The sequence below is a fragment of the Chitinophagales bacterium genome (assembly GCA_016787225.1).
Taxonomy (GTDB): Bacteria; Bacteroidota; Bacteroidia; order Chitinophagales; family JADJOU01; genus CHPMRC01.
On sequence record JAEUUY010000026.1, the window covers coordinates 57,672 to 115,342 of the forward strand.

At 35.0% G+C, this 57,671-nt stretch carries 54 protein-coding genes (2 of these 54 cut by a window edge); 13 read left to right on the forward strand and 41 right to left on the reverse strand.

Annotated elements, in window-relative coordinates; genetic code table 11:
- Positions 1–228, forward strand: the 3' end of a protein-coding gene (gene topA / locus JNL75_09635; GenBank protein MBL7790073.1) for a type I DNA topoisomerase. It extends 2,160 nt beyond the left edge of the window; 228 of the gene's 2,388 nt are visible here — the last part of the coding sequence; its start codon lies off the left edge, out of view; the stop codon is at positions 226–228.
- 167 nt (positions 229–395) lie between these two features.
- Here the strand turns inward: topA and JNL75_09640 are convergent, their stop codons facing one another.
- Entirely contained in the window at positions 396–806 is a 411-nt protein-coding gene (locus tag JNL75_09640) for a nuclear transport factor 2 family protein (GenBank protein ID MBL7790074.1), read from the reverse strand.
- A 41-nt stretch (positions 807–847) separates the two neighbouring features.
- On the opposite strand from JNL75_09640, the gene JNL75_09645 reads away from it, so the two are divergent.
- The 3 genes from JNL75_09645 to JNL75_09655 are packed head-to-tail and all read left to right on the forward strand — an operon-like array spanning position 848 to position 5,175.
- Entirely contained in the window at positions 848–1,618 is a 771-nt protein-coding gene (locus tag JNL75_09645) for an AMP nucleosidase (protein ID MBL7790075.1), read from the forward strand.
- 10 nt (positions 1,619–1,628) lie between these two features.
- Positions 1,629–4,058 (forward strand): hypothetical protein, encoded by a 2,430-nt coding sequence (locus JNL75_09650; GenBank protein MBL7790076.1) that lies wholly within the window; start codon positions 1,629–1,631, stop codon positions 4,056–4,058.
- Complete coding sequence (locus JNL75_09655) at positions 4,045–5,175, forward strand: glycosyltransferase family 4 protein (protein ID MBL7790077.1); 1,131 nt, start codon at positions 4,045–4,047, stop codon at positions 5,173–5,175. The genes JNL75_09650 and JNL75_09655 overlap by 14 nt, the downstream gene beginning before the upstream one ends.
- Here the strand turns inward: JNL75_09655 and JNL75_09660 are convergent.
- From JNL75_09660 to lepA, 18 genes are all read right to left on the reverse strand, one after another.
- The gene (locus JNL75_09660) at positions 5,167–5,829 is read right to left on the reverse strand and encodes a methyltransferase (GenBank protein MBL7790078.1); all 663 of its coding nucleotides are present in this window, start codon (positions 5,827–5,829) and stop codon (positions 5,167–5,169) included. The two genes, JNL75_09655 and JNL75_09660, sit on opposite strands and share 9 nt — an antisense overlap.
- A gap of 101 nt (positions 5,830–5,930) precedes the next feature.
- Positions 5,931–6,815, reverse strand: a complete 885-nt coding sequence (locus JNL75_09665) for a glycosyltransferase family 2 protein (GenBank protein MBL7790079.1) — start codon at positions 6,813–6,815, stop codon at positions 5,931–5,933.
- A 3-nt stretch (positions 6,816–6,818) separates the two neighbouring features.
- The gene (locus JNL75_09670; protein MBL7790080.1) at positions 6,819–7,952 is read right to left on the reverse strand and encodes an NAD-dependent epimerase/dehydratase family protein; all 1,134 of its coding nucleotides are present in this window, start codon (positions 7,950–7,952) and stop codon (positions 6,819–6,821) included.
- Positions 7,949–8,542, reverse strand: coding sequence for an acyltransferase (locus tag JNL75_09675; protein ID MBL7790081.1), 594 nt, complete (start codon positions 8,540–8,542; stop codon positions 7,949–7,951). Before JNL75_09675 ends, JNL75_09670 begins: the two co-directional genes overlap by 4 nt.
- Positions 8,539–9,438 (reverse strand): class I SAM-dependent methyltransferase, encoded by a 900-nt coding sequence (locus JNL75_09680; GenBank protein ID MBL7790082.1) that lies wholly within the window; start codon positions 9,436–9,438, stop codon positions 8,539–8,541. Before JNL75_09680 ends, JNL75_09675 begins: the two co-directional genes overlap by 4 nt.
- Before the next feature lie 6 nt (positions 9,439–9,444).
- The gene (locus JNL75_09685) at positions 9,445–10,428 is read right to left on the reverse strand and encodes a hypothetical protein (GenBank protein ID MBL7790083.1); all 984 of its coding nucleotides are present in this window, start codon (positions 10,426–10,428) and stop codon (positions 9,445–9,447) included.
- Positions 10,429–10,463: 35 nt separating this feature from the next.
- The gene (locus JNL75_09690; protein MBL7790084.1) at positions 10,464–11,432 is read right to left on the reverse strand and encodes a T9SS type A sorting domain-containing protein; all 969 of its coding nucleotides are present in this window, start codon (positions 11,430–11,432) and stop codon (positions 10,464–10,466) included.
- A gap of 81 nt (positions 11,433–11,513) precedes the next feature.
- On the reverse strand, positions 11,514–13,373 hold the full coding sequence (gene asnB / locus JNL75_09695) for an asparagine synthase (glutamine-hydrolyzing) (protein MBL7790085.1): 1,860 nt from the start codon (positions 13,371–13,373) through the stop codon (positions 11,514–11,516).
- Positions 13,373–14,110 carry a methyltransferase domain-containing protein gene (locus JNL75_09700; protein ID MBL7790086.1) on the reverse strand — a complete coding sequence of 246 codons (738 nt, stop codon included), beginning with the start codon at positions 14,108–14,110 and terminating at the stop codon, positions 13,373–13,375. Before JNL75_09700 ends, asnB begins: the two co-directional genes overlap by 1 nt.
- Positions 14,110–15,054: a glycosyltransferase family 2 protein gene (locus JNL75_09705; GenBank protein MBL7790087.1), complete on the reverse strand. Its 945-nt coding sequence runs from the start codon at positions 15,052–15,054 to the stop codon at positions 14,110–14,112. Before JNL75_09705 ends, JNL75_09700 begins: the two co-directional genes overlap by 1 nt.
- 9 nt (positions 15,055–15,063) lie before the next feature.
- Positions 15,064–15,873 (reverse strand): methyltransferase domain-containing protein, encoded by an 810-nt coding sequence (locus JNL75_09710; GenBank protein MBL7790088.1) that lies wholly within the window; start codon positions 15,871–15,873, stop codon positions 15,064–15,066.
- Between the two features lie 6 nt (positions 15,874–15,879).
- Complete coding sequence (locus JNL75_09715) at positions 15,880–17,487, reverse strand: hypothetical protein (GenBank protein ID MBL7790089.1); 1,608 nt, start codon at positions 17,485–17,487, stop codon at positions 15,880–15,882.
- Positions 17,469–18,422: a GDP-mannose 4,6-dehydratase gene (locus tag JNL75_09720; protein ID MBL7790090.1), complete on the reverse strand. Its 954-nt coding sequence runs from the start codon at positions 18,420–18,422 to the stop codon at positions 17,469–17,471. Before JNL75_09720 ends, JNL75_09715 begins: the two co-directional genes overlap by 19 nt.
- Positions 18,423–18,429: 7 nt before the next feature.
- Positions 18,430–19,083 carry a CoA transferase subunit B gene (locus tag JNL75_09725; protein MBL7790091.1) on the reverse strand — a complete coding sequence of 218 codons (654 nt, stop codon included), beginning with the start codon at positions 19,081–19,083 and terminating at the stop codon, positions 18,430–18,432.
- An 8-nt stretch (positions 19,084–19,091) separates the two neighbouring features.
- Complete coding sequence (locus JNL75_09730; GenBank protein MBL7790092.1) at positions 19,092–19,853, reverse strand: hypothetical protein; 762 nt, start codon at positions 19,851–19,853, stop codon at positions 19,092–19,094.
- Between the two features lie 218 nt (positions 19,854–20,071).
- Positions 20,072–20,662 carry an OmpH family outer membrane protein gene (locus JNL75_09735; GenBank protein ID MBL7790093.1) on the reverse strand — a complete coding sequence of 197 codons (591 nt, stop codon included), beginning with the start codon at positions 20,660–20,662 and terminating at the stop codon, positions 20,072–20,074.
- 97 nt (positions 20,663–20,759) lie between these two features.
- The gene (gene frr / locus JNL75_09740; protein ID MBL7790094.1) at positions 20,760–21,320 is read right to left on the reverse strand and encodes a ribosome recycling factor; all 561 of its coding nucleotides are present in this window, start codon (positions 21,318–21,320) and stop codon (positions 20,760–20,762) included.
- A 45-nt stretch (positions 21,321–21,365) separates the two neighbouring features.
- Positions 21,366–23,162, reverse strand: a complete 1,797-nt coding sequence (gene lepA / locus JNL75_09745) for an elongation factor 4 (protein ID MBL7790095.1) — start codon at positions 23,160–23,162, stop codon at positions 21,366–21,368.
- Positions 23,163–23,238: 76 nt separating this feature from the next.
- Here lepA and kynU point away from each other — a divergent pair, with 76 nt between their 5' ends.
- From kynU to JNL75_09770, 5 genes are all read left to right on the forward strand, one after another.
- Positions 23,239–24,498, forward strand: a complete 1,260-nt coding sequence (gene kynU / locus JNL75_09750) for a kynureninase (protein ID MBL7790096.1) — start codon at positions 23,239–23,241, stop codon at positions 24,496–24,498.
- Positions 24,499–24,510: 12 nt separating this feature from the next.
- On the forward strand, positions 24,511–27,351 hold the full coding sequence (locus JNL75_09755) for a histidine kinase (GenBank protein MBL7790097.1): 2,841 nt from the start codon (positions 24,511–24,513) through the stop codon (positions 27,349–27,351).
- A 32-nt stretch (positions 27,352–27,383) separates the two neighbouring features.
- Positions 27,384–28,112 (forward strand): response regulator transcription factor, encoded by a 729-nt coding sequence (locus JNL75_09760; protein MBL7790098.1) that lies wholly within the window; start codon positions 27,384–27,386, stop codon positions 28,110–28,112.
- Positions 28,113–28,133: 21 nt separating this feature from the next.
- Positions 28,134–28,526, forward strand: a complete 393-nt coding sequence (locus tag JNL75_09765) for a DUF393 domain-containing protein (GenBank protein MBL7790099.1) — start codon at positions 28,134–28,136, stop codon at positions 28,524–28,526.
- A gap of 417 nt (positions 28,527–28,943) precedes the next feature.
- Positions 28,944–31,328, forward strand: a complete 2,385-nt coding sequence (locus JNL75_09770) for a DNA translocase FtsK (GenBank protein MBL7790100.1) — start codon at positions 28,944–28,946, stop codon at positions 31,326–31,328.
- 367 nt (positions 31,329–31,695) lie between these two features.
- Here the strand turns inward: JNL75_09770 and JNL75_09775 are convergent, their stop codons facing one another.
- Entirely contained in the window at positions 31,696–32,400 is a 705-nt protein-coding gene (locus tag JNL75_09775; GenBank protein MBL7790101.1) for an SAM-dependent methyltransferase, read from the reverse strand.
- A 7-nt stretch (positions 32,401–32,407) separates the two neighbouring features.
- Positions 32,408–34,030: a trypsin-like serine protease gene (locus JNL75_09780; protein ID MBL7790102.1), complete on the reverse strand. Its 1,623-nt coding sequence runs from the start codon at positions 34,028–34,030 to the stop codon at positions 32,408–32,410.
- A gap of 130 nt (positions 34,031–34,160) precedes the next feature.
- Here JNL75_09780 and JNL75_09785 point away from each other — a divergent pair, with 130 nt between their 5' ends.
- Complete coding sequence (locus tag JNL75_09785; protein MBL7790103.1) at positions 34,161–34,811, forward strand: PorT family protein; 651 nt, start codon at positions 34,161–34,163, stop codon at positions 34,809–34,811.
- A 64-nt stretch (positions 34,812–34,875) separates the two neighbouring features.
- On the opposite strand, the gene JNL75_09790 is transcribed toward JNL75_09785, so the two are convergent.
- The 5 genes from JNL75_09790 to sppA all read right to left on the reverse strand — a co-directional run bounded on the left by JNL75_09790 (position 34,876) and on the right by sppA (position 40,079).
- Complete coding sequence (locus JNL75_09790) at positions 34,876–37,047, reverse strand: methylmalonyl-CoA mutase (protein ID MBL7790104.1); 2,172 nt, start codon at positions 37,045–37,047, stop codon at positions 34,876–34,878.
- 10 nt (positions 37,048–37,057) lie between these two features.
- On the reverse strand, positions 37,058–37,381 hold the full coding sequence (locus JNL75_09795; protein MBL7790105.1) for a hypothetical protein: 324 nt from the start codon (positions 37,379–37,381) through the stop codon (positions 37,058–37,060).
- Complete coding sequence (locus JNL75_09800; protein MBL7790106.1) at positions 37,369–37,572, reverse strand: hypothetical protein; 204 nt, start codon at positions 37,570–37,572, stop codon at positions 37,369–37,371. The genes JNL75_09795 and JNL75_09800 overlap by 13 nt, the downstream gene beginning before the upstream one ends.
- Before the next feature lie 150 nt (positions 37,573–37,722).
- A complete protein-coding gene (locus tag JNL75_09805; GenBank protein ID MBL7790107.1) occupies positions 37,723–38,298 on the reverse strand; it encodes a WbqC family protein in 576 nt (191 codons plus the stop codon).
- Positions 38,299–38,309: 11 nt separating this feature from the next.
- Positions 38,310–40,079, reverse strand: coding sequence for a signal peptide peptidase SppA (sppA, locus tag JNL75_09810; GenBank protein ID MBL7790108.1), 1,770 nt, complete (start codon positions 40,077–40,079; stop codon positions 38,310–38,312).
- Between the two features lie 45 nt (positions 40,080–40,124).
- On the opposite strand from sppA, the gene folK reads away from it, so the two are divergent.
- Together folK and JNL75_09820 are read left to right on the forward strand one after the other, a co-directional pair.
- Positions 40,125–40,613, forward strand: a complete 489-nt coding sequence (gene folK, locus JNL75_09815; protein MBL7790109.1) for a 2-amino-4-hydroxy-6-hydroxymethyldihydropteridine diphosphokinase — start codon at positions 40,125–40,127, stop codon at positions 40,611–40,613.
- A gap of 59 nt (positions 40,614–40,672) precedes the next feature.
- Positions 40,673–41,299, forward strand: coding sequence for a deoxynucleoside kinase (locus JNL75_09820; GenBank protein MBL7790110.1), 627 nt, complete (start codon positions 40,673–40,675; stop codon positions 41,297–41,299).
- 91 nt (positions 41,300–41,390) lie between these two features.
- Here JNL75_09820 and JNL75_09825 read toward each other — a convergent pair whose 3' ends face one another.
- The 15 genes from JNL75_09825 to JNL75_09895 all read right to left on the reverse strand — a co-directional run bounded on the left by JNL75_09825 (position 41,391) and on the right by JNL75_09895 (position 57,149).
- Positions 41,391–41,918 carry an ATP-binding protein gene (locus JNL75_09825; GenBank protein ID MBL7790111.1) on the reverse strand — a complete coding sequence of 176 codons (528 nt, stop codon included), beginning with the start codon at positions 41,916–41,918 and terminating at the stop codon, positions 41,391–41,393.
- 70 nt (positions 41,919–41,988) lie between these two features.
- Positions 41,989–42,981: a 3-deoxy-7-phosphoheptulonate synthase gene (gene aroF / locus JNL75_09830; protein ID MBL7790112.1), complete on the reverse strand. Its 993-nt coding sequence runs from the start codon at positions 42,979–42,981 to the stop codon at positions 41,989–41,991.
- Between the two features lie 144 nt (positions 42,982–43,125).
- Entirely contained in the window at positions 43,126–44,130 is a 1,005-nt protein-coding gene (locus JNL75_09835; GenBank protein MBL7790113.1) for a CBS domain-containing protein, read from the reverse strand.
- A gap of 153 nt (positions 44,131–44,283) precedes the next feature.
- Positions 44,284–44,868 carry a 50S ribosomal protein L25 gene (locus JNL75_09840; protein MBL7790114.1) on the reverse strand — a complete coding sequence of 195 codons (585 nt, stop codon included), beginning with the start codon at positions 44,866–44,868 and terminating at the stop codon, positions 44,284–44,286.
- Entirely contained in the window at positions 44,869–45,822 is a 954-nt protein-coding gene (locus JNL75_09845) for a ribose-phosphate pyrophosphokinase (GenBank protein MBL7790115.1), read from the reverse strand.
- Positions 45,823–45,846: 24 nt separating this feature from the next.
- Positions 45,847–46,404: a 30S ribosomal protein S16 gene (locus JNL75_09850; GenBank protein MBL7790116.1), complete on the reverse strand. Its 558-nt coding sequence runs from the start codon at positions 46,402–46,404 to the stop codon at positions 45,847–45,849.
- Between the two features lie 268 nt (positions 46,405–46,672).
- Entirely contained in the window at positions 46,673–46,816 is a 144-nt protein-coding gene (locus JNL75_09855) for a type II toxin-antitoxin system RelE/ParE family toxin (GenBank protein MBL7790117.1), read from the reverse strand.
- Between the two features lie 83 nt (positions 46,817–46,899).
- Positions 46,900–47,106 (reverse strand): hypothetical protein, encoded by a 207-nt coding sequence (locus JNL75_09860; GenBank protein MBL7790118.1) that lies wholly within the window; start codon positions 47,104–47,106, stop codon positions 46,900–46,902.
- 90 nt (positions 47,107–47,196) lie between these two features.
- The gene (locus JNL75_09865) at positions 47,197–50,085 is read right to left on the reverse strand and encodes a gliding motility-associated C-terminal domain-containing protein (protein ID MBL7790119.1); all 2,889 of its coding nucleotides are present in this window, start codon (positions 50,083–50,085) and stop codon (positions 47,197–47,199) included.
- A gap of 132 nt (positions 50,086–50,217) precedes the next feature.
- Positions 50,218–50,805 carry a hypothetical protein gene (locus JNL75_09870; protein ID MBL7790120.1) on the reverse strand — a complete coding sequence of 196 codons (588 nt, stop codon included), beginning with the start codon at positions 50,803–50,805 and terminating at the stop codon, positions 50,218–50,220.
- Between the two features lie 15 nt (positions 50,806–50,820).
- The gene (locus tag JNL75_09875) at positions 50,821–51,768 is read right to left on the reverse strand and encodes a VWA domain-containing protein (protein ID MBL7790121.1); all 948 of its coding nucleotides are present in this window, start codon (positions 51,766–51,768) and stop codon (positions 50,821–50,823) included.
- Positions 51,769–51,771: 3 nt separating this feature from the next.
- A complete protein-coding gene (locus tag JNL75_09880; GenBank protein MBL7790122.1) occupies positions 51,772–53,199 on the reverse strand; it encodes a hypothetical protein in 1,428 nt (475 codons plus the stop codon).
- A 173-nt stretch (positions 53,200–53,372) separates the two neighbouring features.
- Positions 53,373–54,869, reverse strand: a complete 1,497-nt coding sequence (gene purH, locus JNL75_09885) for a bifunctional phosphoribosylaminoimidazolecarboxamide formyltransferase/IMP cyclohydrolase (GenBank protein MBL7790123.1) — start codon at positions 54,867–54,869, stop codon at positions 53,373–53,375.
- Positions 54,870–54,901: 32 nt separating this feature from the next.
- On the reverse strand, positions 54,902–56,704 hold the full coding sequence (locus JNL75_09890) for a leucine-rich repeat domain-containing protein (GenBank protein ID MBL7790124.1): 1,803 nt from the start codon (positions 56,702–56,704) through the stop codon (positions 54,902–54,904).
- Between the two features lie 67 nt (positions 56,705–56,771).
- Positions 56,772–57,149, reverse strand: a complete 378-nt coding sequence (locus JNL75_09895) for a hypothetical protein (protein MBL7790125.1) — start codon at positions 57,147–57,149, stop codon at positions 56,772–56,774.
- A gap of 166 nt (positions 57,150–57,315) precedes the next feature.
- Here JNL75_09895 and hppD point away from each other — a divergent pair, with 166 nt between their 5' ends.
- Positions 57,316–57,671, forward strand: partial view of a 4-hydroxyphenylpyruvate dioxygenase gene (hppD, locus tag JNL75_09900; protein MBL7790126.1) — the 5' portion only. Its footprint extends 769 nt past the window's final position; the window shows 356 of its 1,125 coding nt (coding positions 1–356); it begins with the start codon at positions 57,316–57,318; the stop codon falls past the right edge of the window.

Genomic DNA, 57,671 nt, shown 5'->3' on the forward strand with positions numbered 1-57,671 from the left:
GAAGGCATTCAAGTGCTTCAAGGGCGCTGGGGGCCATTTATTAAACAAGGAAAAGAGAATTACCGTATACCGAAAGGAGTAGAAGCTGAGAAATTAACCCTTGAGGTGATTCAGAAAATAATTAAAGGAGAGTTTAAAACAGAAGCTATCAAAACTTCTAAGAAAACAGCTAAAGCGACTGCTAAAAAAACAGCAAAGAAAACTGCTAAAACGACTAAAAAGAAGTAATACCAATCATACATATAAAATAGTTCAATGTATTTTATATGTTTAGAGTGGTAAATGCCGTTGTGAATTGTGTTTAGTCCATTGGAGCGTGGCATAAAATTGGACTATTACAGAGTTCCAAACGGTATAAATCGGTTTGTTTAGAAGGTGCCATATATTCTAGCTTCCTACAATTTGGTAGACTGCCAATAAAACAGTTGAAATCTCTTCTTATATCTTTTATAGAATGAGGTAAATGCCAATTTTATTTGAAATGACTGACCTTCATAAAGTCCATCAACTAATACTATTCCTTTAAAAGCAAGCTTTTCTTGATTTCTGAAAATAAGACTTCTATTGATAAATTTAAATTTTTGATACACAATTTTTCCGCTTGTCATTGATTGAATAATATTTTTTTTGGATTCCTCCAGTCCATTGGAATGGATATAAGTCAAGGAATCATGCAAAATTTGTTTAAGAGAAGAAGTATCTCTATCTACTAAAAGTTCAAATCTCTTGGCATCTAGGTTAAAATTTTGACCTTTAACTTGTAGATTTAACAGAATAAAACAAAAGCAAAGTAAAAGTGAATTCAATATTTCAAACAATTAATTTATATTTGCAAAAATAGAAGAGAATGAATTCTAAAGAAGAGATAGTTAATAATTGGCTTCCGAGATATACTGGGGTTCCATTAGAAAATTTTGGAGAGTATATCCTGCTTACCAATTTTATTGGCTATGTCGAGCTTTTTGCCGACAAGTTTCAGGTTGAGGTTTTAGGAAAACAACGTCCTATGCAGACAGCCACAGCGGAGAATATCACGATTATCAACTTCGGAATGGGCAGTCCTAATGCTGCTACCGTTATGGATTTATTAAAAGCTATAAATCCTAAAGCCTGTTTATTTTTAGGGAAATGTGGTGCATTGAAATCAAAATTTAATATTGGTGATCTCATTTTACCTATAGCTGCAGTAAGGGGTGAAGGTACGTCAAATGACTACTTCCCTTCCGAATTGCCAGCTTTACCAGCTTTCGCACTTCAAAAAGCAATATCTACAACGATTCGAGATTTTGATAAAGATTATTGGACTGGCGCTGTCTATACGACGAATCGCAGAGTATGGGAACATGATCAGGAATTTAAAGATTATTTGACAAAATTAAGAGTGGAAGCTATCGATATGGAAACAGCTACTATATTTACGGTAGGGCATTATAATAAAATACGCACAGGAGCACTATTATTAGTGAGCGATAAACCTATGGAACCCGATGGTGTAAAAACTGAGAAAAGTGATACAAGTGTAACAGCTAATTTTGTAGATAGTCATATACAAATAGGAATTGAATCTTTAAAACAGCTCATTAATAATGGGCAAACTATTAGACATTTGAAATTTTAATCAACAACTAATGAATCAAATATTAGAAAAATTGAAAGGGTATTTACCTTATATAGCAGGATTGATATTGATATCTTGTATTATATTTTACCCAGAATTGCAAGGAAAGAAGTTAAGTGCACATGATGCCGTAACATGGCAAGAAGCCTCTAAGGAGTGGAAAGACTATCAAGATAAAGGTGAAAGTATATTCTGGACTAATAGAATATTTAGTGGTATGCCACTATTCACGGTTGCCAGTGACATTTCGGGCAATCTAATTTCGAAATATTTTTCAAAATTAGTCTTTGCTTTACCTAACAATGTAGGCTTTTTATTTTTTCTATTGCTATGCGGATTTGTATCACTTATTCTACTTAATGTCAATAAAAAAATAGCGTTTATTTGTGCTATAGCTCTTGGTTTAAACACTTGGATATTAGATTCACTTTGGGCATCTCATCCTACCAAGATTCTATCATTTGCCTTCTTACTGCCAGTCTATGCTGGATTTATATGCTACATGAGAGATAACAAGTTGATAGGTTTGATAGCCATTATGCTAGGAATAAATCTCTCAATAGCTTTTGGGCACTATCAGATAGTCTATTACGGAGTAATAGTTTCTGTTATTTTAGCTTTATATTTTCTCATAGATTCTATTCGCTCCAAAACGGTGACAGGTTATCTTAAAAAAGGATTCATTACTTTAATATTTGTAGCTATTGGTGCACTTCCAAATTTATCTACTTTACTAATAGTCGAAGATTATAATAAAGAAACAATGCGTGGCGGCAAAACAGAACTTGTAAAACCTGAGGCTAACTCTACATCCAAGGATGGTGGCTTAGATATCAATTATGCCTTTAGTTGGAGTTATTCATGGGAAGAACTTGTCAATTTTTTCGTTCCTGATGCTACAGGTGGTTCTAGCAATTATACTGTAAAAGGCAAGAAGTCAAAACTGGCAGAACAACAGGCACAAGCAAGTGGCCAAGAGGAAGTTACTTTGCCATTTTATTGGGGGATTCAACCATTTACTGGTGCACCAAATTATTTGGGAGCAATTACGTTATTTCTCTTCATTTTCTCTTTATTCTATTGGAAAAATAATTTCAAATATGCACTTATCTTCATCTTTGTCCTATCGCTATTTATGGGACTAGGCAGAAGCTTTCTTGGCTTTAACGAATTGCTTTTTCAATACCTACCCCTATACAATAAGTTTAGAACACCGACCATGTCTTTTTCTATTCTTAATACTATTTCTGTAATTACAATTGGCTTGGGATTAACTTCTTTCTTCAGAAATGAGAAGAATGAGGTTATGATCAAAGCATTAAAATATAGCGCATATACATTCTTAGGATTGCTGATAATAGGATTTGCCATGATATCGAGCGCTGGCTATACGGGAGTTAACGACTTGCAAACTTTTGGAGAAAATAAACAGGCGTTGGACCTGATGATAGAAGATAGAGCTTCTTTTTTCAAATCAGACCTTTTAAGAACCTTATTTTTAGTTAGCTTGGTAGTTGCTGGTTTTTATTTTTACATTCGAAATAAATTTACTTATCAGCATCTTATCATTGCGCTTGGGTTACTGATTTTCTTCGACCTTTGGAGCGTGCACAAACGATATCTATCTGCTGATGTTTTTCAAAAAGTAGATAAGCCAGAAGACCTAATTCCTAATGAGGCGTATAATCAATATTTAGAACAGGACAAATCTCATTTCCGCATTTTCAATACAACTAGCCAAAGTGTATTTAGCAGTAATACGGATGGTTACCGCTTTAGCAACGTGGGTGGATATTCTCCCGCCAAACTATATCGTTACCAAGACCTAATTGACGTGCATTTGTCAAGAGGCAATATGCCTGTGCTCAATATGCTCAACACGAAATATCTCATTGTAGGCACGCAAGACGGACAAAAAATGCCACAACAAAATCCTGATGCATGCGGAAATGCATGGTTTATCAAGGAAGTAAAATTTGCGAAAAATGCAAATGAAGAAATGGACTCTATAGGCACTTTTAATCCTAAAAACACGGTATGGATAGATCAGCGCTTTAAAAACGAAACAAACTTTGCCATCAATGCAGATCCTAGCGCCTCGATAAGTCTTACCAAGTATCATCCTGACAATATGGAGTATCAATCAAAATCATCTTCAGGGGGATTTGTAGTATTCTCTGAAATATGGTACAAAGGAAATGAAGATTGGAATCTCTATGTCAATGGTAAACCACAAAAACTAGTACGTGTAAATTATCTGCTTCGTGGAGCATATATTCCTGCAGGGAATAATAAGGTGGAGATGAAGTTTACAGCTAAGAAATTAGATAGCTATTTAACTCTAGGTTATGTAGCAAGTGTACTAAGTTTTTTACTGATATTAGGACTTGTATATTGGGTTTATTTCCGACGAACGACTAGCTCCAATGAGCAGGGATAAACTAAAGTTACTTACTCTCATTTCATATAAATTTCTTCCAGCTCTCACTGGTGGAGAGATAGCTCATCTTCATTTTCACAATCATATCGCTGACTATATCGATAATTATGTGATAGGCAGCAGTAAGAATAATGAAAGTAATTGTATTCTTAAATTTAAACTTATAGCAAAATTTAAAAATAAGATTCTGACCTATCTTCAAATTCCGTACTTATATGCTATAATATCAACAATAAAAAAAGAAAGAATAGATGTGCTAATGTGCTCGCACCCCTATCTTGGCTTATCGTCATATTGTGCAGCCAAATGGTGTGGGATAAAACTCATATCCTATAGTCATAATATTGAATCAGAAAGGTTTAGAACCCTAGGGAAATGGTGGTCTCCAATATTATTTCATTATGAGAAATGGGTGCTATCTGTAAGTGAAATTACATTTTTTGTCACAGAAGAAGATAGAAGGTGGGCAATAAAAAACTACAATCTAGATGTCGCGAAAACTAAAGTATCACCATTCGGAATAAATATAGATCATAAACCGCACAAAGACCTTCAATATAGAAAAAAATTACAAACCAAATATGGTCTACAAGAAGATTCGAAAATTCTTTATTTTATAGGCACCTTCCCCTATGAACCGAATAATCAAGCTGTAAATTTCATAATCGATGAAATCAATCCACGATTGAAAAAAACCGACCTAAAATACAAGATACTTGTAATTGGGAAAAATTTGGATGTGGAAACGCAGAAAAAAATACAAGTCGAAGACTCTATAGAATATTTGGGCTTTATAGATGATATAAGAGAAATACTAGATAGTGCCGACATTATGCTCAATCCTATGCTCCTCGGGGGAGGTATTAAAACGAAAGCCGTAGAAGCTCTGGGGCATAACATCAAAGTTGTGAGTACTTCCAACGGTGCATTTGGATTAGACCCCACAGTATGCCGCGGCATGTTATTTATATCGGCAGATAATGACTGGGAAGAGTTTGTTTCAAATATTCTTTTAGCTTCTAAAACTCAATCTGAAATTTCACCAAAATTTTACGAGCATTATTATTGGGGCGCGGTGACTAAGAGGGTGGTAGATGATATTCAAACTTTACTTTGAAATAATAGCTGTACCTCCATTGTCAGGTATTGGTGTATAGCCAATTTTTAATTCAGCACAAAACTTTACTACAGCTTCTCTAGCGCCTTTATAACCTTCATTATTGAAGTCATGAATAAAAATATAACCTCCTAGCTCCAATTTAGGATAGAAAAAATGAAGTCCCTCATATATAGGCTGATATAAATCTGCATCAAGACTTACAAAACAAAAACTGTCTTCAAGTCCAGCTGTCGTTTCAGGAAAAAAACCTTTTTTTACAATACAATTTTCTTTGTTGATCATTTTTGACAATACTAACTCTACGCTTGTATTTGAAAAATTTTGTTCCCCTGTTGAATAGTTATCCATTATTTCAGCTAAGATATCTCTTTTATCAAAACCTTCAAAAGTATCAAACAAATAAAGTTTTCGTTCAGGGAAAAGCTTGTTTAATTTTTCTGAAAAATTGCCCTTATAAACACCAACCTCAGCTAGATTTCCTCTTACATTTTTTAATTTAATCTCATTAGCGCATAACTCTAAAGATCCGTAGCGAACAAAATCGAAGTTTGCGTCTAGTAATGATTTTTTAGAATAAAAACTTAGTGACTTGACAACATATAAATTATAATTCTTTAGAAATCTGGCGATGAAAAGAAATATTGCTCTCATTTTGTTTAGTTGAAAAAGTTCAAATTACATTTTGATATAGAGTGATTCCTAGCACCTATAGCTAGGAATTTTAGATATTAAGGTATATTGTTTAAGTAAATTCATAATTTTAGTTTAAATCCTTCCCTTAGTCCATTCAATAGACTTTGTCTCTGAGCCGAATTAAATTTAAGATAAAATACAACTCTTGCTAGCAAATGATATCCTATTGAGATATATTTGCGTATGCCCGTGTAATGTTTACGAATAAAGTATATCTTATTTCTATTGGAATAGAAAATATAAAATTTAGAGTCATCTCCGCCAGAACTTACTGAAACAAGGTGAGTAATAACCAATTCTGGAACATACCATAATTTAATTCCTAATTGTATACAGCGATATACGAAATCAGTATCATCTGTATAGACAAAGTAGGTTGAATCCATAAGACCGACTGTGTCAAATACAGAATTTTTTATTGACATAAAACATGTGGGCGAGTAGGTAACTAACTGATTACAATTTGATAGATTATCATCTATTTTTTTAAAATTTCGGTGAACGCCTAATGCTCTTAATCTATCAAAATACCCTCCAGCATACCAGATAGATTTCCTATCGGGATAGAAAATCTTTGGTACTATTATATCAAACTCATTCTTTATATGCAAATTCAATAATTGGGCTAGAAAATCTGTATTTTCAATAATAATATCATTATTTAAAAGTACGGTAAATTCACATTTATCCTCTATTGACTTGCGTATACCAATATTATTGCCTTCTGCTACACCAAGGTTTCCCTTGCAGACAATATGTTCATATTCAAAAAGTAACTCCTCAGTTAAAAAAGTATTGAGAAGATGGGTTGACTCAATGCTTGCTGAGTTATCTATAAGATATAACTTGAAATTTTGTAAGGTTTGAGACTTTAAGCTTGCAAAAAAATCTTTCAGAACAGATTCTGAATTGTATAAAACCGTAACTAATCCTAATTTTCGCATGACTTATTTCAACAAACCCTTTGTTTTCATTTCTTGAATAGACTTTTCATATCCATTATCAACTATATTTTGCATCTGCACCCATGAGCAGAAATTTTTAATGCCTTCCTCCATGGTCACTGAAGGTTCAAAACCAATTTTTGAAAATACCTTACTCAGATCAGCATAATTATGCCTTATATCACCTAGTCGGTAGTTCCCTGTTATTTTAAAGTTTTCTTCTTTATTATAAAAATGGTACAGCAATTTTGCTATAGCCAATACACTTGTATTCACTCCCGACCCTACATTCAATATCTGACCATTCGCATTTTCAGACTCAATGGAAAGTCGTGTAGCTGCCACTACATCCGAAATATATACAAAGTCCCTACTTTCAAGTCCATCTTCAAAAATATTGACAGGTTTATCCGAAAGAATTAAATTAGAAAAAATAGATAGTATACCTGTATAAGGATTGGTCAAGGATTGACCTGGTCCGTATACATTCTGGTAACGCAACGCTACTGGCGCTATACCAATATTTGGACAAAGCGTCATAATCATTTGTTCTTGCACTTGCTTTGTAATTGCATAAAAAGACGAAGGATGTATTTTTGATTCTTCATCAGTTGGTTTGAGAATAAGATTTCTATCATCAAGATATGAAACCTCAAAGTTACCAGATTTTAGCTCATTATCCACCCTAGAAGTCGGAAACACGATACCGTATTTACTAGAATAGTATTTGCCTTCGCCATATATAGAACGCGATGAAGCGACCACAATTTTTTTGACCTTATGTTCCCTATTTGTCAATATATCTAGCATATTTGCTGTCCCACCAATATTGACATTGTTATATTTATTTATCTCATACATTGACTGACCTGTGCCAGTCTCTGCAGCATAATGCACAATAACTTCATTATTCTCAATAGCCTTGTAAAAAATCTCCTTATCTTCCACACTTCCTTTTATAAAATTGACTTTGCCAATAACTGTTTTATACAGTGGAGAATTTTTCTCTGGTTGACTAGTATGAATTTGAGGCGATAAACTATCTAATATAGTTACCTCATGTCCTCGAGAGACTAGATCCAGAGACAAATTAGATCCAATAAAACCTGCGCCACCAGTGATGAGTACCTTCGTCATATAAATTCTCCTTTACTATTCGTTTTCTTCCATATTTTATCTTCTATGCAATATCTCTTAATCACTATTGCTGGACTCCCAACTGCTACAGCAAAATCAGGTATATCCCTTGTTACAACACTATTAGCTCCTATGACAGAATTTTTGCCTACGTTAGCCCCGATAATACATACATTTTCTCCTAACCACGCTCCATCGCCGACACTTACAGAACTAATGTTTCTTACTGGTTGATCAAGTATTGGCACTTCTATATCCTTAAATTCATGAGTATTATCCGAAATATAAACTTTGTCTGCAGTTAGAACTTTTTTACCTATTATAATCTGGTGAGTACAATAAATATGATTAAAATGACCTATTACAGACCCGTCTCCTATTTCCAATCTTGAAGGATCTTTTCCATCGATAGATATTGAAGCTAACCAAGTATGTTTCTGGATATTTACATTTTTACCAATAAATATATTTCGTTTACCGTCAAGTCTTAATGGTGATTTAATTCTAGCACGTGAGCCAATGTTTCCAAACTGTATTTTATAAATTGGATAAATTATTAGATAATAAAAGATCAGATATAACTTGTTCATAACTTTTGACCAATAACAAGCATGTGATCAAATGCTAGATTTGAATGCTTATACTTTCTTTTCCAATAAAAATTATAAATGTAAATCAAAAAGTTTTTAACAAAGAGGGTAAAGAAATTCATTAGGAAACCTCCACTGTGACTAATATTCTCATAGCTTAGCGTCTGGATATTATTTCTGCTTAATAACTTAGATATCGAGGATTTATTAAAAAAAGAAATATGCTCCCAAGAATAGAAATAAAACCACTTTTCTCGCCAAATTTTTGCATTGAGGCTATCAACATTACCAGTTAATAATACAATAATACCTCCGGTTGCTAAATACTCAGAACATAATTTTAACATATCATTGGGCTGATATAAATGTTCAATGACATCCATCATAAATATAATATCGAATTTCATATTGGAAAAAGAATCTATATTTAAGAAACCATTCACTACATTTAGATTTAATGAATACTTAGCGAAATCAGCTGCTTTTGGAGAAGGCTCTATCCCAAAGGTCTCGTATCCCTCGTTCCTTAGCAAGCTTAACAAAAATCCATTCCCACAACCTATTTCAAGGACCTTTCCTGATTCTTTCAAAGATTTAACCTTTTCTAGTACCTTTTTATCCTCATCTATTCTAGTATGTAGAGGTGTCTTATCAAAATACTCAGAATTAAGTTTATGATAATAATTAGTTATTGTTTCCTCCGATAAGCGGGGACTTAAAAAACAATGATTGCAATCCTTACACCTATATACTGACGACGAAATATTTTCTTTAAATCCCAAAGAATTTAAAATACCGCATGTATGTGTAATTTCAGGGTATAATACATATAGCTCACGCGAACTGCAGACTAGGCAATGATTTATACTTTCATAAATAACCATTCCAGCACTCATAACGAATTATCTCATATAAACCACTCTAGTGCCATCATTTTCAAATTGAAATGGAATTTCAACAAACTTGCTCATTTTCTTTCTAAACTCATCTTTTCCATTTCCCACATAAAACAAAAGAAACCCTCCACCACCAGCTCCTAACAATTTGCCACCTAAAGCACCAGCCCTAATAGCTATATTATACATTTCATCTATTTGTGGATTTGATATAGCAGTAGATAATTTCTTTTTGGCTATCCATGTTTCATGAAGCAATTTCCCGAAATCTTCTAACGAGGTATTTTCCTCAGATAAGATATTCATGCCTGCCTGAACCATATCATAAATATCCTTAAGCTCAACTAAAACCTTCCTTTCTTTAGTTTTTTCAACTTGTTCTTTAAGCACTTCGGTCGCGAATCTACTGATACCAGTGTAGTATAGAAGCAAATTACTATCTAGTGCTTTTTTACGATCTGCGCTTATTATGACTGGGTTTACACTTAAGCATTCCTTGTTCAATTTCATATAATTGAGCCCACCCACGGCAGCTGCAAGCTGATCCTGTACACCTACGTTTTCTTGTAAAATATTTTTCTCTATATGAATGGCCTCTTTAGCGTATTCTATTGGAGGTTTTATTTTACCTTGATAGGCATAGAGCGCATTGAGCAGTCCAACCGTAAAACTAGAACTCGAACCTAGCCCTGTACGAGCAGGTAGATCTGAAAAAATATTAATATCTAGTCCATTGGCAATACTCAAATACCTCAGAGTTTCTCTTACTGATGGGTGCTCTATCTGATCTATTTCATTACAGAGCTCTACCTTCTTATAGGCTATTCTATATTTCTCATCCATCAACCCTCCGATAGAGTTAATAGTCACATAGACGTATTTATCTATTGTCGTGCTTAACACACAGCCTCCAAATTCATGAAAATATTCGGGATAGTCAGTGCCACCGCCAAAAAAACTGATACGAACAGGGGTTTTTGAAATTATCATCAGCTTACTTGAATAAATATTTGTAAAAAAATCTATTAACTTATTTTATCTAAAATGACACGCCAATTCTTGTCTTCATAGTTTAGAATATAGATGCCATTATCTAAATTAGCAATATTTATAACTTCATTATTTATAAAACTTTTTATTTTCCTGCCATCTAATGAATATATCGTAGCCTCTGAAGGAGAATATAATCTTGAAAAATTTATTATTCCATTGGTCGGATTTGGGAAAATTGAAATAGGATCATGACTATGGTCATCTCTATCAACCGAGCTAGTTATTGAATTTGGATTTGGTTCACTATACAAAGTATCTACTTCCTTTCTAGTTAGAGGTCTATTGTATAATCGGATGTCGTCGAGCTTTTCATTGTAGTTATAAGTATATGGACAATAATTTGTTATCGGTTGTCCGAATGCAAGTACTTCATCTGAGTTTGACATTGTAGAGTTGAAAAGGTCATTTCTAGAAAAGGAATCGACTATTGTGTCAATATAAAATTTCACATTTGGCTTATTCCAAATAACAACTACATGGTGCCAATTATTGTCAGCTACAACTTTTTTCCCAAATTGATAAACATCTAATCCCATTTCATCGCCGAATTGCGAAACAAGTGAATTTGTATTTGAAATGTAAATATTAAACGCATCTGAATTTCCACCACAGTATGAAAATTTAGAAATTAGGCTGTTTGTATTAGTTCCTCCAGAGGATTTTAACCAGAATGATATTGAGAATGCACTGCTATATCCATCAAGTGCAACATTATCATTTACAGTTATAGTCTGATTCATGCCAAATTGATAGGCTTTATTTGGGTTGCCAAATCGATCTGAGGTTAAAACTGCGCCATTCACTTTGCCATGATATTTCCCACCATCATCATTTGCGTTTGCATTATTAAAATAATACTTTGCTATAAGACCATTTGACAATTGAGACTCTGCTCCCAGTGCAGATAAAACAAAAAAAGATAAAAAAAATTTACATTTCATAAATGCAGAAAAATCAAGACGTAAAATTTTATTGACGAAAGCCTGTCAAATGTAATATAAATCAATTAAATAATCAAATAATTATTTTAAAATTTTCTTCAAACAATATAAATTCCAAATCAACTTTCTATGATTGGCTTTACCCGATTGATGTTCCCACACTAGCTTCTCTAACTTTTGATGCTCAAATATATGGTCTTTTGCTAAAACTACAGATTCTATTTCGTTCTTCAGGTCTTCACGTATCCATTTTGATAATGGTATGCCAAATCCTTTTTTAGGCCTATCGATAATCGCTGAGGGTATTTTACCGCGCATTACCTCTTTTAAAATATGTTTTCCTTGCAGATTCTTATACTTCATTGATTTTGGAAGTGAATTTAAAAACTCAACAACTGCTCGATCGAGAAATGGTGCACGCACCTCCAGACTATTATACATGCTGGCTCTATCGACCTTGAATAGGATATCATCCACTAAATAGGTCTGACAATAATAATGAATGATACTATGCCAGGCGTCAGCATTATAGTTTTTGGCACTTGAGAAATGCGAATCTATTATTCTCATTCCGGCATTGTCCGTGAGTGATTGGAAGATTTCCGGCCTTAGGATATCTTTTTTTTCAAATGGAGTAAACCCCCCAAGCCATAACTGATGAATATGATTGACTTGACTCTCAAAGCCCCTCAAAAATTGTTTTATCTTAAAATCTAAACTTATATTATTATCACTTGGTGACAAAATTAAAGAAGAGATTTTGAGAATTTGTCGAGGCAGAAAATTTGGTAAATATTGAATAAAATGGCGAAACTCTTCCGAGATAAAGGTTGGATAGCCAGCCAATAATTCATCACTACCGTCGCCCCCTAAGGCTACAGTGACATGCTCTCTGGTAAACTTTGACAAATAATAGGTAGGCAATATTGAAGCATCAGCAAATGGCTCATCTAATTTGGAAAAGACCTCATCAATGAGACCGAGAGTCATTTTAGGAGTTAAGATACTTTCATAGTGTTCTGTATCCAAGTGTTTTGATACCAATTGAGCATAATCTTTTTCATCATAAGACTTATCCTCAAATCCTATAGAATATGTCTTAATTCTTTGATTCGTATTTTTTTGAGCATAATAGGCTACCGCAGAGCTATCTAAGCCACCACTGAGAAAGACCCCAAGAGGCACATCAGACATCAATCTTATTTTAGTAGCATGATTGAGCAATTCATCCAATTTAGATTTTGCTGCACTGAAGTCAATATTGCTATCGGTTTTATAATCAGGTTGCCAAAATGGTTTAATCTCAATTTTATTATTATCGAGAATGAGATAATGCGCCGGTGCTAGTTTTGAAATACTCTTGTAGAGACTATTCGGAGTAGGAATATAGTCAAAGGTCAGGTATTGATTGATGGCATCATAGTTTAACTCTGAAGAAACCTCTGGGTGAACTAGTAGTGCTTTGACTTCTGAGCCAAAAATAAAGCTCGAGCCAGAATGGCAATAATAGATGGGCTTCTTTCCCATCCTATCTCGAGCTATTAACAATTTATTGTTTCTAAAATCGTAAATTGCAAAAACAAACATACCACTGATTTGATCTAAGAATTTTTCGCCGAACTCTTGGTAAGCATATAGTAAAACCTCCGTATCAGATGTTGTTTTAAATTCATATTTATTGAGGGCGAGCAGTTCATTCTTCAACTCCTGATAATTATAAATTTCTCCATTAAATGTCAATGCTATACTATTATCTGCGTTTAGCATTGGTTGGTTCGAAGCCTCGCTAAGATCCAAAATTCTTAAGCGAGCGTGCGTTAGGCAAACATTATCTCTTAGAAAAACCTTCTGAAAATCTGGTCCTCGATAGCTGATAGTTTGAATCATTTTATGACCCAAACCTTCACCCCCTTTTCCAATAAAGCCAGCGATACCGCACATTACTTTTTAACTTTTAAATAAACAATCATAGAAGATCCCGGACTTCTCTTCAAAAATAAATAATCTGTAAACTTTAATATTTTACTAAAGGCTTTGTGAATATATTTTTCTATTAATGTCATAGGTTTATCTCTACTATAATCCACTTCTCTTTTATTGCCAAACAATTTGACATTTATAATCATTAACCAATATAAACTTTGAAAGAAATAATCAGAAAATTGAATGCTCGCCTTACATTCTTTAAAATCAGAAAACACTTGAGATAGGTGATAACGCTTAAAATGCCCATTAAAATCATCAAAGACACTCCATACTTCCATTCTAGAAGGAACAGTCAAAACAATGCTCTCAAGATTATTAAAATGATAGATTAGTTGATTCAGAAATTCTATGGGTTTTTCAATATGCTCTATAACATCAAAAAGAGTAATTGACTTAATATCCAAATTTGAATCTAGAGATAAAGCATTCGTTTGATATTGAATAGGAACTGTACTTTTGGATAAAGGCGTTGTATTCCCAAGTTCGACCCCTTGGATTTTAAGCCCTTTTTTAAACAGATAATCACTTACGATACCCCTACCACAACCAATATCTAAAATATTATCAATTTTATTTTTTCTTAAAAAATTCAAGATATAATCATTTCTATACAAATTCCAGTAGTGAAAACGCATACTTTCATCGTAAATACTCTTGAATTGATTTTCATTAAATTCTGTACTTGTCTGCACTAGAAGTTTATTTTTTCTTTAATCGAATATGATTTTTTGCCCTGCGACTCGTAGTAGGTTCGCATAAGCATTTCAGCTATGACACCCATTAAAACAAATAGAACACCTAGTATAAAAAACATCATCCCCATAAGAGGCAAAGGACTTTGCACAAAGTCTTTTTGGTGAGTAATTTTAAAAAAAACTGCCAAGCCAAAACTCAAAAAGCAACCCAAAAATGATAACAAACCAACCCCGCCAAAAAAATGCATGGGTTTATTCATATACTTGTCAAAAAACTTTATTAAGACTAAATCAAGCACGACTCGAAACGTTCTGGTAATTCCATAATTTGAAGAGCCAAACTGGCGAGGCTGATAATTAACCTCTACTTCTGTTACCTTACCGCCTTGCCACTTGCAATACACGGGTATAAACCTATGCATTTCACCATAAAGTATTACATCTTCTATAACTTCCTTTCGGTAAGCCTTTAGTGTGCACCCATAATCATGAAGTTTAATCCCAGAGACGTAGGATATTAAATAATTGGCTATTTTTGATGGCAACTTACGGGTAATAAATTCACCCTTCCATCGTTGTTTCCTCCAACCCGATACCACATCATATCCTTCTTCTAGTTTTGCAAGAAGTTTTGTAATATCCTTGGGATCGTTCTCTAGATCACTATCTATAAAAATCAATATTTCGTTACTAGCATGCTGTATTCCAGCATTGATAGCCGCAGTCTGTCCAGAATTTCTCTTAAAATTAATAATCTTTATATTGATATTGTTCCTCGCCCATTCTCTTAAAACTTCATATGAATTGTCCTTAGACCCATCATTAATCGCAATGATTTCATATGTATAAGGAGATAAAATGGAAATCAATGAATCCATAAGAAGTGGTATCGATCTCTCCTCATTGTATATTGGTGCTATGACACTAATTGAGTGCTTCATGTATATTTTTTATTTTTTTATTCCTCCAAATTTCCACGAATTTCCATTTCTGAAAATAATATAGGTCGAACCTTGCACGATTTTTTCTTTATCAGAAAGCCATTCTTCAATAGTCGATTTTTTTATATAAACCGTCTGTGGGGTTACTAATTGATCAAATGCAACATGTCTAAAGAATAAATAACCACGCTGACAAATCCACTTGCTATATTCATATAGTGGGGCGAACTTTAAATGCAAGCCAATAATGATATGCGCATAAATAAAATAAATGAAAGACAATGGGGTTGCTATCAAAAATTTATTTGCCCACCATGGTAAAAGACTAGCTATCTTGCGTATAGGATCTACGATATATCGAATAACGGCATTACCCTCATAGGCATATACCCAGCAATGGAATTTTCCTCCAGACTTAGTATTATTCAATACAGACTGAAATCCATTATAAGGCTCCTTTAAATGGTGCAATACTCCAATACAATAAGTAATATCATATAAATCTGAGCCTTCAAAAGTAGTCAAATCGCCTTGAATGACTTCATAATTAGAAAAATTCATTTGCTCCATATTGGTCTTACAAGACTTGACCGAATCTCCTAAATCTACACCGTGCAGTTTGCTAGGATTCCAATTGGTCATATGGGTTAATAAACTTCCATTTCCGCAACCGAGCTCTAGCACGGACTTACCTTCGATATCTAATTTGGTAAGAGGTTCAAACCAATCAATGAATTGATTTGCAGAATATACTGAGCCTTCTGGTAAATTATTCCAAGAGTCGGCGAAAGCCTTGGCTGTAATGGTATCTTGAGACATTGTTTATTATTTTTTTTGGGGATGAATGGTAAATTCAATGAGATCGATATTGGGCTTTATGCCGTGAGCTATTATTCTAGGCTGGTATTTTCCATAGACAGTATCTGCCTGGAATCTATAAGTAAGAATAGATCTGGCTATACTCGTGTTCATTTTAGATGAATCAGACTTTAGAATTGGAACTTTTGAAATATATGACATGTAATTGTCTTGTAAGTCAGAGCATTCATTGGGTAAAAATACTATATCTCCTTTGGATTGAAGAATTGATAGAAATTGTTCTGTAGACTCAGAATAATGTAAGTGCTTTAAGACACCAAATCGCTCTGAGATAAAACGCGAATTGAGTAATATGCAATTTACAATAATTGCAAAGACTACGGCTGAAGCTATGCTTACTTTAATGAAATTAAATTGAATTGATAAACAAACTAATAAAAATATCAAGATAATAGAAGGTGCAAAATATCTTACTTCAGCTACAGCTGAATATTTAAAAGGAAATAAATCCGGCATTACATTTAAAATGCCAAACTTAAGTGCTGAGTATATAAAAGTAACATTATTAAAAAAAATAATGGCAATAGTGGATAGTAAGAAAACACCGACATTGGTGGAGAGAAAGTCAGAGAATTTGAAATTTGACATTACTGTCTTAAGCCATTTCAAAAGATAATAAACTATTATTAATCCAAAAATATGGGCTGAAATCTGAAATACAAGAGCTCCAGTATGGCCAGGGATAAATTTCCAAACAAAATTTCTCACAATACTATCTCGAAAGAGAGAGTTGAAAAAGATGGGATTATATCTCAGGAGCGCAGACCACTGTAGTGTATCCTTTGGTGGAAGACTGGTTGGGAAAATTTGCCCAAAATAATGATAGTGAGAGAGAATATACATTCCTGACAGTATGCCTATAATCAGGAGAGAGAAAAGTCCAAAATGAAAATTTCTTCTATTTTTCAAAAATCCATAAATAATAAATAGTCCTGGAAATAGAACGACATAGAGCCAATAGGAATATCTCAAGGTCACTATCACTGACATAGCTATAGATATCAGAATAGTTTTATGAACTGCAGACTTATATTCAGTAGTCCTGAGAACTATATCCAAAAACTGCCACAAACAAAGAAATAAAAGACTCAGACACCAAAGGTCAGTACTACCCATGTATCGTGAAGGCATAATACAAATAGCAAGAAAAAAATATACAACCTTCATCTTTGTATGCGAAAAATATTCAGGCAGCAGTTCTAGAATACCCTTGACCGCATAGAAAAACAATAATATGGCTAGAATATTCCAAAACATAACAGAGATAACAACCGATTTTGTCACTAAATATAACGGATATATCCCCCACACAAAACCAAATGGCCAAAGGTTAAGACTTTCATATTTCACTTTTGAGATATCGTCTGGGGTTACATAATTTAGACTGAGACCATGACCATCTATCCAATTAAAAAAGGAGTTAATTTGCATAAATTGATCTCCATACATACTTGGAAAAAGTAATTCTAAAAAAGTATGAATTACTATGGATATATAAAACACAGTTTTTACATCTATCTTATGTGCAAAGGAAACTAATTTACTTTCTTCCATTCAATAAATTGCCGTATTCCTTCTTTTATAGAAATTTTAGGTTGATAGCTCAAGAGGTTCTTTGCCCTATCTATATCCGCAAATGTGATATCTACATCGCCTTCTTGCATTGGCCTAGCAAGAATTTTTGCCTTCTTCTTCAGTTCCATTTCAATAGTCTCTATAAGGGTAGTTAACCTAATCGGATTACTATTCCCTAAATTGATTGTTTCATAGCAATTATGATTTTGCACATAATCTATTGCGTTAGAAATTCCTTCTACAATATCAGCTATGTAGGTATAATCTCTAGCAGTGCTCCCATCGCCATACATTTCGATTTCTTCATTCGCCATTATGGAGCTTACAAATTTATTGATAGCTAAGTCAGGACGCTGACGAGGACCAAAAACTGTAAAAAATCTCAAATTAATTACAGAGAAACCATAAAGATGGTAATAGGTATGCGTTAGGAGTTCACATGCCTTTTTTGTAAATGCATACGGCGAAATAGGGTGATCAACATTATCGGTCTCAGAAAATGGAACTTTTTTGTTATTTCCATAAATGGAGGAAGAAGAGGCAAAAACAAGTTTTGACATTTGATTATCCTTCATCCATTCTAGTAGTTGCTGTGTAGCTGTAATATTATAATCTATATAAGCCAATGGGTTCTGTATCGAAGGTCTAACTCCAGCTTTAGCGGCCAAATGAACAATTACTTCGCAATTCGGCAGTTTTGAATACGAACTTGTATCTCTCAAGTCAAGCTCATAAAATTTAAAATTAGAATGAGAAATAGACTTTAATAAATTTTTTTCTTTTAAATCTTTTGAATAAAAATCATCAAAATTATCTACCCCAAAAATAGTATCTTCTGGATATTTTTTAAGTAAAAACTCAGTCAAATGAGAACCAATAAATCCTGCACAGCCAGTGACTAATATCGAACGCACCGCAATTCTAAAACGTTATCTCTTTAATTTCTCCCGCCACTACCAAATTCCCCTCTGTCATTTCCTTTATATAATCTACGCTCACTCCAGGAGCTCTTTCGAGTAAGATAAAACTTCCATTCTTTATATCTAACACTGCCAAATCAGATACAATTTTTGTCACACACTTTATTCCTGTCAGTGGCAGCGAACAATTTTTTAACAATTTGGATTTGCCATCCTTGCTGCAGTGTTGCATGGCCACTATGATGTTTTTTGCACTAGCTACCAAATCCATAGCGCCTCCCATACCCTTAACCATTTTTCCCGGTATTTTCCAATTGGCTATATCACCATTTTCCGAAACTTCCATAGCTCCAAGCACGGTCAAATCAACCTTTTGGGCTCGAATCATTCCAAAACTAGCTGCACTGTCGAAGATAGAAGAACCAGGTAGAGTAGTAATGGTTTGCTTACCAGCATTGATTAAATCCGCATCTTCTTCACCTTCTAGTGGGAAGGGTCCCATACCTAGAAGACCATTTTCACTTTGAAGTACTACTTCTATATCCTTAGGTATATAATTTGCTACCAATGTTGGTATACCGATTCCCAGATTCACATACATTCCATCTTTTAACTCCTGAGCTATACGTTGGGCTATCTGTTCTTTGGATAACATATAAGAATCTATTTAAACTGCACAAATGTAGCTAAAATTGCGATTAATAGCCCTAAAAAAACTAATAAACTTTTAAATCGAACGCTTTTCATTTTAAAAAGAAAAGGAGTGAAATAAAAACTAGCAATAATCATTATGAGATAGTAATTCTTTAATCCATTATCGCTAAAAATTAAGAAAAATAAAACGATAGAAAGAAAGCTAATGAAAAGATAAATGTAAAATTTCCGTGTATTTATTGTAAATAAATTTATATGAGGAAAAGCTGCAAGCGCAGAAAGAACTGCTATGACAAAAAACAACCATTCCCATCTATAAGGCAATTTATAATGTAAAACCTGAACTGATGAAAACATATTTAACCAAAGGTCATTGGAACTAAAGACTAAAATAAGACTAACTAGGATGGCAAAAGCAGCGCCAATGCCAATAAGCAAAGCCCACAAGTCTCTGGCCCCATTTTTTCCAAAAATCATTAAAGAAAATAATAAAGGTGGTAGAAAGAAAAGCATACTTGAAGAAGCAAAAAAAGACCAAGAAAAAACAAACCCTAAATTAAAAAATACGTTCACAGTTTCTCTCCTCTGATCTATTTGACTTAATATCTGAGATAAAACCAAAAACAAAAAGCCAACAAATATATGTTCCAGATTCACTGGAAACGTCAGAGTTAAAATTGTATGAACACCAAGTATGAATAAGAAAACTAATCCTCCTTTTGAGTGATAGCTAAAGTATCTGCAAATGGCAGAAAATAATATAAAATTCAATGAAATCATTATGAATACAATAAGCTTCAAAGTCAGGGTATTCCATGTGTTTATATTCAAAAGCGATCCAAGTAAAATCGATTTTGTATTTGCTAAAGGAATGACCTCTGAATAATATAATTTACTTCCGAGAAGAATTATTATCAGAATAAAAATGAGGTATGCAATTATTGATTTAGTTTCGAATAATTTAAACATACCTTAAATAAATAATAAGACTATTTCTTATTAAGATCCTCTACAAGTTGATTGGTGATATCCATAGTTTTATCTGAATAAAGAATCATACCATTTGTTTGATAGCCCATTACGATATCGCAATTGTATTTTAACTTATTTTCAGAAAAATACTCTTCAACCTTTTTATATAAATCTTTTGTCGCCTTATCCATTCGATCAGCTAAATTCTTGGCCATATTTTGTTCCTCGGTTTGTAATGCTCCCATTCTCGACTGCAATGCTCCCATTTGTGACTGAGCTTGTTGCTGACTGATTTGACCACTTTGAGCCTGTTGCATGATTTTACCATACTCATTTTGCAGAGCTGCAGCTTTAGACTCCAATTGTTTTTTTGATGATTTTTGACTAGCTTCTATTTCAGTTTTAAATTTCTTATATTCATCATATTTGCTAAAAAAGGTATCGATATTGACAAATGCAATTCTGCTTCCAGCTGCTACAGCTATATTTTTTGCGCTTGGGTTTAAATTTACAGAAGGAGAACTAGATTTAAAATGTAAGAAATATAAAATCGCTACTGCCAATCCTATAATGCCTAGTATGATGTTTGTTATTTTTGAATTGTTCATTTTATGCTTTATTTTTTAATTAACATTATTTTTAATTTATACGGTTATTAGCTGTCAGTGTTAATTCTCTATTATTTTTCACAGTAAATTTTTTAATTTATACTGTCATTATTTCCTTCTCCTTGATCTCTAGAACCTTATCTACCTTGGCTATATACTCGTCCGTAAATTTTTGTATTTTGTCTTCTCCACTTTTCATCATATCTTCAGAGACACCTTCGGCTTTTAACTTTTTGATGCTTTCATTATGGTCTCTTCGTATATTTCGAATAACCACTTTTGACTTCTCAGCTTCGGCCTTAGCTTGTTTTACGAGGTCTTTTCTTCGTTCTTCCGTTAGTGGTGGTACAGCTATCCGTATGACCTGACCATCATCTTGCGGATTTAGCCCTATATTAGCTTGCATGATAGCTTTTACTATGGCTTGAATCTGCCCCTTATCCCATGGCTGTAATACTAGCATTCTTGCATCGGGAGTTGTAATACTGCACACACCTGAAAGTGGAGTCATAGATCCATAGGCATCTACCATGATACCATTTAACATAGCCGGACTAGCCTTGCCTGCTCTTATCTTCATCATTTCTTCATCTAAATGTTCGACAGCTCTTATGAACTTAGACTTCGCATCGTCAATAATACTGTTGATATCAGCCATATTTTTTATTATTTAAATTCAAAATTATGTATTATCTAATTTGGATTAATCATTCAATTTCAACACGGCTAGAAATGCCTCTTGAGGCACCTCTACTTTTCCAAATTGTCGCATCTTTTTCTTTCCTTTTTTCTGCTTCTCTAGAAGTTTTCGCTTCCTAGAAATATCCCCGCCATAGCATTTGGCGGTCACATCTTTTCGCATAGCAGAAATAGTCTCTCTGGCAATAATCTTCATTCCTATTGCGGCTTGAATAGCTATGACAAACTGTTGTTTAGGGATCAATTCCTTTAATTTTTCACATAGTCTACTCCCGAAACTATAGGCTTTATCTCTGTGTATCATGCTGGAAAATGCATCTACATTCTCTCCATTTAATTTTATATCTAATTTGACTAAATCCCCTTCTCTAAAACCAATCATGTGGTAGTCAAAGGAAGCATACCCTTTGGAAATGGACTTTAATTTATCATAAAAATCAAATACAATCTCAGCCAGAGGCATTTCAAACTGTAATTCTACCCTCGTCGTCGTTAGATAATGCTGATTCTTCAATATGCCACGTTTCTCCATACAGAGATTCATCAAGCTACCGATGTATTCTGGCTTAGTGATTATTTGAGCCTTTATCCATGGTTCTTCTATTCTATCCAATGTGGTAACATCCGGTAATTCTGCCGGATTATGAAGATAAATCGGCTTTTCCTTTTCTTTGTTGGTATAGCAATTATAGCTTACCTGAGGCACCGTTACGATAATGTTTTGATCAAACTCTCGCTCCAAACGCTCACTAACTATTTCCAAATGGAGTAAGCCTAGAAATCCACATCGAAAACCGAATCCAAGAGCTATAGAAGTCTCTGGTTCATAGACCAAGGAAGCATCATTGAGTTGCAATTTTTCCAGACTATCTCTTAAGTCTTCAAAATCGTCAGAATCTATAGGGTAAATCCCTGCGAAAACCATAGGTTTGACATCCTCAAAGCCTTTAACTCCTTCTGTCGCTGGATCGCTAGCTAAGGTAATAGTATCTCCTACCTTTATTTCTTTAGCTTGTTTGATACCTGTAATGATATAGCCTACATCCCCTGAACCCACCTCATTCATTGGCTGGGGCTTTAATCTCAAGATACCTATTTCATCTGCATTATAGTCTTTACCAGTAGCTATAAATCGAACCTTATCATTTTTTTTAAGCGTTCCATTAAAAATACGAAAATATGCTATAACTCCTCGAAACGGATTAAATACAGAATCAAAAATCATAGCTTGAAGTTTGGCTCCTTGATTATATTGTGGAGCTGGGACTCTTTCTATCACAGCTTTCAGAATTCCCTCTATTCCGATCCCACTGCGACCGCTAGCTTCTAAAATAACCTCTCTTTCGCAGCCAATTAAATCCACAATTTGGTCTTTGACTTCTTCTATCATAGCTCCATCCATATCTATTTTATTGACTACTGGTATGATTTCTAAATCATTTTCCAGAGCTAAATATAGATTGGAAATCGTCTGAGCCTGAATGCCCTGTGTAGCGTCTACAAGGAGCAGTGCGCCTTCACAGCTGGCAATGGAACGAGATACCTCATAGGAAAAATCTACGTGTCCCGGGGTATCGATGAGATTCAATTTATAATCTTGACCGTCATACCGGTAATCCATTTGAATCGCATGACTTTTAATGGTAATCCCACGCTCCTTTTCTAAATCCATATCATCGAGAAGCTGGTCTTCTCTTTCGCGTTCTGTAATCGTATTGGTAAACTCTAATAGCCTGTCTGCCAAAGTAGATTTACCATGGTCTATATGGGCTATAATACAGAAATTGCGTATGGGTTTCATAAGGGAGTGCAAAAATAGGACTTTATACGCATAGTAATCAGGAAAATTCTTAACTTTGGATTTTGATACATTTAGAATGAGTTTTAACAACACCTTGGAATTTGCGAAGTCACTAGACTCAAATGACACCCTTAGCTCGTATAGAGAGCAATTTATTTTCCCACAGCATCATGGTCATGATGTCTACTATTTCACTGGTAACTCTCTAGGACTACAACCAAAAAAAGCTAAAGAATATATCCTCGAAGAGCTAGAAGATTGGGGTAAATATGGCGTAGAAGGTCATTTTCATAGCAAAAGAAACTGGTTTGGGTATCATCATTTCCTCACAGATAAAGCAGCCAACATCGTGGGAGCTAAAACAGAGGAAGTAGCCGTTATGAATACACTTTCGGTCAATCTCAATTTGCTCATGGTTTCCTTTTATAGACCTCATGGCAAGAGAACCAAAATCTTGATGGAAGCTGCGGCATTTCCATCGGACCATTATGCTGTGCAGCAGCAGGTGCGATTTCACGGACTAAATCCAACAGAAGATATTATACTTTTACATCCTAGGGAAGGGGAATATGCCATACAAACATCAGATATATTAGATGTGATTGAAAAAAATAAAAATGAACTCGCCCTCGTCATGCTGGGTGGTGTCAATTATTATACAGGTCAATATTTCGATATAGAATCCATTACTAATAAAGCGCATGAAGTAGGGGCTATCGCAGGCTATGACTTGGCTCATGCTGCTGGAAATATCGTACTGAAACTCCATGAATGGAATGTGGACTTTGCCTGCTGGTGTAGCTATAAGTATCTAAACTCTGGTCCAGGAGGTGTCGCTTCTATCTTTGTGCATGAACGGCATGGGGATAATCCAGACCTACCTCGATTCGCAGGATGGTGGGGCAATGATGAGAAAGATAGATTCCTTATGAAATCGGAATATATTCCAGCTAAAGGGGCATCTGGCTGGCAGCAATCGAATGCACAGATATTCTCCATGGCGGCACACTTAGCCTCCCTGGAAATATTTGAACAAGCAGGTATAGAAAACCTTAGAGCCAAAAGTGAAAAGTTGACTGAATATTTGGAAAAATTACTTCAAAACATCCCACAAATAAAAATTATCACGCCTAGTAACCGTGCGGAACGTGGCTGTCAACTTTCTTTAATAGCCCTAGACAAGCCTAAGGAACTTTTTAAATATCTGCAAGAGAATGGCATTATAGCTGACTGGAGGGAACCAGATGTGATTCGCGTAGCCCCTGTTCCTCTTTATAATCGATTTGAAGATTGTTGGGTGTTAGCAGATCGTATTAAACAGTTTTACAATTTATAATCTCCTCGCCATTTGAGAATTTTATTTTCTTTCCTTATCCTTTTTAGCTTCTCCTTGTGTCAAGGTCAGGAACTATACCATAGAATATTGAATGCAGACAATGGACTACCTAGCAATAAAGTGCATTATGTCTATGAGGACTCCAAAGGCTATATCTGGTTCGGCACAGAAAATGGGGTCTGTCGATGGGATAGTAAAAACTTCCTGACCTATACTATCAAAGACGGCTTACCGAATAATGAAGTCCTCGTTATCTACGAAGATAGTAAAGGGAGAATCTGGTTTTCTACCTTTAGCAATGAACTCTGCTATTTACAAAATGATACTATTTTTAACAGGAAAAATGATAAACGCTTAGAGAAAATAAGCATTATCAAAGGGGGGAAGCTCTGCGAGCATAAGGGGGAGATATATTATTACAATTTTCCTTCAAATTTACCACAGCTGTTTAATGTTTCAAATTTAAAAAATAAACAGACCGAGATTAAAGTTCCCTCGAATAGTACACCAGAAATACTATTTTATAATGACTATTTTTTTAGTATAATTACTTCACTTGAAAATTTCAATACATATATAAAGTCTGATAATAATGAATTCATTCTCAAAAATACTTTGTATTTTATTGAAAACTCAAAAATTAATTTTATTGACCTTAAGAAAAAAAAATGTAGTTATACATTTATTGATTCTCTTCTACAATTTTTAAATAGTAACACTCCACCAAATTTCTTATGTAATTTCAAGTCAAATCTTAGATTATTTCATAAGTTCTCAACAGATTTGGTTTTTATCAATAAAACTAATCTTCAAACTAAAAGTCATAAAAAATTAAATTTTGTATATGCCCTAAATCATTCAAAGATTATAAATAAGAAGTTATTTATAATCTCACAAGATAATACCTTATGGTTAAGCAATTTAAATATTCAAAACTTTAAATCCTCAATTGATAAATATCAATCTATTTCTAAACTATTCTTTTTAAACAATAAGCTACATCTTCTTTTCAATAATGGAGTAATTAAAGAAATAAACAAAAGTAAAACTACCCAACTTAAAACGGAAGGCAAACTATACAGTCTTGATTATGGTAAAAATAGCCAACCTATAGCTTGTTCCTATAGAAATATAATAAACTTAAAAACTAAAGAGTCTATTTCAAAAAATTTTCAGTTCTATTGTAAAGGCTTCTCCTACTCAACAAAACACAAACTATACACCATTAACAATAGTAGTGGAGGACTTTATATCCAAAACCTCAAACAAAAAGCCACTAAGATTTCGGATTTGTATGCTTATACCTCATTTATAGATAGTCGAGATCGACTGTGGATAGGAACGGTGAATAAGCTCTATGTAACCAATACATTTCTACCAAAAGTGGAAGGCGAAAAAGAAATTAAACTCAATAAGGACTTGGATATATTTTGCTCTGAAATTAAGGAAGATCAACGAGGAAATATATTCTTTACAACCAATGATGGCGTATATATCATCGACAAAAACGATAACAAATATCATATAGATGATAAAAACTTCCTCAGCTCTAATGAGTGTGTCACCCTCAAACTGGATACACAAAACCATAGTTTCTTTGTAGCCACAAGAAATGGGGTTAATCATATAGGCTATCATATTCATAATGGACAATTGAAATTTAATGTCATCAATAAGTTTTTCAAAGAGGATGGATTGACCTCTAATGAAATCAAAGATATTCTAATAGACGGAGACTCTCTCTGGGTTGCCAGTGCCAAAGGCTTGGATTTGATTTCCGATAAAAATTATAGACCCGATAGTATCAAAATACCGGTGCATTTTAATAAGATATTTATAAACGATAGTCTATGGAAATTGGATACTTTTTATCATCTAAATCATAGTCAAAATAACTTGAAAATCGACTATTCTGCTATCTACTATCAGCGGAGAGAGCGCCTAGATATCCGCTATCGCCTTATCAAAGATGGTGACACTTCCGAAGGTAAAATTGAAAACTCTATACTCCAATTATTTTCTCTCGCTTCAGGTAATTATACATTGCAGATTTATGCTTATGATAGAGATTACCCCTATATCCATAGTGAATATCGCACCTTGCGTTTTGAGATTTCTCCTCCTTATTATAAGACTTGGTGGTTTTATTCATTGATTTTACTCGGCGCATTGGTTATTCTAGGAGGGTTGATGTGGTATAGAAATAAAAATAGAGAAGAACAGCTCAAACTCGTAGGCGAGCTGAATAAATATAAACTACAAGGACTTCAGCACCAGATGAATCCTCACTTTGTGTTTAACTCTATGAGTACTATTCAGGACCTTATTTTAACAGAACAAAATGTCGATGCCTTAGATTTTATCTCCGACTTTAGTCATCTCATGCGCACCATGCTTCAGAACTCCAGAAATGAATCTATTTCATTGAGCCAAGAAACTACTTTTCTAAAACGATACATAGAACTAGAGCAGATTAGGCATAGCCAAACCTTTGATTATAAATTAGATATAAATGTACCGGAAGAAGATCTCAATGACATTTATCTCCCAACTATGATGGTGCAACCTATAGTAGAAAATGCTATTAAACATGGGGTATCAAATCTCAAAGAACGAAGAGGCTTGATAACGATACAATTTTCATTGAATGAAGATGAAACCTTTCTAAATATAGAGGTTATAGATAATGGTGCGGGAAAAAGCTCTAGCTCCAAGGTAAAAAATCATACCTCCACGGCAATTAATGTCATACAAGAGCGATTATTAATCTATGAGAAGAATGGGAATAAAGGTGACTACACTATTTCCTATTCTGAAAATGGCACAAAGGCGATTTTGAAACTACCTATATAACCAAATCAACTTAAGTAAATTATCAAACAAAAATGAATGCACTCGTTATAGATGATGAAGAGAGAAGCAGGAGAATATTAAAAAATTTTCTTGCCAACTATTGTCCAGAGGTTAATGTTTTAGGTGAAGCAGACGATATTGATGCGGCATATCAAGCCATTTTACTGCATAAACCTGATGTTGTATTTTTAGATATCGATATGCCACCTTACACTGGTTTTGATTTATTGAAGAAATTTGAAAAGATTCCATTCGAAATTATATTTGTGACGGCATACGATTATTATGCAATAGATGCTATTAAGTTTTCAGCTTTGTATTATATTTTAAAACCGATAAAGGTTGGAGAGCTCAAATCGGCTATCGAAAAAGCTAAAAATAAGTTACGAACACATTCAGATATAACTTCTAAATACGTTCAGCAACTTAACCCTCAATCTCTAGAGCGAATTGTTGTCAATACATTGAAAGATTCAATGCTAATAGACTTAGGTGATATTCTGTATCTAGAATCCGACAATGTATATAGTACAATTTATTTGATAAATGGTCAGAAGGTTATTTGTAGTCAAAAAAACCTCAGCGAATACGAGGAATTGTTGTCGAGTAAAGGATTTTTTAGATCCCATAAATCATATTTAGTTAATTTAAAACAAATAGCTTCAGTCAGTAAAACTGAAGGTGGAGAGCTTGTATTAAAAAACAAGGTAATAATTCCATTAGCTAGAAGGAGAAGGGAAGATTTTTTCAAGATATTTTAGTTATTCCTAAAAAAGAGATATGTGGATCTGACAATTATTTTTTTCGATGGACATTGTCTCTTATGCAGTCGCATAGTTGCACTCCTTTTGTCAATAGATAAAAATAAGAAACTAACATTTTCCCCTTTACAAGGAAAAACAGCTAAAGCCAAACTACCTCAGGAACTATTGGCTGATTTAAACACCATGGCATATCTAAAAAATAGTAAACTATATACAAAATCGGATGCAGTCTTGGAAATATCAAAAACCATTGGCGGAATTTTCACCTTGTTTTATATATTCAAGTTAATTCCTCGATTTATACGTGATGCTATTTATGATTTTATTAGTAAAAATAGAATTCAATGGTTCGGGCAGTCTGAAAGTTGCCGAATGCCTAGCGAGGAAGAAAGGGCTCGATTTCATGATTAAATAGGGTGTGCTGAAAAACGCCAAAACAATTGATAGCCTAAAGATTGCATAAACTTTTCCCCCTGAAAATGCAAATTGTAAAAACAAGTTTACTGGAGTTCACGCCCAAATATCTTGCATTTACCGACAAGAATTTTAGGCTACTCAGAAGCACACCAACTACTTCGCCATCTTCACCTCGCAGTATGTCTATACAGCTTCGGCTTGATGGCTCGTATTTGGCGCACTTCTGAGTTTTTCAGCAGACCCTAGCTGATTGTCTTTAAAACTAAACCCTGTGGAGAAGTTTTAATTCAATTTTTTGTGTGGGAATTACTTTTGTATGTTGGACGCAATCTACCCTTCATTTAAATGGCCAAGTCAAGCAAAGAATTAGGTTCCTTTTTTAATCAGAGTAAACACCAAAAAATTTTCGGGGTGATTTTTCTCTTATTATCTTTCGTTCTCTTCTTTAGTTTTCTATCCTACCTCTTTAGTTTTCGTATGGATCAAAGCATTGCTATCGAGGGCTGGGATTATATCAAGGAGACGGAACACTATAAAATTCAAAACTGGTTAAATAAAATTGGTGTTTTTCTAGGTTATTTTTTCGTAGATAACTTATTCGGGCTGGCTGCATTCATTATTCCTATCAATTTATTTCTCATTAGTCTCAATTTAATTTTTCAAAAAAGGTTGTTTTCTTACTTGAAATTAATCTTATATCCTATACTATTCATTTTTATATGCAGTAGCTTTCTCGCGCTCATTCAACTGGTGTTTTTCAGAAGCGGGAATTTGAGTCTAGGCGGAAATTTTGGCAATATCATCTCAGGACCTAATAGTTTTCTTCATAATTATATTGGAGTTTTAGGCACTCTATTCATTTGGGTTAGCTGCAGTTTAGCTGCTCTTGTTTGGTTTGCTAATCTGAATTTCGACTTTATACTCAAATGGTTCGAACAAGGCAAGATACCGAAGGAAGAGAAACTTTTTTCAGAGGAAAAAAAGGAGAAGAATAAAAGCCTAGAGAAAAAAACCTATAGTGACACTTTATTTGAAAAAGATAATATTGAATTCATTAATAATGAAGAATTAATGATTAATAACGAGAGTCCGTTAGATAAAGAATCTAGCCCTGAAACAGCTAAAAAGGAATTAGAAATTGAAAATACTTACAATAAAGAACTTGCTAAACCTATTAATGAAATCGACACTACCGAATTGACTGTAACGCCAAAGTTGGAAGAGAGATTAGTAGATAACGTTTCTGAGATTCAACAAAAGAACCTAGAGAATTTAGAACCATATGATCCTAAAAAAGATTTATCTGCTTATAAATATCCGAGTATTGACTTACTAGAAAACCATGGCTCTGGAACGACTACGATAGATAGAAATGAGTTAGAAAACAACAAAAACCAAATCATAGAAACGCTCAAAAATTTTAATATATCCATCAGTTCCATTCGAGCCACCGTAGGACCTACTGTCACCCTATATGAAATTACACCTGCACCAGGGGTGCGCGTTTCCACGATCGCTCGACTCGAAAACGACATTGCCTTATCTCTTGCAGCCCTTGGGATTCGTATCATAGCTCCTATACCAGGTAAAGGGACTATAGGGATAGAAGTACCGAATAAAAAGACAGAAATCGTCAGTATGAAAACGGCTATCATGTCGGAAAAATTTCAGACAACTAAAATGGAATTACCGATAGCACTCGGTAAAAATATTTCTAACGAAATGGTTGTGGTAGATTTAGCTACCATGCCACACCTTTTGATGGCTGGAGCTACTGGCAAAGGAAAATCTGTAGGTATTAATGCTATTTTAGTCTCACTGCTTTACAAAAAACATCCTGCCGAACTAAAATTCGTCATGGTAGATCCTAAAAAAGTAGAGTTGAGTATATATAGCACAATAGAAAAACATTTTCTAGCTAAACTTCCAAATGAAGAGGAGCCAATTATTACAGATGTCAAAAAGGTGGTCAATACCTTAAACTCATTATGCATAGAAATGGATGACAGGTATGACCTACTCAAGAAAGCCATGGTTAGAAATATCAAAGAATACAATGAAAAATTCAAAAAACGTCAACTCAATCCATTGCATGGTCATCGCTATTTGCCTTATTTTGTATTAGTTATCGATGAATATGCCGATTTGATTATTACTGCTGGCAAAGAAGTAGAAATGCCCTTGGCCAGAATAGCACAGTTAGCTCGAGCCATAGGTATTCATGTCATTCTTGCCACCCAGAGACCAGCTGCGAATATACTCACAGGATTAATACGAGCAAATTTTCCTACAAAAATAGCTTTTGCAGTCTCGAAAGCAATAGATAGTAATATCATCATTGATACCAAAGGTGCGGAACAACTCATAGGACGGGGTGATATGCTCTATAGCCCATCTGGTGGAGATATCATACGATTACAATGCCCATTTGTAGACACTCCAGAAGTAGATAAGATATGCCATCATATTAGTGAACAACAAGGCTATGGAGAGGCTTACCAGCTGCCAGAGTATTATGGGGATGAAGAGCATGATAAAGAGGTTAGATTCGATAAAAATGACATTGACCCACTTTTCGAGGATGCTGCAAAAGAAATAGTCATTCAACAAATAGGGTCCATTTCTCTACTTCAAAGAAAATTAAACGTAGGTCATGGAAGGGCTGGAAGGCTGGTAGATCAGTTAGAAGCCATGGGCATAGTAGGGCCAAACAGAGGTAGTAAGCCCCGTGATGTTAACTTCAAAACTCTCGATGAGCTCCAACTTTATCTAGATAATTTGAAAAATTCCAAATAATTTAAAAAAAAGACTTGACACTTCTTTTTTTTGTATTATCTTTGTACTAGGTTTTCATAGTTGTAATAACAATTATGTTAGTTTTGTTTTCATAGTATTTTGGAGTTCGGTTCCCCTACCGAACTCCTTTTTTTTATACCAAAATAAATAAAGTTTTATTAGGTTTTTTTAACTTTTTAAATTAATAATCAGTATTATATTTGCATTAGGTTTTCATAGTTGTAATAACAATTATGTTAGTTTTGTTTTCATAGTATTTTGGAGTTCGGTTCCCCCTACCGAACTCCTTTTTTTTATATCAACTTCTATACTATGATTTAGCCATATCTTATGAAAATTTTAAACATAAAAAAATAGGGGTAAAGGATTAATTACCTAAAGAAAATATAGTCGGTAGTTTATGCAACTGAGGAGGCGATGCAACTCTCCACTCGCTTATTTTCTTTGTTTGGAGAATACTAGGTTCTCCACCAATGTTAGCTGCAATACCTAGTAATAAGTTAGGCGAACAAGTCTTAAGTATAAGTTCAAACAAACTTTGGTTTCTATATGGAGTTTCCATAAATAACTGTGTCTGACTTTCGTTAATAATCCGCAACTCTAAAGATTTAAGCTTTTTAGATTTCTCTAATAAATCTATCGGCAAATATCCATTGAATGCAAAATTTTGACCATTTAACCCACTTGCCACTAGAGCAAGCAATATGCTAGAAGGACCAGATAAAACTTCGACCTTCACACTATTTCTATGTGCCAATTTCACCACTTCGTTTCCTGGGTCAGCAATACATGGCATACCAGCCTCAGACATTAATCCTATGCTATGACCTTGTTGAAACCATTGTTCGACCTCAGATAAAGAAAAATGTTCTGCATGCTTATCATATTCAAAAAATTGGACTTCAGTATCAAAATTAGCTTGGAAACCATATTTCCGTAAAACACGACGAGCTGTTCTTAAATTTTCTACTACGAAATGACGAATTGGAGCAATGGCGAGTTTTGTGCATTCTGTAATATCAGAAAGAGAATCCTCCACTATAGGTGTAGGAATTAAAATTAGCTTTGACACAGTTAAACTACCAACTAATTTTTATCACTTCTCTATTAGTTTCTTTATGTACTTCAATAAAATAAAGTCCTTTTGGCAAACTCGAGAAGTTAAGTGTTAAGTTCTTGTTATCCGATGCACTTGTAGTAATTTTTTGACCGACAGAATTAAAGAGACTTACATCATACCCACTATCGAACCATGTCAAATTTAAATCATTACCATTGAAATTATATACTAATTTTTCAGCATCTTCGTTGGACGATATTGAAGCAGGAGCACCTGACAATTTAACACAACGGACAGTAGTAGCACCCGTATTTCCAGGGTCTAACCAGGGTTTTAATCTTCTATCATTAGCTGTCCCAAATTTATCCCAATGCATGAATAGTCGACCATAAAAGTCTGTTCCATCTAGGTTAGTACATAAAGCAGACCCACCAGTCAAGGTTCCTATAAGAAGACCATTGCTATTAATCAAGGCAGAACCAGAAGAACCCTCATCTGTAACTGAACGACCGCCAACCGTTGATGTCCACTTCATTGAAAAATGAGTATTAAGAACATTGCCCCCATAGCTTGCCAAAACTGCCCAATCATTGGATGTACTTACTTTTTTAATATCGCCTTTTGGGTGATGATAGCAGTAATTTCCGAAATGAGTAGATTCTGATCTATCCCATCCTTGAAATGTAAAATCATGCACAGCAGTGGATAAGGTAGAATTCAATCTTAATAGTAAAAAATCAGAAGAGAATTCTCCGTTATCCGTGCCAGAATATGCAGGAGCAGTACAGCCCTTAAAAGTTATTGGACTAGGCTCAGAAGGTTGATTAGAACAGGAATCAGATTGATAAAGAAAATCGAACTCCCAATTAACTAAATCTAACAAGCTACTTTTCGCACTGCAGTGATTAGCCGTTAAAATGTAAGGGGTTTTATCTTCCGATGTATTATTAACCAAAGTTCCCGTGCAGAATCCTGAAAAACTTGAGCCAGTTACACGGATCCGACATGTTGCGTCGCGAGCTGCAGGTTTTGCATTTCCTTCTGGGCAGCCAGAATTAATCATACATGAAGCCGCAGACCCGAATCCGTTGCCATTACTACTTTTCAATCCTCTAAAATAATGATATACCTTGGTAATTGAAAAATCACTAGTTTGAATAGAGGCTGGTTCTACATATTCGACTACAATTTCACTACCCAATACATGTGAAGTCAAAAACTCTCCATTGGACTGATAATTGTCTTTATCAGAATACAATCCTGCGAAATGTGTTCTTTCTTTGTTATACAACCAGAGCTTGGCTCCATTTTGTAGTTTGAAATTTTCAAATAACAGCATCATGCCTAAAGCATCCTTAGACTTAATCATCAATCGGTAGACCTTATCATGGTTTGGCAATATTTCAGAAAGGGTGAAATCTGAGAAATGAATCTGGGCAGGGATAGCGGAAGCACAGATATAAGAAGCATGTTTTATTTCCTTTAATCGCTCTATTTCGACTGCATCTGCCTTGACTTCTTTCGTAGCTATTGCAGACCATTTCCCATCTCTATTCCAGCTCTCAGGAGGTAGACTCTTATTCCCAAACTGAGCTTGAATAAATAAAGGACTAAAAACTAATATAAATAAAAACTGCTTCATACGAATGGCTTTATACAAATGTAATTAATTTTCTATAATTCTTAAATCTTGTTTTCCAATCTTAGATATCACTAGAATTATTAATTTATAGTCAATATTTTTCTTTTATTTTTGTTTTTAAAATTACCTTATGAGTACAAAAATTTTATTTTTAGTTTTTTTGATGCAGACAATAAACCTATGTTCACAAGACCCTGTTAAGAAGTCTATTTTTTTTGGTGGTAGGTTGGGATTGTCAACAATGTATGTTACGGAATCTGCTGGTAGTTTGAAGGCAGACTACGATAATAGAACTGGTATAAATACAGCTTTATTTTTTGAATTTGAACTTGGCAAGCATTTTAGCTTTCAGCCAGAATTGAATTTTACAAACAAAGGTTATAAATTTAATCAAGGTCAATCGGTTAATGTAAAACTAAATTATCTGGAGTTACCTTTAATTTTAAAACCTAAGATTCCCCTAGGTGAAAATTTTGAAATCTATGGAGACATAGGCCCATCTTTCTCACTTGGTCTTGGTGGAGAAGCTATAGTAAATAACAGAGCCTATGGAGACCTGTTTGGTGATGGCGGATATAGAAGTTTTGATCTCGGTTTGAACTATGGTGGGGGATTTAATGTAAAACTAAGTTCTGGGTACAAATTTGGATTAGGCATACGTTTTTTCAAAGGACTTAGCGAACTATATCCACCAAACAGCGGTGGTTCATCTGGATTCGGTAGTGTTTCAGGCAGAAACAACGGGTTTATTGTTGGTTTTAGTTTAATGAACAACCTATAGAAGAACCAGGTCTAAGAAATTAGAATGTTCAAACGTTGAATTTTTAATAAAACTCAAGGAAGACCTACATATTCCTCCTATACTGTCCGCCCACTTCATATAGTGCATGGGATATTTGCCCTAAGGAGCAAACCTTGCCTGCTTCCATCAATTCGTTGAAGAGATTTTTATTTTGTAGCGAGGCGAGTTTGAGATTATCGAGTGCTGCTTTTTGCTCAGCTGAATATTTAGAATGTAGAGATTGAAGAGTGGCTATTTGTTGCTGCTTTTCATTTTCAGTAGCACGGATAACTTCTCCCGGTATCACCGTGGGTGAGCCTTTGCTATTGAGAAAAGTATTGACGCCTATGATAGGATATTCTCCTGTATGCTTGAGCATTTCGTAGTGCATAGATTCTTCTTGAATCTTTCCTCGCTGATACATAGTCTCCATAGCGCCTAGCACTCCTCCTCTTTCTGTCAATTTATCAAACTCCATGAGGATGGCTTCTTCCACTAAATCGGTCAACTCTTCTATGATAAACGAACCTTGATTGGGGTTTTGATTTTTAGCCAAACCTAATTCGTGATTGATAATCATCTGAATAGCCATGGCACGACGCACAGACTCTTCGGTAGGTGTGGTTATCGCTTCATCGTAGGCATTGGTGTGTAAAGAATTACAATTGTCATAAATAGCATATAGCGCTTGCAAGGTAGTGCGAATATCATTAAAATCAATTTCCTGAGCGTGTAAGGAACGACCTGATGTTTGAATATGATATTTGAGCATTTGGCTGCGCTCATTTCCTCCATAGAGATTCTTTACAGCTTTGGCCCATATACGACGCGCTACACGACCTATCACAGAGTACTCCGGATCTACACCATTCGAAAAGAAAAAGGAAAAGTTCGGAGCAAAATCATCGATTTTCATACCTCGTGATACGTAGTATTCTAGAAATGTAAAACCATTGGAAAGCGTAAAGGCAAGCTGTGAAATAGGATTAGCTCCAGCTTCAGCAATATGATAGCCCGAGATGGAGACGGAATAAAAATTGCGAATCTTATTTTGAATAAAATATTCTTGTACATCTCCCATCAATTTCAGAGCGAAATCAGTAGAGAAAATACAAGTATTCTGTGCTTGATCTTCTTTGAGAATATCTGCCTGCACCGTACCTCTTACCTTGGCTATGGTTTCTGCTTTTATTTTTTCATAAACTTCTTTAGGCAATACTTGGTCACCTGTTACTCCGAGTAGCATAAGGCCTAGTCCATTGTTACCCTCTGGCAATTCAGCAGATTCATAAGGAGTATAAGCTGGTTGCTTTTTCCCTTTGTATATTTCTGCTATCTTCTCTTTTACCTCAGCCTCCAATCCATTCTCCTTGATATGTTTTTCGCACTGCTGGTCTATGGCTGTATTCATAAAAAAGGATACCAACATAGGTGCTGGTCCATTGATGGTCATAGAAACCGAACAGTTGGGTTCGCATAAGTCAAAACCACTGTAAAGTTTTTTCATATCATCAAGGCAGCATATACTCACGCCTGCGTTGCCTATTTTGCCATAAATATCAGGACGGTGGTCAGGATCTTCACCATAGAGTGTCACACTATCAAATGCAGTAGATAATCTCTTCGCTGGTAATCCTAGAGACACATAATGAAATCGCTTATTGGTTCGCTCAGGGCTACCTTCTCCTGCAAACATCCGCGTAGGGTCTTCATTCTCACGCTTAAATGGATAGACTCCGGCTGTGTATGGAAATTCTCCTGGAACATTTTCTTGCAAATTCCATTTCAAAATATCTCCCCATGCAGTGTATTTCGGCATAGACACCTTAGGGATACTGAGGTGAGATAAAGACTTGGTATGAGTAGCTATTTTTAATTCTTTGTCACGAACTTTGAATACATAAAATTCATCCTTGTATCGTTGAACTTTTGATTGCCACCCTTCAATAATCTTGCGATTCTCGACAGTTAACTTTTCATCTAAGGATTTATATAATCTATCTAGTGCTGCCACCAAAGTTTCATCCTCTGCTTTCTTAGCCTCTTCTTTAGCTAGAAATAGGGCATATAGTCGTTGTGCTATATCCGATTGATCGCTGACATCTTTATTAAACTTTCGGATGGACTCTGATATTTCAGATAAATAGCGATTTCTATGAGGAGGAATGATATAAATCTTTTCACTCGTGCCAGTGGCTGTAAGTTTCTTTACTAGAAATAATGCTTGTGTGGACATAATGATTAAATTATAAATCTAAATATTGTGCGAATTTTTCGTGATTGTTGAAGATATAGGTATCGTGGATTTCAGAGTTTAACTTATTAAAAAACACATACCAAGTTGTTCGAGGATTAGTGTTAAAGCTTAAATAACTTGAACCTAATTCTTTTAATTTTTTAGGGGAGTTTTTTTCAGTCCTTAATCTAATGCCTTCTTCGATTTTAAGTAATAAATCATCTACATATTCATATGCACTTGACTTAAACCCAAAATACTCATTTAAAAATAATGAATCTATCAAATTTGATAAATATAACTCTACCTGACTAGTATAAGTTAGCTTTTCCAAGGCAAATTATCTATATGTTTGTAAAGTCTTTCTTTAAGTTCTTCTCCCGTGATTACACTACTTGGGTCACGTTTCACTTTGATAGATTGAATTTCCAATAACGCTAATACTCTATTCAAGAATTCTTCGTCCTGATTGTCGTTGATTATTTGAATAATTTCTTTTTTCATTTCTTCCAATAATACTTCCATATATGGTAGTGTTTAGACCCACAAATCTACAAAATAATTCCGAAAATTCAAAGAAAAGTTAGACCTAAAATGTTATAACGTCTAAATCTGAAAATAAAAACTTTTCGTAAAAATGAGTATGGCTTTTTCTATCTGGAATCAGATTAAAAGCTATTGTGAAAGGTAATCTTTTGAATTTGGACCTAGACAAAAAAGCAAATCTAAAATAGATAAATCAGGTTGAAATGCGTACTTATATCGAAAGACTTGAGGGTATACTGACAACTGTGTTTCAAACTCATTTGGGGTAAATTTTATAGTTGAAATAAATTCAGATTCCATAACTATGTTTTGTAATTTCAATATCCGAATAATTTCTAAAAATATCTTCTTATTTAAATCCAATAGCTTTATTGGTTTGGAATTAAGTATACTCTCAAAATAAGGCATATAAAATTCATAAAATGGACTTTTTGAATAGGCAGATTGAAGTGTCATTTTATGCTTAGATATCCAATTCTCTCCATAAGAAATTTCGATTTCATCAAATGGCACTTTACTTCCTCTTCCTCCTATTAGCGGAACAGACATGGTTTGCAATCCATTAGCCATTAGTATTATCGTACGATTTGCATAAGACTTTTTGGGTATAACTTGTTTAGTTGAAAGAACTATTTCATTCTCGGAAAGAATGGTCTTCCAGTATGCAATATTACCAAAATAGTAGAGTGGGAAAACTTCTGACAATGAACGAAAGCTTATAGTCCATTGATTTGATAAACCATTCTCATCTGAGCGCCACGAATTGATTCGAACGACTTTAGCATATCGTAATACTTAGCATATGAGCCAAGCTTTGACTTCAAATATTTTTCTTCAATAGAAGACCTAGTATCCTCTCCTGAAAACTCTTCCATAAGCATTGCAAATTCACTTTTACGTTTATTATAAAAGTAATAGTCTGTCTCGTCAATATTGTTCGATTTTGCTATATACGAAATAGCTTCTTTTAATCCTCCTATTTCATCTACAAGCTTGAGCTCTTTAGCGCGTATGCCGCTCCAAACTCTTCCTTGGGCTATGGTTTCTACACTATCTACATTCATTTTTCTCCCCTTCGCTACCACTGACTTAAAGCTAATATAAATTTTATCAATAGCTTGTTGAATTTTAGTTGCTTCTAAAGGATCAAAATTTTTGTGAATGCCCATAGCTGCATGCTCGTGCAATTCAACTTCATCGAAAGTTACGCCTAACTTATTTTCCATCATTTGACCAATATTTGGAATAATACCAAAGACTCCTATTGAACCAGTAATGGTATTCTTCTCAGCAAATATTTTTTCAGCGCCACTAGCTATATAATAGCCCCCACTTGCAGCCACGTTCCCCATAGAAACTACCAAGGGCTTCTTCTTTCTTAACAATTCAAGCTCTCTTAAAATTACATCGGATGCAAGAGCGCTTCCACCAGGTGAGTTGACTCGTAAAACTACCGCTTTAATGTCTTCATTTTCTGTCATTGCTCGGATATCTTTGACCATATTCTCAGAACCTATGCTACCTTCTTCTGCTTTGCCGTCTATAATATCACCTTCAGCGACGTATACTGCTATGCCTTTACTTCCTATGGATGGAAATTTATCTTCTAAGAAGCTCGACATAGTCATTTTTTTCAATTCTGCTTTATCTCCGAGTTTTAATAACTTTTTCAATTCTCCTTCTGCTTCATCGAGATAAGTTATTTTATCTATCAAGCCAGCGTTCATGGCATCCTCAGGCATCGACGTGCGCATTTCATTTATTGCCAGATTTAATACATCCACACTTAATTTTCTATCAGAGGCTATATTCGCGAGCACTGTATTGGAAATATCGGACAATAATTCTTTCATTTGCATCTTATTCTCTTCACTCATTTTCTCTAGACGAAAAGGCTCTGTTGCGCTCTTAAATTTTCCAGCATAAAAAATTTGTGGCTTTATTTCTAACTTTTCTAAAGTCTTTTTGAAAAATGTCAACTGCGCTGCAAAACCTCGTACATCAAGGGCTCCTTGAGGATTGACCATAACTTTGTCTGCTATGCTGCCTAAATAGTACATTTTTTGCGAAATGGTTTCGCCATATGCCACAACAGGTTTTTTGCTTGACTTAAATTCTGAAATAGCTTGTCGTAATAAATCGATTTGAGCATAGGACAACTCTTCGTTATAATTCATCTGAAGCCATAATGCTTTGATGGTTTTATCCTCTTTTGCCTTTTTTATTCCATCGATTATATCGTATATACTAATAGCACTTTGATTTCCCTGACTCATACCGAATTCAAAGCTTTTATCCTGCGATAAATCAGACAATCCACTTCGAATATTCAATGTAAGAATGTGGTCACCTTTTACTTTCTCCTTGCCATTTTTAGCACTCATAGCTATGCCAGCAATTAGTCCAATCATCAAGAAGAAAAATATTCCAAAAAATATTATATTCCCAAAAATCACTGCCAACATCGTCTTTAAAAAATTTCTCATACTATATGGTTTTTTTTATTGAATTTTGCTGTAAAGATAAGAAAAATGGCAGTCATACACCTTTTATTAGGCAGCAACATAGGCAATAGAATGAAGCAGCTAGAGAAAGCTCGTGAGCAGGTCGAATCAAAGATTGGCAAAATATTAAAAAAATCTAAAATATATGAAACGCAGCCTTGGGGAGAGAATGAGCAAGATGAATTTTTAAATCAAGCATTAGAAGTAGAGACCAAATTAAAACCAAAAAAGGTTTTAGAAAAAATAGCGGAAATTGAGAAATTGATGGAGCGCGAGGAAACCTATAAATGGGGACCACGAGAAATAGATATAGATATACTGATGTATGAGGATGAAATGATTTGTGAAATGGATTTGACAATTCCACATCCTTTTCTACATGAACGAAGATTTACGTTAATCCCTCTGTCTGAAATAGCCCCTGAGCTCTATCATCCCATCATGGGAGCTACGATACTAGACTTGTTATTAGATTGTGAAGACACACTTGAGGTCAACGAATATAAAGGAAAATAACAAAGTCAGTAATCCAAAGCATATAGCTTCTTTATACTCATTTTTGTACATACATCAAATTGAAATATCAGTATATAGCTATAGAAGGTGTCATAGGTGCTGGTAAAACTACTATTGCAAAGTACCTTGCAGAACACTTTGAGACAAAATTACTCCTAGAAGAGTTTGAAGACAACCCATTTCTAGCCAAGTTTTATGTAGAAAAAGAAAAATACAGTTTCCCGTTAGAACTTGCTTTTTTAGCTTCTCGTTACCATCAGGTAAAAAATGAAATTGAAAAAAGAGACTTGTTTCAAGATAATATTGTGAGTGATTTTGTGTTATATAAATCACTTGTCTTTGCATCCATAAATTTAAAAGGAGATGAACTTGACCTCTATAAAAAACTCTTTCAGATTATGTTTCAGCAAATTCCCATTCCAGATTTAACTATTTATATATATCACACGATAGATTCTTTGAGAAAAAACATTATTCAACGAGGACGTGATTATGAAATGAATATTGAAGATAACTATTTAGAGCAGCTTAATGCAAACTATTTATCTTATTTCAAACAATTGAGTCAGCATCGCATTGTTATTATAAATGGGAATGAATATGATATTATTGAAAAACCGGAAAATTCAGCTAAATTATTACAACTGGTCAATACTGAGTTTCCTCTAGGGATTACGTATTTATAATTTTCGACTCTATAACTAGTTAATTTAAGTTTGCTGTTAATTGGAACACAGAGTTTCACAAAGATGGGCACAAAGTTTCACTAAGTCAATTTTATTCTTCCTCGGAACTACCAATCGAATCTTGAATAGACTGAAGAACAGAAAGTATCCTAACTTCTCCTATGCCACTGACTAATTCCCAATTTTTATTATAGTAATTGAGTTTCTTTTTAAACTGATTTAGAAGCGAATCCCTATCATGTTCATTATTCCTAAGTCCGTCTGAAACCCAAGGAATATCAATATCGAATAGAAAATATTTATCATAAGTGGACTGGTGAATAAAGGTCGAAATCCAGTTCGGCACTTCGTAACCGAGGAATTCAAGCCAGATTTCAATCGTAATTAATTCTGTATCACAAATGATGACTTTATAAGGATTTAAATCGCAGATTTCTATTTCTTTTGTGAATTGTTGTTTGGCTATTTCTAAAATATCCTCATAACTATAATTCAATCCTTTTTCAGCTAAAAATTCTCTCGAAACTTCAGGTACTAACCCCCCCTGAAGCCTTCTTGCTACTTCTTCTGCTGTTGAAGTCTTTCCTGTAGATTCAGGACCTAGAAAAGCAAATTTCATTGTGATAGTTTTGAGTTGGAAGATAAAAGTTACTAGTTATATCCTTGACTATATCAGGTCTGAAATCAAACTAGACTATTTTTCTTCCTACGGCATTTGCTACTTTATCTAGTGAATTTTTCAAAGTGGAGAATTCCTCAAAATTAAGTTGCTGAGAAGCATCACTCTTAGCATCTTTAGGATTTGGGTGTGTTTCGATAAGCAGCCCATCGACACCCATAGCCACACAAGCTCTAGTCAAATCAGGCACACCATAGGCATAGCCCATGGCATGACTAGGGTCTAATATAACCGGAAGATTGGTATGCTCTTTTAAATAAGCTACACCACAAAGATCCAAGGTAAATCTCGTCTTGGTTTCATAGGTTCTTATGCCTCGCTCACACAAGGCTACATTATTATTCCCACCGCTAAGAATAAATTCAGCACTCTGCACAAATTCCTGTAAAGTAGACCCAAAGCCTCTCTTTAAAACAATAGGTTTTTGAATTTTACTACAAGCGCGCAAAATCCCATGATCATACATAGCTTTAGCGCCTATTTGTATAATATCAGTAAACTCGATCACATCCTCGACATGGGTCGCATCTTTGACCTCTGTAATTATCTTCAATCCATACTTGTCACGCATTTTTGCCAGCAGAATCAAACCCTTATGACCTAATCCTTGAAAGGTATAAGGTGAAGTGCGTGGCTTATAGCACCCAGCTCTCAACACCTTGACGCCTTGTGAAACACAAAACTGTGCTACGGCATCGATCTGCTCTTCTGACTCTACGCTGCATGGACCAGTGATCATCAGCGTATGATTCGAAGCACCGCCTATAACTAAATCATTACTAAATGCTATTTCTCTAGTACGATAGATATATTTTCTACTAGCTAGCTGGATATCAGAGTCCATAGGATAGCTTGCTATGATATCATCTTTATGGCTTTCATCTGCCTCTTTGACAGCAGAAGGCGTTATCAAGACATAATGGTCCTTTTCTTCTAAAGAATAGGCTCTGTAAAAATCTTGTAAGGCGGCAATATTTGCTTTTTTCTGTACGTGAAGTATCATGGAATTTAATTAATAATGAGCAATTAATAATTAATAGTGATTTTAATTATGATCGATTTTAGTCCTAGCAAATGTATTTTTAATTTCGCTAAGAGAAGCTAATTTCAGTTTATTTTTAGGTATTTAAAGGTCATTAACAATTAGTTAATCTTCTCTTAAAAGTTTGTGAAACGAAACGGCTCCCTTTAACAGTCGGTTCGAGTCTACTACAGGCAGAACTAAGATTGGGAAGTTAATTTTTTGTATATATTCTAACATATCTGAAGTGGAATCCGATTCTAGAATGCACTTTGGATTTCGATTCACAAATTCCTGAATAGTCATATCGTAACTAAACTTACCTTCGATTAGAACTCTGCGAATATCCGCATTCGAAATTACCCCTTCTAAGGCTCCATTCTCGTTGACATAAAATGCTATTCCTAGCTTATGTTTTTGAATAATTGTCAATAAGTCTACGACCCTTGTTTTTTCAGTGACTATTGGTAAATTCTCTAAGGCAATACAAAAATCTACAACATGATATTCTGATCGCACATGATTACTTCTAATCTTCAAAATAGCTTGAGCCATATTTTCGTGATTGAGTAGATAAGAGCCTACCACAGCACTTTGCACCCCTATGAGTCGCAATATATAAGAAATTTCGTGGTTAACACCGCCATCTACACACCATTGGATATTAGGAAATTTATGTACGAGATGAGAAATAATCGCAAAATGATTTTTGTCAAAACGACCTCCACTTACCCCTGGAGTTGTCATCATCAATAATACAAAATCTACCTGATTTTCATACTGTGCTATCGTTTCTTCTAATTTAGGATGACCCACCATAATAGCCAATCCCAGTTCTTTATTTTCCAGCTTAGGAAAATCAAATTGACCTTCGATCTCCTCTATCTGAAAAGCGACTCTACGAATATTATCTCGCCCTAATTCGGGGGAAAAATCTGCTGGATTTTTTGTTATAATATGCAAGTCAACGGGAGTCTCTGAAACTTTTTTTAAGCTGTCAATATCTGCAAATACTGAGAAATCCTCTCGACTATCGATATGCCAATAATCCACCATATACGGCTCCAACTCCTTAGCAGCATCTATCAAACTTGATTGTTTGCTCGAATATAAACTGGCGGATAATTTCAATACTTAGGTTTTAGAATTTAAAAACACATACCAAATGTACATATTTTTTTTTGCTTCTTGACTTCCAAGAAAGCCAAAAACAAATGAATGGGTTCTTGGGATAAAAAAAGCTACCCACAAAGGAGTAGCTTTATAAAAACAAAATTAGAATTCTTATTTTCCTGCTGCAGCTGCGGCGGTCTGTGCGCTTCTCAATGCTCTAGGGATAGAGATAGAGATGATAGGAATAGCCGGTGCATTTAATATTTCCCAACCATTCGTCACAATATCTCTTACTCTCAGAGACTTTCCAAGCTCCAATGGAGTGACATCCACCTCTACGAATGTAGGTATCTTATCGGCATCAGCCTTGATCTTAATTTTTCTCAATTTAATTTCCAATTTACCACCTGCTTGCTGGCCTTTAGAGAAGCCTTTAGCTATGATAGGAATTTCTGTCTTCACTTTCTTTCCGGCAGATAGCTCCTGAAAGTCGATATGAATCATGCTATCAGTAACTGGATGAAACTGAATTTCTTTGACGATAGCTTTTTTTACCTGTCCAGCTATATTGATTTCAAATATCTTAAATTTATCTGTATAAATTCCTTTCTTCAAAGGATTATATTCTACAGTAAAAGAGATATTCTCACCACCGCCGTATAGATTACATGGTACTAGGTCGCCATTACGCACTGCTTTGGTGGCTTTTTTCCCGATTTGCTCTCTTTTTTGAGCCTCTAATTTTACGATTTCCATTTATGATGATTTTAATGTGTTTTTAATAAATAATGAATGAATTGATTTGTACTGAAAGGTACTTTCTATCGCGCTGGCAAATAAATCCGCCACCGTGATTACTTTTACTTTTTTACTTTCTTTTTTGAGTGGAATAGTATCCGAAACGGCTAATTCTACTAAGGACGAATTTTCTACATTCTCATAAGCCTTACCACTTAAGACCGGGTGGGTACACATAGCTCTCACACTCTTAGCTCCTTTTTCCATGATAAGGTCTGCAGCCTTGCACAAGGTATTTCCCGTATCAATAATGTCATCTACCAGAATGACATTTTTTCCGCTGACATCACCTATAAGAGTCATTTCTGCTACTTCATTGTGCTTCTTTCTATACTTATCGCAGATGACCATTTCACAGTTAAACTGCTGTGCATAGAATCTAGCCCGTTTGGTACTTCCTACGTCTGGCGCTGCTATACAGAGATCATCTAGATTCAGACTAGATATATAAGGTATAAAAATTGAAGACCCAAAAAGGTGATCCAAAGGAATATCAAAAAAGCCTTGAATCTGATCTGCATGCACATCCATGGTCATGACTCTACTGGCTCCTGCTACCGTCAAGAGGTCTGCCACAAGCTTGGATGCAATACTCACACGTGGTCTGTCTTTTCTATCCTGTCTAGCATAGCCATAATAAGGCATTACGACTGTGATATATCTTGCCGAAGCTCTTTTACAGGCATCTACAAGCATCAGAAGCTCCATAAGGTTATCTGATGGCTGAAAAGTAGATTGAATGATAAAAACGTGATGTCCTCTGATAGAATCATTGATCACTGGCTGGAACTCTCCATCACTAAACTGATTGACTATGACATCACATAAAGGGATGTTCATAATCTTGGATATAGACTCCGATAGGGTTTTAGATCCTCGACCACTAATCAATTTGACTTCCGTTTCCTGCATTTCAGAGAACTAGTTTATGAAAAATTATTCCGCAGGAGTCTCTGCTGTTTCCTCAGCAGCAGCCTCTGCTTCAGGAGTTTCAGCTACCTCTGCTTCTGCTGTTTCAGCTGGAGTTTCTTCGGCTGGCTTAGCTGCCTCTTCTAGTTTCTTAGCGTATTCTTCTTTTTTCTTAGTCTCCTCTGCCAAAGCTGCTGCTTTTTTAGCTGCCTTTGACTTAGCTACTTGTTCTATGTGAGCCTCTACAGACTTTTCCTTACCTGCTAGCCATTCTTGCAATTTGGTTTCCATTTCTTGCTCTGTAAGAGCACCTTTTCGAACACCTCTTGCTAGGTGCTTTTTGTAAAGAACGCCTTTGTAGGAAAGTATTCTCGCACAGGTGTCCGAAGGCTCAGCGCCTTTCATGACCCAGTCGAATGCTTTGTCAAAGTCGATGTCTATGGTGGCAGGAACGGTCAATGGATTGTAGTTACCGATACGATCGATAAATTTACCATCTCTCTTCGCTCTGCTGTCTGCTACTACGATGTAGTAATACGGTCTTTTACTTCTACCGTGTCTTTGTAATCTGATTTTTGTTGCCATTTAACTTGAAAATTAATTAAAAGTTAGTGAATAAATTTTTTAAGGAGTGCAAAGGTAGATAGAAAAATTTAAAAAGTATTGGAAATAAGACAAGTATTTAAGATTTGGGGATAAATGTAAGCTGGGAATTTTAAAATTAAAAACTCAAGTCTCTGCTCTATTCATTGAATTTCTTACATTTATCCCAAATTCCGCATTAGAAAATGCTGAATCGATTGAATCATAAAGTTCGACACGTTGTGGCTTCTAATGATTAATCTGGGATTAATTATAATGCAATGACATCTACAAGTAGTTTTTGATCGAAAATATCATAAATGATTCTATAATCCCCTACTCTAACCCTATATCCAGGACGACTTTTTAACTTCTTATAACCTGATGGTCGAGGATTGTCTCCTAAGTCTGATATTTAATCTAGTATTGGCTGTACAATTTTGTCCGAAAGTTTATCTAATTGTTTTTCTGCTTTTCTAGATAAAACAATGGTATATCTCATTTTTTTACCTTTCTTTTTTTCAAGTAATCAGAAAACATTACACGATCTCCATTATCCTCTTTTTTAGCTTCATCATACAACTTAACATCTTCTAAACTTTCTAGTTCTTCTATCAATTTATCGAACTCATCTTGAGGGAGAAGCACAAATTCCTTTTTCTTAGAATGATTGATGGTAATACGCTGTGGATTTAAGGTAATCACTTCAAAACTGTTTTATATAATGTAAAGACAAAAAATAGTTTAGAATAGTTCCTATTCATACGAAGGGTATCTGAGATGATGAACACTCCCCTACCTCACCAGATGAAACGTCCCTGTATACGTTCTTCTATCCTGATTGAGGAGAATGACTTCGGCGAAGTAACTATATGAACCCAGTGGAACTGGGTCACCTTTATAACGTCCGTCCCATTTCTGATGGAGGTTGTCAGAGGCATATACTTTCTCGCCCCATCGGTTATAGATGGCTATGTTGTAGGATAAAATATTTTCTACATTGGGGAAGTATTCATCATTCGTACCATCTCCGTTCGGGCTGAAAGCGGTAGGAAAACCCACTGCCCAGCTATCGTAGATATTGACTTGGACATCTTTATAGGCTCGGCAGCCCTGTGCATCGGTAAATTCTAATCGGACGACCGCACTGCTATCTAATCGAAACCGCACAGTCCGACAACTATCGCACTGGAACATATAGGACGGAGTCCAGCGATATTTGCCGCCCATATCACTTGGTTTTATCTGTGGGTTGAGAAAGAGAAGTTCTCCTTTATAGTTACTTATCTCGTCTTGTAGAATGATTTCGGTATCATTATGGTATTTTAGCTTAGCGGAGTCTCGTCCTTTGCAGTTGGCGGTATCGGTATAGCTCAGTTTATACTCTCCTTCACTCTTGACAAGAATAGACGGACTTACTTCTCCCGTGCTCCAGAGATAGTCTCTATGCCCTAGCCCTGCATCGAGAATAGCCTCCGAACCTCGGCAGATAGCAGTATCCCTGAGTTTTTTTATGATTTTCGGAGTTCTGAGGGTCAGGACGAGGGTGCGGATACTATCACAGTTCTTGGCATTGCGGAAGGTATCGAGATAGGTGCCTGCTTGGCTTCTGCCCTCATAGCTCTCGCCACGGCAGATTTCTTGGTTGAGGGTGAAATAGCTTTTTTTATTAACTGTGAGGTTTAGGGTGCGGGTGCTATCACAGCCATTGGCTGCGATGAGGATATCGCTATGCGTACCCGTAGTGCTATGTCCCCAGTAGCTCTGTCCTTCGCAGATAGTTTGAGTATGGGTGCTGCTACTCGGCTCTCGGATACTGAGGCGGAGGGTGCGGTAGGTGATACAGCCTTGGCTGCTCGTGAGGGTATCGTAGTATGTCCCTGCGGTGGTATAGCCATAGAGGCTTTTTCCACGGCAGATACTGGTATCGATCGTGAGATATTTAGGAATAACGGTTAGGTTTAGCCGGGCTATACTATCGCAGCCACTAGAGGCGGTAAGGGTATCGGCATAGCTGCCTGTGGTGGTTCTACCACGGACGACCTGCCCTTCGCAGATAGTGGTGTCAATTTTGTTTAATATTTCTTGGTGTACAACAATAGGCACAGTAAGAGAGTCTAGCTGACTTTCACAGCGTTGACCATAGGCGATTATCTTATAACTTTTAGTGGTAGTGGGCTTGAGGGTGATTTCAACACCACCAGCTACGGTGCGAATTGATGCCTCGCTTGCAGAAGGCATTACCATTAGGCTATCATAGCCTGCACCCACCTTGACCACCGCGCTATCGCCTAGACAAAGGCTATATTTAATATTACGGTCAATAAACTTGTCAAAAAGTTTAATGTTGATGCAATTAGTATCAGGATCGTAGCGCCAAAGGTCGTTCGTCCCCCAAAGAGTAGATTTATCGTCTGTGTAATAATATCCGCCAAAAATATATAATCTATTTAGCTTATCAGTCCACATTGCAGGACTTCTTCGAGGCGGGGGTTTATTATTTTTGCTAGTAACTCCTTTTTGTCCATAAGTGAATGCAGAACTTGAATCTGTTTTACCTCCGTATAGCCAAATCCAATTGTTTTTATACGGATTATAAGCCCACAAATCAGAGTATATTATATCCTTACCGCTTGTATATCTCATGCCACCATAAAACCAAAACAAACTATTACAATTATTATTCATCACACTAGAATGATAAATTCTAGGAGCCGGATAAAAAATAGGTGAATCGACGCAATGCTTATTAGAATAACTTCCTTCAGACATAGCAATAGTATCTCCAAGAATCCATGTCCATTTTTTAGAAGCTACATTAAATTCCCATAAATCATTTTGATAAAAGTCATGACCATAGCCATGCAAATAGCACCTGCTACCTTTTACCCAATGAGATACTAGTGAGAATTTGATAGGTGGCCAATTTGCAGAACTTGATATGCCTTTTGTACCATAACTATGGTAATGATTTGTATTAATTCCTCCACCATGCCATGTCCATAAGCCCGTCTTCATATTATATTCCCATAACTCATTACCAACTGACCCGCCAAAAATAAATACTTGATTTCCTATTTTCCATGTAGTTGCTTGGTGCATAAATTTTGGCCAATTTGCAGATCTCGCTATGCCTTTTGTACCATAATTAAAATAATCTAATCGGTAGTCTAAAACCTGAAATTTCTTTGTGTTAATATCAAATTTTATAATCATACTAGGATTACTTGAAACATATTTATCGAATTCATAGAAAAAATACAAATTACCTATACTATCCGTCCATGATGGATATTCATGTATGTTAAAAAGAAACCATTGGTGCATATAAATAAGAAAGTCGTTTGGTATATTGCCTTCTATTTCTAGCTTATCATACCCCGCTTCCCATGTCCAGCGATTCGTTACCCAATCATAAGACCATATTTCAGAGGAATCTCTTCCTCCATACTTGTAATTTTCGATAATGACCCAAAACTTATCACTAGAGTCTCTCCAGCTGACATTAATTCGATGGTTACTTGGTGGTAGATTATTATAGGAAGCTAGCCCTTTCGTACCTCTATTTACTCTATTGCTATTCGAATTAGTCACTGAATCCCCATGCAGCCAAGTCCATGTGCCCTGGGCATCCGCTGTGTGCAGTTGTAGAGAAATAGCAATAAGGCAGAGCATTTTATACATAGTAGTACAAAGATAAGGCTTATTTACGAGACTTCCCTAAAGTTTTAAAACTTTCCATAATGTAGAATCGATTGAATCATATAGTTCGACACGTAGTGGCTTCTAATGATTAAATTGGTATTATAAATACACTTAAAGCTTAAAAGCTATGCATTTAGAACTATCTATAACTGCTTTCAGACTATGGACATTTTTGTTATAAAAATAAAATTTCGCTCCTGATAATGAATCTAGGAAATAGAAATTATAACTAGCGGAATCCATATTGTACTGGGGGTCAAATTTTTTCAATACATCTTCATTCCAAGATTTTATGGAATTAATAGTTCGTCCATATATTTTAGCATCTGTATAATAGATGATTTGCTCTTTTGCGTATCTATTTCTTATAGATTTTGAAAAATCATATAAATAATCATGAACCACTGGTATGAGCTCTATACTATCTGCTCCATTGAGAATCCCTAACAAGGTATTTCTAGAACAAACAGTTCCCCTACATCGGTTGTCATGCAAAAAAACGATAAACGTTTTCTTTTTTGATATTTGCGCTCTAAGCCCTAAATTATAAGGGTTAAATTTAATTAAACGAAAACTATCATTCAGTTCCCAATAATCATAAGACTGATAGCCGAGCTGTGAGCGCTTGGATGGAATTATTAAATGGCAAGAAATTGCACTAAAAATGAAAACTAATAAACAGCTGAAGCGCCAATTCAATTTCCGAATTTAACTTTAAACGATCCCCTTTAACACGGTATATTTTAGTACAAATTGAAGGACTAATAGTCCAAATGCAGCAAGCAGCCAAGGTAGATACAGTTCTGTTTTCTTGTGCATGGCATTTTTCTCTATTTCTATAGTCTCTAAACGATTGATCTGATCGTAAATTTCTTTCAAGCGAGCGGTAGAGCCAGCGCGGAAATAGATACCTCCCGTACTCTTAGATATTGTACTCATAAGGCCCTCATCTATCCCCAATATATTTCCTTTAGGTGTTCCCACACCTATAGTATAAACCTTTACATTAAAGTTTTTAGCTATATCTACAGCAGTTAGAGGGTCTATTTTCCCAGCGGTATTGACACCGTCTGTAAGCAATATGCAGACTCTACTTTTGGCATTGCTATTTTTTAAAACCCTAACTGAGGTGGCCAATCCCATTCCAATAGCTGTGCCGTCCTCCAAGAGTCCATCCTGAATAGCTTCGATTTGCTTTTGAACAATATTGTGATCTATTGTAGGCGGACACTGTGTAAAACTCTCCCCTGCGAAAACGACTACCCCTATCCTATCGTTTGGTCTTTTGGAAACGAATTCTGAAGCTACAGCTTTAGCCGCTTCTAGTCTATTGGGGCTAAAATCTTTTTCCAGCATACTGGTAGAGACATCAATGGCCATCACTATATCAATACCCTTAGTAAATGATTTTTCTTTTGTAAAACTACCCTGCGGTCTTGCTATAGCGACCACTATCAATACAGCAGCTATTACCTTCATATATGGCAATGATTTCACTAAAATCACTTTCCAAGAATTTAATTTATAGTCAAAGAAAGATGACACATAAATCTTCATACGATTCTGGCCTTGCATCATACAATGATAAATGAGCATAGTTATTGGTATGATTAATAGAAACCATGCCCACGGATTACCATAGCTTACATTTAATAATATCATGACTTAGTCTGCATTTAATTCTAAATCTGAAACATCTCGAATGCGATCGTAAACTTCTTGAAAATACTCTACCTCCTTAGGCACTATATAATTGTTCAACGCCTTATCTGTAATGACCATATTGCCTTTTTTATTCAAATTACATTCTACAATATCCTTAAATAAAATCGCTTTCTGTTGTGTTTTTTCTTTTATGACAAATGAGTTGTAATCGAAAATTAGCAAATAGGCAAAATATTTCGATCTTACGGTCAATAATGCCACGACAGTTACTAATATACCGAGCAATACAAACCAAACAAAAAACATATAGGTACTATTTGCCAATAAACCTAAGATATAATTAATAGGAATACTATAAGAAAGGATGATAGTAGCGGATAAGGCAACCATAGTAGTAATCAATCCATAAATAAGAACTTTTAGAGAGATTTGATTGATAGCAATAGTCTTATAAGCATACTTATTCTGGGCATAAAACCTTTTTACTTGTAGCGCATTTGTTCTTTTATTTACATCATTGCTCAGTTGAGTAGACTGTACGAACTTATATGCCATTTTAATAATAGCTATATGTAACTCTCCTGCATGCACCTCTTTAGCAAACTTAGCTAAATCTGACTTAGTCAATATCTCATCCATATCTTGGATGATATACTCCGGAAGTTGAATTTCATTCATACTTACTAGCAACTGATTGGTTGTTTGCTCGAGGGCTTTTATCCCAAATCTTTTCTCTATATATGCGCGCAGAATGTCTGATATTCTATCATAATATTCTTTGACCTTGCCCATTTGCCATAAATTTTCTGTTTCCACCTGTTTCAGAGCTTTTAGGGCTTCCACATGTGGAGGATCTTCTGGCTTTTCTCTATCGAATAGTTTTTCTTTTCGTATATACTTGATGTAGATAAAATATATAAGCAGAACGAGTGCCAACAATATAAAACTAATAAATAAATAACTAAAGACCTCTTCTTTGGATAGCGGCAGCAATATGATATCTTTAATAGGCTTAATATCTTGTGCACTATCAATATTAGGAGAATTGACTGCTATCTTTATAGGATTCGTTGTATACACATCAATCGGTCCATTTCTAAAGATTAATGCAGGAAATATCTGAATGCTATCCTCAAAGCAGGTGATTTTATAGTTATGCGCTATTACAATATCATTTCCACTAAAAAAAGTATCGATTTTAGTAAGTTCTACTAAGCGAAAATTACCTATACTCGTATCATTGATTAAAGGGAACATGGTATTTGAGTAGCCTTTATTTTTAAACTTCAACTCCAATTCCATATGATCTCCAATCATTATTTGATTGGGAGATAAGGAAATAGAAGCCTCTTGGGCACCTAGCTCTGTCTGAAGACAAAGAATACCTACAATAAAAGCCAATAACTTCGAATAAAACTTCTTGCTCATAACGATATGGCAAATTTATATTTTATATCTATCTGCAAGGAAAATAAGAATTAAAAGAAAATTAAATTTATCGTTTTTTAACCCTAACCCTTAGATAAAAGTTGAAAGTATAAAGCTGAAAGATACTGATTAGGTAAAGTTTAATATTACCTTTCTACTTTAAACTAGATATCCTAGTGATTAAAGTGGCGCACTCCAGTTAAGACCATTGCTAACTTATTTGCATTACAATAATCTATACTATCTTGATCCTTCATACTCCCTCCTGGCTGCGCTACAGCAATGATTCCAGCCCTATGGGCTATTTCTACGCAGTCTGCAAATGGAAAAAATGCATCACTCGCCATAATAGCACCATTGAGATCAAAACCAAACTCTATTGACTTTTTTATAGCATGCTCCAGTGCATCAATTCGCGACACCTGTCCACAGCCCATTCCGATTAGTTGCTGGTTTTTAACGAGTGCTATACCATTTGACTTTAGGTGTTTCACAGCTATGATGCCGAATTCTAAATCCAATTTTGTTTCCTCATTCGGCGCTGATTCTGTAACCAATTTCCAATCATTTCTTGTCTCCACACTTTTATCGTCCTCCTGTACGAGTTGTCCATTTAGTGCGGATTTTATTTTCAAATTATAACTTGGATTCTGCTTTTGCTTCAAAATAATTCTATTTTTCTTTGATTTTAGAATTTCTAAAGCTTTTTCAGAAAATTCAGGAGCAATTATTATTTCAAAAAACAAGGAATTCATAGACTCTGCGGTCGCTTCATCTAACTCCCGATTGGCTATTAATACTCCACCGAAAGCACTCTTTGGGTCGCATGCAAAGGCTGCTTCATAGGCTTGTTGTATAGTTTTTCGACTGGCCAATCCACAAGAGTTATTGTGTTTCATAATAGCAAAAGTCGGTTCTGAAAAATCTTGTATCAGTCTGCATGCAGCATCGATATCTAGGATATTATTGTAGCTAACTTCCTTGCCATTCAACTTCTCGAACAAATCATCAAAATCACCCTGAAACCAACCCTGTTGATGAGGATTTTCTCCATACCTTAAAGGGTTAGACTCAATATTTAAGAAATAGTTCGCTATGGTTCTATCATAATGAGCGATAGTATCAAAGGCATTCGCTGCAAAAAATTTGCGTTCTTCTATGGTTGTACTGCCATTAGATTTCTCTATAATTTGATGCAATTTTTCATAATCACAAGGTTGAGCAATACATACCACATCATTGAAATTTTTAGCTGCCGCACGAATAAGCGTAACTCCACCAATATCAATCTTTTCAATCAATTCGCTTTCATTAGCATTATTTTTTAAGTACTCCTCAAATGGATAAAGATTGCAAATCATTAAATCAAAAAAAGGTAGCTGATGCTCATGCATGGTCTTCACATCAGCATCTAAATCTCTTCGGGCCAATAATCCACCAAAAATTGCAGGGTGCAGTGTTTTGACGCGACCTCCTAAAATTTCTGGGAAGCCTGTCAAACTTTCAACTTGAACACATGGCAGCCCTAAATCTTTTATAAACTGGTAGGTACCCCCAGTAGAGTATAACTCTACGCCTTGACTGTACAAAAGTTTGACCAGTTTGTCAAGTCCATCTTTATAGTAGACTGATAGAATTGCTTTCTGAATTTGTTTCTTTGAATGTGACATTATAAGGTCGAAATATAAGTGAGTAAATTTTTCTATCTTCCCTTTGGTCTCTCGTATGCTGGAGAATCTTTGGTCTCCAGTTTTACAAATTTTGTTTGCTTCATCTGTGAAGCTATTGGTTCTAGTAGTTCACGTTTAATATCATTATAACTTATATCCACAAATTTAAGCTGAGTCATCGCTTGAATATATTGTAGTAATTCACCAGCATTTATACCTGGGTTATAACTAATATTGAAATCTTCTAACTTCTTCAATTTAGCCAGAGAAGGAGAAATCCGTTTTATTTCATTAGACTTGAAGTTTAAGACTCGCAACTCAGTAAGGTTTTCAATAGCATCTGGTATTTCTTGTAAAAGCGCTCCCATTAAATTTAATTCTTCGAGTTTTGTGAGATCAAACCAGAACCTATCTGGCAATGACTCGTAAACCTGATCTTTGAGGGATAATCTTTTTAGATTTTTACAACGAGCGAGCGATGGCGGAATTTTATTTATCTTTTCCTTATATGGAGAATAAAAATCTGCCTCTATATAAAAAGTCTCTAAGGATAAAGCTAGCAAACCTAAATCACTTGGGATTTCGCTAATCTTATTATGACTTAAATCGAGATAAGATAATATAGGCAGCGTTTTTATAACATCTGGAAAATTAACTAGCTGATTCCAACTCAAATCTAGGTAGGTAATACTTTCTAAAAGTGAAAATCTACTAGGCAATGCATTTAATTGACAACCCCTCAAATCCATTTTTTTCAACTTCATACAGCTTCCTATAGAATTAGGAAGTTCAGTCAGTGGAATTCTGTCCTTCTGCGACTGACCAGCGCTTAAATAAAACTCCTCCAATTGTGATAGATTTCCGATTTCAGAGGCTATTTTCTTTATTGGATTATTAGTTAAAATTAGTTTTTTCAATTTTGTCATAGTACCTATTCCTGGGCTTAATTCCGAAAGACCACAATCGGATAAATCCAACTCTTCTAGATTTGGAATCTGCGCCATTGTGGAATAAATCTGAATACTATTTAACTTGCTATTCCTTGAGAGATTTATACTTCGAAGTTTTTTCATACCTTCAAGGTTAGCAGGTAGATTTACTATAGAATTCAGGTTGAGATCCAGCTCCTCTATTTGATTTAATTTGCCGAAAGACTCTCCTAAAGCCTCAAGCTTACACCCACTAAGTTTAACAGATTTAAGTTTAGGTACGTTGGCTAAAATCTGCCCCACATTGTCTATATCTATCGTAGGATTATTATGCAAATTGATGGACTCCAATGAGGTCATGTTGACCAATCCTTGAGGAAGTTCATTGAGTTTATTACCATTGAGATCTAATTTTTTTACTCCTTTCAATAACCCGATATTTTCTGGTAATTTAGCCTTCTCTGAAAATATTATGTGAAGTTCTGTCAAATTTGGCAAATCCTTAATCTGATTAAACAATGCTTCTAAATGCACAGACGGACATCGGCGCAAGGTTAAAGTTCTCAGTTTTCTAAACTTCTTAATCGAGTTAGGAAAAATGGAAAGCGCAGACGATTGTATGGTTAATTGAGTAATCGTATCTGCAAAGGGCTCAATCTCTTGAAAATACGCTAAGGTTTCATTAAGCTGAACGGTGTCTGCTTTTAGTTTTATCTCCCGTAATTTTTGAAAATAATTTCTAGTGTCAAAGTCACGAGCAAAATCTTCGCGCTTTTTCTGCATAGAATCCTCATACCGCTTTTGTTTTAACTCAGCAGGAGTCAATTCACTCAAATCACTCCCCCGCTGTCCATAGATGTGAGTAACAGAAAGGAGCAAAACAAAACAAAAAACTATTCTAATCATAGGTGTCTGATTATAAAACACCGCAAAACTAGATGTAAAAAATCAAAGTTCTTTAGCTAGATATCAACTATGGTTGAACATAAAATTCTCTGACCTCAACAGTCTTATTGTAGGCTCTGTCATATGCCGTGATATAGAGCCATAGCTTCTGCAATCCGCCGAAACCACCGAATACAACATAGCTGCTATGCACATGAGTTTTACCATCTATAAATTTACCATTGGTCACATATTTAACATCGAAGGTATCTTTAATTACATAGCTATATTGAGTAAGATTGTCATCGTCTGTTAGCTTAAAATTGAGGTGAAGGCTATCTATGCCTACCGAGAATGTATCCATTCCTTTAGGCTTAATAAATTCTATTTTTGGAGCTTCGGAATCGGCACTTTTACTACACCCTAAAACCCAGAGGACGACTATAAATAAAAGACTATATTTCATTATGTTATTTAATACACACGACAAAGATAGAATATGGGATTTAATTAAGTTAAAAAATAATCCTCTTTATATACGAATTAAAGATACAATAGCCCGAAGACTATTGTCAAAAATAATCCACCAAATGTACCAATAACCTTAAATTTGCTCACCAAAATTTCAAAATATGACAACTTCGGCACAAAAAATCGTAGAGCATGCTCCAGACTTTTTGCCTCTTTTAGGTACAGACCATATAGAATTTTATGTAGGTAACGCTAAACAAGCAGCTTATTTTTATCAAGCAGCATTTGGATTTGAGTTAGTGGCTTATGCAGGTCCAGAAACAGGTATTAGAGACCGTGCATCTTATGTACTTCAGCAAAATAAACTAAGATTTGTTTTAACCACATCAATGGACCCAGATTCGGAGATTTCACATCATTGTAAGGTGCATGGAGATGGGGTCAAAGTCCTAGCGCTATGGGTCGATGATGCCACAAAGAGCTATGAAGAGACTGTGGCTAGAGGTGGAGTAGGCGT

Coding starts and splice junctions, on each gene's coding strand:
- JNL75_09645 (MBL7790075.1), top strand. CDS start 848: ATGAATTCTAAAGAAGAGATAGTTAATAATTGGCTTCCGAGATATACT.
- JNL75_09650 (MBL7790076.1), top strand. CDS start 1,629: ATGAATCAAATATTAGAAAAATTGAAAGGGTATTTACCTTATATAGCA.
- JNL75_09655 (MBL7790077.1), top strand. CDS start 4,045: ATGAGCAGGGATAAACTAAAGTTACTTACTCTCATTTCATATAAATTT.
- JNL75_09660 (MBL7790078.1), bottom strand. CDS start 5,829: ATGAGAGCAATATTTCTTTTCATCGCCAGATTTCTAAAGAATTATAAT.
- JNL75_09665 (MBL7790079.1), bottom strand. CDS start 6,815: ATGCGAAAATTAGGATTAGTTACGGTTTTATACAATTCAGAATCTGTT.
- JNL75_09670 (MBL7790080.1), bottom strand. CDS start 7,952: ATGACGAAGGTACTCATCACTGGTGGCGCAGGTTTTATTGGATCTAAT.
- JNL75_09675 (MBL7790081.1), bottom strand. CDS start 8,542: ATGAACAAGTTATATCTGATCTTTTATTATCTAATAATTTATCCAATT.
- JNL75_09680 (MBL7790082.1), bottom strand. CDS start 9,438: ATGAGTGCTGGAATGGTTATTTATGAAAGTATAAATCATTGCCTAGTC.
- JNL75_09685 (MBL7790083.1), bottom strand. CDS start 10,428: ATGATAATTTCAAAAACCCCTGTTCGTATCAGTTTTTTTGGCGGTGGC.
- JNL75_09690 (MBL7790084.1), bottom strand. CDS start 11,432: ATGAAATGTAAATTTTTTTTATCTTTTTTTGTTTTATCTGCACTGGGA.
- asnB (MBL7790085.1), bottom strand. CDS start 13,373: ATGTGCGGTATCGCTGGCTTTATTGGAAAAGGGGGTGAAGGTTTGGGT.
- JNL75_09705 (MBL7790087.1), bottom strand. CDS start 15,054: ATGAAGCACTCAATTAGTGTCATAGCACCAATATACAATGAGGAGAGA.
- JNL75_09710 (MBL7790088.1), bottom strand. CDS start 15,873: ATGTCTCAAGATACCATTACAGCCAAGGCTTTCGCCGACTCTTGGAAT.
- JNL75_09715 (MBL7790089.1), bottom strand. CDS start 17,487: ATGGAAGAAAGTAAATTAGTTTCCTTTGCACATAAGATAGATGTAAAA.
- JNL75_09725 (MBL7790091.1), bottom strand. CDS start 19,083: ATGTTATCCAAAGAACAGATAGCCCAACGTATAGCTCAGGAGTTAAAA.
- JNL75_09735 (MBL7790093.1), bottom strand. CDS start 20,662: ATGAACAATTCAAAAATAACAAACATCATACTAGGCATTATAGGATTG.
- frr (MBL7790094.1), bottom strand. CDS start 21,320: ATGGCTGATATCAACAGTATTATTGACGATGCGAAGTCTAAGTTCATA.
- lepA (MBL7790095.1), bottom strand. CDS start 23,162: ATGAAACCCATACGCAATTTCTGTATTATAGCCCATATAGACCATGGT.
- kynU (MBL7790096.1), top strand. CDS start 23,239: ATGAGTTTTAACAACACCTTGGAATTTGCGAAGTCACTAGACTCAAAT.
- JNL75_09760 (MBL7790098.1), top strand. CDS start 27,384: ATGAATGCACTCGTTATAGATGATGAAGAGAGAAGCAGGAGAATATTA.
- JNL75_09780 (MBL7790102.1), bottom strand. CDS start 34,030: ATGAAGCAGTTTTTATTTATATTAGTTTTTAGTCCTTTATTTATTCAA.
- JNL75_09785 (MBL7790103.1), top strand. CDS start 34,161: ATGAGTACAAAAATTTTATTTTTAGTTTTTTTGATGCAGACAATAAAC.
- JNL75_09790 (MBL7790104.1), bottom strand. CDS start 37,047: ATGTCCACACAAGCATTATTTCTAGTAAAGAAACTTACAGCCACTGGC.
- JNL75_09800 (MBL7790106.1), bottom strand. CDS start 37,572: ATGGAAGTATTATTGGAAGAAATGAAAAAAGAAATTATTCAAATAATC.
- sppA (MBL7790108.1), bottom strand. CDS start 40,079: ATGAGAAATTTTTTAAAGACGATGTTGGCAGTGATTTTTGGGAATATA.
- folK (MBL7790109.1), top strand. CDS start 40,125: ATGGCAGTCATACACCTTTTATTAGGCAGCAACATAGGCAATAGAATG.
- JNL75_09825 (MBL7790111.1), bottom strand. CDS start 41,918: ATGAAATTTGCTTTTCTAGGTCCTGAATCTACAGGAAAGACTTCAACA.
- aroF (MBL7790112.1), bottom strand. CDS start 42,981: ATGATACTTCACGTACAGAAAAAAGCAAATATTGCCGCCTTACAAGAT.
- JNL75_09840 (MBL7790114.1), bottom strand. CDS start 44,868: ATGGAAATCGTAAAATTAGAGGCTCAAAAAAGAGAGCAAATCGGGAAA.
- JNL75_09845 (MBL7790115.1), bottom strand. CDS start 45,822: ATGCAGGAAACGGAAGTCAAATTGATTAGTGGTCGAGGATCTAAAACC.
- JNL75_09850 (MBL7790116.1), bottom strand. CDS start 46,404: ATGGCAACAAAAATCAGATTACAAAGACACGGTAGAAGTAAAAGACCG.
- JNL75_09865 (MBL7790119.1), bottom strand. CDS start 50,085: ATGTATAAAATGCTCTGCCTTATTGCTATTTCTCTACAACTGCACACA.
- JNL75_09875 (MBL7790121.1), bottom strand. CDS start 51,768: ATGATATTATTAAATGTAAGCTATGGTAATCCGTGGGCATGGTTTCTA.
- JNL75_09880 (MBL7790122.1), bottom strand. CDS start 53,199: ATGAGCAAGAAGTTTTATTCGAAGTTATTGGCTTTTATTGTAGGTATT.
- purH (MBL7790123.1), bottom strand. CDS start 54,869: ATGTCACATTCAAAGAAACAAATTCAGAAAGCAATTCTATCAGTCTAC.
- JNL75_09890 (MBL7790124.1), bottom strand. CDS start 56,704: ATGATTAGAATAGTTTTTTGTTTTGTTTTGCTCCTTTCTGTTACTCAC.
- JNL75_09895 (MBL7790125.1), bottom strand. CDS start 57,149: ATGAAATATAGTCTTTTATTTATAGTCGTCCTCTGGGTTTTAGGGTGT.